64 protein-coding genes and 1 pseudogene (2 of these 65 only partly in view) are annotated in these 57,671 nt (G+C 40.5%); 61 read left to right on the top strand and 4 right to left on the bottom strand.

The window, feature by feature from the left end:
- The 10 genes from PWYN_RS27450 to PWYN_RS27410 form a co-directional block, all read left to right on the top strand.
- Positions 1 to 592, top strand: the 3' end of a protein-coding gene (locus tag PWYN_RS27450; RefSeq protein ID WP_036658606.1) for a Ger(x)C family spore germination protein. The gene continues 614 nt to the left of window position 1, outside the view; 592 of the gene's 1,206 nt are visible here — the last part of the coding sequence; its start codon lies beyond the left edge, outside the window; the stop codon is at positions 590 to 592.
- Positions 593 to 1,206: 614 nt separating this feature from the next.
- Positions 1,207 to 1,485 carry a hypothetical protein gene (locus PWYN_RS27445; protein WP_036658605.1) on the top strand — a complete coding sequence of 93 codons (279 nt, stop codon included), beginning with the start codon at positions 1,207 to 1,209 and terminating at the stop codon, positions 1,483 to 1,485.
- Positions 1,486 to 1,720: 235 nt separating this feature from the next.
- The gene (locus tag PWYN_RS27440; protein ID WP_240479847.1) at positions 1,721 to 2,101 is read left to right on the top strand and encodes a GNAT family N-acetyltransferase; all 381 of its coding nucleotides are present in this window, start codon (positions 1,721 to 1,723) and stop codon (positions 2,099 to 2,101) included.
- A 338-nt stretch (positions 2,102 to 2,439) separates the two neighbouring features.
- Entirely contained in the window at positions 2,440 to 2,715 is a 276-nt protein-coding gene (locus tag PWYN_RS28425; protein ID WP_157261273.1) for a hypothetical protein, read from the top strand.
- Complete coding sequence (locus PWYN_RS30775; protein WP_052088461.1) at positions 2,702 to 3,136, top strand: YdcF family protein; 435 nt, start codon at positions 2,702 to 2,704, stop codon at positions 3,134 to 3,136. Before PWYN_RS28425 ends, PWYN_RS30775 begins: the two co-directional genes overlap by 14 nt.
- Positions 3,137 to 3,366: 230 nt before the next feature.
- Entirely contained in the window at positions 3,367 to 4,218 is an 852-nt protein-coding gene (locus PWYN_RS27430; RefSeq protein ID WP_036658604.1) for a GNAT family N-acetyltransferase, read from the top strand.
- A 316-nt stretch (positions 4,219 to 4,534) separates the two neighbouring features.
- On the top strand, positions 4,535 to 4,927 hold the full coding sequence (locus PWYN_RS27425; protein WP_036658603.1) for a hypothetical protein: 393 nt from the start codon (positions 4,535 to 4,537) through the stop codon (positions 4,925 to 4,927).
- 210 nt (positions 4,928 to 5,137) lie between these two features.
- Positions 5,138 to 5,596: a GNAT family N-acetyltransferase gene (locus tag PWYN_RS27420; protein WP_157261272.1), complete on the top strand. Its 459-nt coding sequence runs from the start codon at positions 5,138 to 5,140 to the stop codon at positions 5,594 to 5,596.
- 224 nt (positions 5,597 to 5,820) lie between these two features.
- The gene (locus tag PWYN_RS27415) at positions 5,821 to 6,924 is read left to right on the top strand and encodes a GTP pyrophosphokinase (protein ID WP_036658602.1); all 1,104 of its coding nucleotides are present in this window, start codon (positions 5,821 to 5,823) and stop codon (positions 6,922 to 6,924) included.
- A 261-nt stretch (positions 6,925 to 7,185) separates the two neighbouring features.
- On the top strand, positions 7,186 to 7,605 hold the full coding sequence (locus tag PWYN_RS27410; RefSeq protein ID WP_036658600.1) for a GNAT family N-acetyltransferase: 420 nt from the start codon (positions 7,186 to 7,188) through the stop codon (positions 7,603 to 7,605).
- Positions 7,606 to 7,882: 277 nt separating this feature from the next.
- Here the strand turns inward: PWYN_RS27410 and PWYN_RS27405 are convergent, their stop codons facing one another.
- On the bottom strand, positions 7,883 to 8,722 hold the full coding sequence (locus PWYN_RS27405; RefSeq protein ID WP_036658598.1) for a toll/interleukin-1 receptor domain-containing protein: 840 nt from the start codon (positions 8,720 to 8,722) through the stop codon (positions 7,883 to 7,885).
- 322 nt (positions 8,723 to 9,044) lie between these two features.
- Between PWYN_RS27405 and PWYN_RS27400 the strand changes: the two genes are divergently transcribed.
- The 32 genes from PWYN_RS27400 to PWYN_RS27255 all read left to right on the top strand — a co-directional run bounded on the left by PWYN_RS27400 (position 9,045) and on the right by PWYN_RS27255 (position 31,308).
- Positions 9,045 to 9,431, top strand: a complete 387-nt coding sequence (locus PWYN_RS27400) for a MerR family transcriptional regulator (RefSeq protein WP_036658595.1) — start codon at positions 9,045 to 9,047, stop codon at positions 9,429 to 9,431.
- Positions 9,432 to 9,637: 206 nt separating this feature from the next.
- A complete protein-coding gene (locus tag PWYN_RS27395; RefSeq protein WP_036658593.1) occupies positions 9,638 to 10,072 on the top strand; it encodes a hypothetical protein in 435 nt (144 codons plus the stop codon).
- A gap of 220 nt (positions 10,073 to 10,292) precedes the next feature.
- A complete protein-coding gene (locus tag PWYN_RS30770; protein WP_052088459.1) occupies positions 10,293 to 10,799 on the top strand; it encodes a VanZ family protein in 507 nt (168 codons plus the stop codon).
- A gap of 259 nt (positions 10,800 to 11,058) precedes the next feature.
- Entirely contained in the window at positions 11,059 to 11,490 is a 432-nt protein-coding gene (locus PWYN_RS27385; RefSeq protein WP_036658591.1) for a GNAT family N-acetyltransferase, read from the top strand.
- 306 nt (positions 11,491 to 11,796) lie between these two features.
- Positions 11,797 to 12,051 carry a DUF3977 family protein gene (locus tag PWYN_RS27380; protein WP_240479846.1) on the top strand — a complete coding sequence of 85 codons (255 nt, stop codon included), beginning with the start codon at positions 11,797 to 11,799 and terminating at the stop codon, positions 12,049 to 12,051.
- A 321-nt stretch (positions 12,052 to 12,372) separates the two neighbouring features.
- Positions 12,373 to 12,780 (top strand): hypothetical protein, encoded by a 408-nt coding sequence (locus PWYN_RS27375; RefSeq protein WP_052088456.1) that lies wholly within the window; start codon positions 12,373 to 12,375, stop codon positions 12,778 to 12,780.
- 199 nt (positions 12,781 to 12,979) lie between these two features.
- Positions 12,980 to 13,636: a hypothetical protein gene (locus PWYN_RS27370; protein WP_157261271.1), complete on the top strand. Its 657-nt coding sequence runs from the start codon at positions 12,980 to 12,982 to the stop codon at positions 13,634 to 13,636.
- 216 nt (positions 13,637 to 13,852) lie between these two features.
- Entirely contained in the window at positions 13,853 to 14,395 is a 543-nt protein-coding gene (locus tag PWYN_RS27365) for a GrpB family protein (protein ID WP_036658586.1), read from the top strand.
- Positions 14,396 to 14,625: 230 nt separating this feature from the next.
- Entirely contained in the window at positions 14,626 to 15,168 is a 543-nt protein-coding gene (locus tag PWYN_RS27360; RefSeq protein ID WP_036658583.1) for a GrpB family protein, read from the top strand.
- Positions 15,169 to 15,423: 255 nt separating this feature from the next.
- Positions 15,424 to 15,936, top strand: a complete 513-nt coding sequence (locus tag PWYN_RS27355) for a GNAT family N-acetyltransferase (protein WP_084146967.1) — start codon at positions 15,424 to 15,426, stop codon at positions 15,934 to 15,936.
- Positions 15,937 to 16,129: 193 nt separating this feature from the next.
- The gene (locus PWYN_RS27350) at positions 16,130 to 16,726 is read left to right on the top strand and encodes a hypothetical protein (RefSeq protein WP_036658579.1); all 597 of its coding nucleotides are present in this window, start codon (positions 16,130 to 16,132) and stop codon (positions 16,724 to 16,726) included.
- Between the two features lie 247 nt (positions 16,727 to 16,973).
- Positions 16,974 to 17,555, top strand: a complete 582-nt coding sequence (locus PWYN_RS27345; RefSeq protein WP_036658576.1) for a 2'-5' RNA ligase family protein — start codon at positions 16,974 to 16,976, stop codon at positions 17,553 to 17,555.
- A 230-nt stretch (positions 17,556 to 17,785) separates the two neighbouring features.
- A complete protein-coding gene (locus PWYN_RS27340; RefSeq protein ID WP_036658574.1) occupies positions 17,786 to 18,076 on the top strand; it encodes a hypothetical protein in 291 nt (96 codons plus the stop codon).
- Between the two features lie 266 nt (positions 18,077 to 18,342).
- Positions 18,343 to 18,789, top strand: coding sequence for a hypothetical protein (locus PWYN_RS27335; protein ID WP_036658571.1), 447 nt, complete (start codon positions 18,343 to 18,345; stop codon positions 18,787 to 18,789).
- Between the two features lie 530 nt (positions 18,790 to 19,319).
- Positions 19,320 to 19,643, top strand: coding sequence for a hypothetical protein (locus PWYN_RS27330; protein WP_036658568.1), 324 nt, complete (start codon positions 19,320 to 19,322; stop codon positions 19,641 to 19,643).
- 231 nt (positions 19,644 to 19,874) lie between these two features.
- On the top strand, positions 19,875 to 20,312 hold the full coding sequence (locus PWYN_RS27325; protein ID WP_036658565.1) for a hypothetical protein: 438 nt from the start codon (positions 19,875 to 19,877) through the stop codon (positions 20,310 to 20,312).
- Between the two features lie 158 nt (positions 20,313 to 20,470).
- Complete coding sequence (locus tag PWYN_RS27320; RefSeq protein ID WP_036658563.1) at positions 20,471 to 20,998, top strand: GNAT family N-acetyltransferase; 528 nt, start codon at positions 20,471 to 20,473, stop codon at positions 20,996 to 20,998.
- 41 nt (positions 20,999 to 21,039) lie between these two features.
- Positions 21,040 to 21,552: a hypothetical protein gene (locus PWYN_RS27315; RefSeq protein WP_036658559.1), complete on the top strand. Its 513-nt coding sequence runs from the start codon at positions 21,040 to 21,042 to the stop codon at positions 21,550 to 21,552.
- A gap of 98 nt (positions 21,553 to 21,650) precedes the next feature.
- Positions 21,651 to 22,445 (top strand): aminoglycoside phosphotransferase family protein, encoded by a 795-nt coding sequence (locus PWYN_RS27310; RefSeq protein WP_036658556.1) that lies wholly within the window; start codon positions 21,651 to 21,653, stop codon positions 22,443 to 22,445.
- Positions 22,446 to 22,535: 90 nt separating this feature from the next.
- Positions 22,536 to 23,075 carry a GNAT family N-acetyltransferase gene (locus tag PWYN_RS27305; RefSeq protein WP_036658553.1) on the top strand — a complete coding sequence of 180 codons (540 nt, stop codon included), beginning with the start codon at positions 22,536 to 22,538 and terminating at the stop codon, positions 23,073 to 23,075.
- Between the two features lie 68 nt (positions 23,076 to 23,143).
- Positions 23,144 to 23,809, top strand: coding sequence for a DUF3885 domain-containing protein (locus PWYN_RS27300; RefSeq protein ID WP_036658549.1), 666 nt, complete (start codon positions 23,144 to 23,146; stop codon positions 23,807 to 23,809).
- A gap of 81 nt (positions 23,810 to 23,890) precedes the next feature.
- Complete coding sequence (locus tag PWYN_RS27295) at positions 23,891 to 24,343, top strand: hypothetical protein (protein WP_240479845.1); 453 nt, start codon at positions 23,891 to 23,893, stop codon at positions 24,341 to 24,343.
- A gap of 726 nt (positions 24,344 to 25,069) precedes the next feature.
- A complete protein-coding gene (locus tag PWYN_RS30225) occupies positions 25,070 to 25,258 on the top strand; it encodes a creatininase family protein (RefSeq protein ID WP_240479844.1) in 189 nt (62 codons plus the stop codon).
- On the top strand, positions 25,227 to 25,820 hold the full coding sequence (locus PWYN_RS27290; RefSeq protein WP_240479843.1) for a creatininase family protein: 594 nt from the start codon (positions 25,227 to 25,229) through the stop codon (positions 25,818 to 25,820). Before PWYN_RS30225 ends, PWYN_RS27290 begins: the two co-directional genes overlap by 32 nt.
- Positions 25,821 to 26,042: 222 nt before the next feature.
- Complete coding sequence (locus tag PWYN_RS27285; protein WP_084146965.1) at positions 26,043 to 26,477, top strand: GNAT family N-acetyltransferase; 435 nt, start codon at positions 26,043 to 26,045, stop codon at positions 26,475 to 26,477.
- Between the two features lie 261 nt (positions 26,478 to 26,738).
- Positions 26,739 to 27,260 (top strand): cysteine peptidase family C39 domain-containing protein, encoded by a 522-nt coding sequence (locus PWYN_RS27280; protein WP_052088454.1) that lies wholly within the window; start codon positions 26,739 to 26,741, stop codon positions 27,258 to 27,260.
- A gap of 96 nt (positions 27,261 to 27,356) precedes the next feature.
- On the top strand, positions 27,357 to 27,782 hold the full coding sequence (locus PWYN_RS27275; RefSeq protein ID WP_205622798.1) for an NUDIX hydrolase: 426 nt from the start codon (positions 27,357 to 27,359) through the stop codon (positions 27,780 to 27,782).
- A gap of 192 nt (positions 27,783 to 27,974) precedes the next feature.
- Positions 27,975 to 28,205 carry a hypothetical protein gene (locus tag PWYN_RS28410; RefSeq protein WP_052088452.1) on the top strand — a complete coding sequence of 77 codons (231 nt, stop codon included), beginning with the start codon at positions 27,975 to 27,977 and terminating at the stop codon, positions 28,203 to 28,205.
- Between the two features lie 69 nt (positions 28,206 to 28,274).
- Positions 28,275 to 28,736, top strand: a complete 462-nt coding sequence (locus tag PWYN_RS28405) for a hypothetical protein (RefSeq protein ID WP_052088450.1) — start codon at positions 28,275 to 28,277, stop codon at positions 28,734 to 28,736.
- A gap of 91 nt (positions 28,737 to 28,827) precedes the next feature.
- Positions 28,828 to 29,595: a methyltransferase domain-containing protein gene (locus PWYN_RS27265; protein ID WP_036658543.1), complete on the top strand. Its 768-nt coding sequence runs from the start codon at positions 28,828 to 28,830 to the stop codon at positions 29,593 to 29,595.
- Positions 29,596 to 29,783: 188 nt separating this feature from the next.
- Complete coding sequence (locus PWYN_RS27260) at positions 29,784 to 30,194, top strand: YxiJ family protein (RefSeq protein ID WP_036658538.1); 411 nt, start codon at positions 29,784 to 29,786, stop codon at positions 30,192 to 30,194.
- A gap of 736 nt (positions 30,195 to 30,930) precedes the next feature.
- Positions 30,931 to 31,308: a hypothetical protein gene (locus tag PWYN_RS27255; RefSeq protein ID WP_036658534.1), complete on the top strand. Its 378-nt coding sequence runs from the start codon at positions 30,931 to 30,933 to the stop codon at positions 31,306 to 31,308.
- Between the two features lie 407 nt (positions 31,309 to 31,715).
- Here the strand turns inward: PWYN_RS27255 and PWYN_RS27250 are convergent, their stop codons facing one another.
- Positions 31,716 to 31,901 carry a hypothetical protein gene (locus tag PWYN_RS27250; protein WP_036658530.1) on the bottom strand — a complete coding sequence of 62 codons (186 nt, stop codon included), beginning with the start codon at positions 31,899 to 31,901 and terminating at the stop codon, positions 31,716 to 31,718.
- 618 nt (positions 31,902 to 32,519) lie between these two features.
- Here PWYN_RS27250 and PWYN_RS30765 point away from each other — a divergent pair.
- From PWYN_RS30765 to PWYN_RS27230, 3 genes and pseudogenes are all read left to right on the top strand, one after another.
- Positions 32,520 to 32,872 (top strand): annotated as a pseudogene (locus PWYN_RS30765) (spore germination protein).
- Between the two features lie 35 nt (positions 32,873 to 32,907).
- Positions 32,908 to 33,252 (top strand): hypothetical protein, encoded by a 345-nt coding sequence (locus PWYN_RS30220; RefSeq protein ID WP_169744155.1) that lies wholly within the window; start codon positions 32,908 to 32,910, stop codon positions 33,250 to 33,252.
- Between the two features lie 178 nt (positions 33,253 to 33,430).
- The gene (locus PWYN_RS27230) at positions 33,431 to 33,910 is read left to right on the top strand and encodes an ABC transporter permease (protein ID WP_338049248.1); all 480 of its coding nucleotides are present in this window, start codon (positions 33,431 to 33,433) and stop codon (positions 33,908 to 33,910) included.
- Here PWYN_RS27230 and PWYN_RS27225 read toward each other — a convergent pair.
- Positions 33,891 to 34,844 carry a serine hydrolase domain-containing protein gene (locus PWYN_RS27225; protein WP_036658521.1) on the bottom strand — a complete coding sequence of 318 codons (954 nt, stop codon included), beginning with the start codon at positions 34,842 to 34,844 and terminating at the stop codon, positions 33,891 to 33,893. The genes PWYN_RS27230 and PWYN_RS27225 overlap by 20 nt on opposite strands.
- Before the next feature lie 152 nt (positions 34,845 to 34,996).
- Between PWYN_RS27225 and PWYN_RS27220 the strand changes: the two genes are divergently transcribed.
- The 4 genes from PWYN_RS27220 (at position 34,997) to PWYN_RS27205 (ending at position 39,881) form a co-directional block, all read left to right on the top strand.
- Positions 34,997 to 35,248 carry a hypothetical protein gene (locus tag PWYN_RS27220; protein ID WP_036658519.1) on the top strand — a complete coding sequence of 84 codons (252 nt, stop codon included), beginning with the start codon at positions 34,997 to 34,999 and terminating at the stop codon, positions 35,246 to 35,248.
- A 64-nt stretch (positions 35,249 to 35,312) separates the two neighbouring features.
- The gene (locus tag PWYN_RS27215; RefSeq protein ID WP_036658515.1) at positions 35,313 to 36,029 is read left to right on the top strand and encodes a response regulator transcription factor; all 717 of its coding nucleotides are present in this window, start codon (positions 35,313 to 35,315) and stop codon (positions 36,027 to 36,029) included.
- Positions 36,022 to 37,365: a sensor histidine kinase gene (locus PWYN_RS27210; RefSeq protein WP_036658513.1), complete on the top strand. Its 1,344-nt coding sequence runs from the start codon at positions 36,022 to 36,024 to the stop codon at positions 37,363 to 37,365. The genes PWYN_RS27215 and PWYN_RS27210 overlap by 8 nt, the downstream gene beginning before the upstream one ends.
- Before the next feature lie 149 nt (positions 37,366 to 37,514).
- Positions 37,515 to 39,881: an S-layer homology domain-containing protein gene (locus PWYN_RS27205; protein WP_036658510.1), complete on the top strand. Its 2,367-nt coding sequence runs from the start codon at positions 37,515 to 37,517 to the stop codon at positions 39,879 to 39,881.
- A gap of 75 nt (positions 39,882 to 39,956) precedes the next feature.
- On the opposite strand, the gene PWYN_RS27200 is transcribed toward PWYN_RS27205, so the two are convergent.
- A complete protein-coding gene (locus PWYN_RS27200) occupies positions 39,957 to 40,784 on the bottom strand; it encodes a TerC family protein (RefSeq protein WP_036658507.1) in 828 nt (275 codons plus the stop codon).
- Between the two features lie 595 nt (positions 40,785 to 41,379).
- On the opposite strand from PWYN_RS27200, the gene nifB reads away from it, so the two are divergent.
- The 12 genes from nifB to PWYN_RS27140 form a co-directional block, all read left to right on the top strand.
- A complete protein-coding gene (gene nifB, locus PWYN_RS27195; RefSeq protein WP_036658505.1) occupies positions 41,380 to 42,759 on the top strand; it encodes a nitrogenase cofactor biosynthesis protein NifB in 1,380 nt (459 codons plus the stop codon).
- Positions 42,760 to 42,764: 5 nt separating this feature from the next.
- Entirely contained in the window at positions 42,765 to 43,634 is an 870-nt protein-coding gene (gene nifH / locus PWYN_RS27190; protein ID WP_084146959.1) for a nitrogenase iron protein, read from the top strand.
- A gap of 75 nt (positions 43,635 to 43,709) precedes the next feature.
- Positions 43,710 to 45,173, top strand: a complete 1,464-nt coding sequence (gene nifD / locus PWYN_RS27185) for a nitrogenase molybdenum-iron protein alpha chain (RefSeq protein ID WP_036658497.1) — start codon at positions 43,710 to 43,712, stop codon at positions 45,171 to 45,173.
- Positions 45,170 to 46,711 (top strand): nitrogenase molybdenum-iron protein subunit beta, encoded by a 1,542-nt coding sequence (nifK, locus tag PWYN_RS27180; protein WP_036658494.1) that lies wholly within the window; start codon positions 45,170 to 45,172, stop codon positions 46,709 to 46,711. The genes nifD and nifK overlap by 4 nt, the downstream gene beginning before the upstream one ends.
- A 313-nt stretch (positions 46,712 to 47,024) precedes the next feature.
- Entirely contained in the window at positions 47,025 to 48,386 is a 1,362-nt protein-coding gene (gene nifE / locus PWYN_RS27175; RefSeq protein WP_036658491.1) for a nitrogenase iron-molybdenum cofactor biosynthesis protein NifE, read from the top strand.
- Entirely contained in the window at positions 48,376 to 49,704 is a 1,329-nt protein-coding gene (gene nifN / locus PWYN_RS27170; RefSeq protein WP_036658488.1) for a nitrogenase iron-molybdenum cofactor biosynthesis protein NifN, read from the top strand. The genes nifE and nifN overlap by 11 nt, the downstream gene beginning before the upstream one ends.
- Positions 49,679 to 50,095 (top strand): NifB/NifX family molybdenum-iron cluster-binding protein, encoded by a 417-nt coding sequence (locus PWYN_RS27165; RefSeq protein WP_036658485.1) that lies wholly within the window; start codon positions 49,679 to 49,681, stop codon positions 50,093 to 50,095. Before nifN ends, PWYN_RS27165 begins: the two co-directional genes overlap by 26 nt.
- Positions 50,079 to 50,651, top strand: a complete 573-nt coding sequence (locus PWYN_RS27160; protein WP_036658482.1) for a DUF269 domain-containing protein — start codon at positions 50,079 to 50,081, stop codon at positions 50,649 to 50,651. Before PWYN_RS27165 ends, PWYN_RS27160 begins: the two co-directional genes overlap by 17 nt.
- 35 nt (positions 50,652 to 50,686) lie before the next feature.
- A complete protein-coding gene (locus tag PWYN_RS27155; RefSeq protein WP_036658480.1) occupies positions 50,687 to 51,442 on the top strand; it encodes a HesA/MoeB/ThiF family protein in 756 nt (251 codons plus the stop codon).
- Complete coding sequence (locus PWYN_RS27150) at positions 51,439 to 52,581, top strand: homocitrate synthase/isopropylmalate synthase family protein (protein WP_036658476.1); 1,143 nt, start codon at positions 51,439 to 51,441, stop codon at positions 52,579 to 52,581. The genes PWYN_RS27155 and PWYN_RS27150 overlap by 4 nt, the downstream gene beginning before the upstream one ends.
- A gap of 436 nt (positions 52,582 to 53,017) precedes the next feature.
- Positions 53,018 to 56,287 carry a glycoside hydrolase family 43 protein gene (locus tag PWYN_RS28400; RefSeq protein WP_052088448.1) on the top strand — a complete coding sequence of 1,090 codons (3,270 nt, stop codon included), beginning with the start codon at positions 53,018 to 53,020 and terminating at the stop codon, positions 56,285 to 56,287.
- Positions 56,288 to 56,431: 144 nt separating this feature from the next.
- Positions 56,432 to 57,671: the 5' portion of a glycoside hydrolase family 13 protein gene (locus PWYN_RS27140; protein ID WP_036658473.1), read on the top strand. It continues 452 nt past the right edge of the window; the window shows 1,240 of its 1,692 coding nt (coding positions 1–1,240); it begins with the start codon at positions 56,432 to 56,434; its stop codon lies off the right edge, out of view.

Here is a 57,671-nt window from a genome sequence, read left to right as displayed (position 1 = left end):
CGAGAGCAGCGACAGTACAAAATCATCTTCACCCAAGGCTATCGTCAGATGTGTAGGTTCCGCCGTGTTCAGAGAGGACAAGCTCATCGGTTTTCTCTCCGTGTCCGATACACGATTGCTAAACCTGGTTAGAGACGAGATCAAAGGTACGAGTTTTGCAGTCCCAATTGATTCTGACGAAGATATCGCAACGATTCGGATGAACCAGATACATACTGACATGGATGTATCGCTAAAAGACGGACGCCCGAACATTAAGCTAAGCATTGTGGGGGAAGGCCATGTGAGCAGCATCGATACAGGTCTGCCGCTTGATACTGCTGCCGGATATCGAGAACTGGAGCATATGGAGTCTAATTTTCTGAACGATCAGGTAACCGCCACAATCGGTAGGGTACAAAGAGAGTTTGGTGTGGATATATTTGGATTTGGTGAGCATCTGAATCGTCATAACTACCGTCAGTTTGAGAGTGCGAAGAAAGATTGGAACGATCATTTCGTTGAGGCAAAAGTAGGGGTTTCCAGCAAAGTCACCATTTCCCGATCGGACTTGAAAACGAGGAAGATTAAAAGCACTGATGATGGACGGTAAGGATAAGACGGGTACTAAGACGGGTACTTAAGTACAACAGAAAAGCTGCGTGGGACCACCACTTCTCCAAAAGCATTGGAGCGTTTGTAGGTTGAACAACCTCGAGGGCTCCTTTTTAATTTCCAAATTTTAGAACGGCTGATATACTGGAGGAGGAAAATATGAGAATAAACGACTTCCTATATTAGGCCGGAAAGCATGAAAGTGGGAATGACCTCCGCTATATCCAAGAACTGCTCGGTCATCAAAGCCCCCACACTACTGAACGGTATACGCGTTTGAGCGTGAAAGATATCCGCAGGATCCAGAGCCCTTTGGATCAGAAGTGAAGGGGGTAAAAGCAAGGGAGAAGGGATATAAGGCAAATTCGTGGTCTGTTTTGTAGAAATCCTAATAAGAGGGGCGCCACGAAGTTCAGAAACCCCCGGAATTAGTTGGATATAAGAAGTTCGTGAAATAACATTCGTGAATAGGCGTTATCTGAAATCATTGTAAATTCATCATCCGCTGTATGATCTTATGTTTGAGTTCTTCACTATATCTTGGCATTGTCGCTCCACCTCAGTCTCTCTTTTAATCCACTTTACATTCTATTGAGAGGTACGACAACTAGCATGACACAGGGGGTACCTGAGTCAGGTTTAAGAAGAAATTCTATTTACTATAACCTAATAACTTCAATAAATCATACAATAGCTTTACTAGTAAGTAGCTCATATGATGATGTTGCGTTATTTATTAATAGAGCCAATAAAGAAATTGATGAGAGACATTTTATAGAAACTACATATATAGAACTTTGCAGAGAATATTTAAAGACTTTGACAAATTATTTAGAAGATAATAATTTATTAAGTTCAAATGGACAAGATTTATTAAAGATGAAGGAATAGTTGTGCTAGATTTTCAGAGAAGGCAATAACATCTGATAACACAGTATTCACGCTGCGGGCCATACGGCCCTTGGATCGCCAGAAGTTAAAAAGCCAGGAAGCACGTCAGGCGATCAACACCTGCGAGGCTAAGTCTTCGACCCGGGCGCAAGCGCCCTTAAGCCTCTCGGGTTCGTAGATACAACAACGTTATACGCAATTACTCAAAGAAATATAAAACCAAAGGAAGTGCAATATGAGAACAGGTTTCAAGTATCCCTGTTTAGAGACAGAAAGAATGTATCTAAAACCTCTAACACAAAATGATGTAGTTGATGTGTTCAATCATTTTTCGGATCCCTTTGTTACGGAATTTATGGATATCGAACCTTGTAAGAGTATGGATGAAGCTAAGGAAATCATAGAGTTCCACGTAGTAGATCAGGGTTGTAGATGGGGATTGTTTTATAAGTCTACAGACCAGTTTATTGGCACTTGCGGCTATCATTGTTTAGATTTGTACGATGTAAGAAAAGCAGAGATTGGATTTGATCTGATTATACAAGATTGGGGTAAGGGTTTAATGAAAGAAGCAGTTTTATCGCTGCTTGTTTTCGGATTTCAAGATATGAATTAGATTATATTGAAGCGACAGTTGAACAAGCAAATGTTAGATCACAAGTACTGATGGAAAGGCTCAAATTTAAGAAGTCTGATGAACTACGTGATAATCTGTATTATCACAGCTTAACTAGAGATGACTTTGAAAGGTTTTTCAGAGAAGTCAGTAACAGCGTATAACACCGTATTCACGCGGCGGGCCTTACGGCCCTTGGTCTGCAAGAGGGATTTCGAGGAAGGGGAATCAGTAGACAACCCTGCACTGGCTAAGTCCGTCGGACCCGGGGCTGGCGCCCCTTAAGCCAGTGAGGGTTCGTGAATACACGAACGTTATACGACAGAACGAAGATAAATTTGAAAGGAAATAAAAAGCATATGACGAAGACCCCTAAATTTCCTTCCGTTCCTGATTTAACGAACGAGCAAATTGAAGAGCTTACAAAAGAAGTATTTTGTAATGATCAGCAGATAAAGAATGCAGATCTAATCTTTGTTTTTGGGAGTACTGATCCAGGTGCGTTTCAAAAAACGTTAGATGCTTATCAGAAAGGAATAATTAAAGAAATATTAATTAGTGGTGGAGGGAGCCACCCATGGGGAAAAACACGAAAGCTGGATGGATGGAAGTAAATCTGAAGCACAATCAATAAAGGATAAACTACTATTGAACGGAGTGCCTGAAGAAATAATTAATATAGAGGATAGGTCCACTAATAGTAAAGAGAATGTGCTGTATTCTAAACAGATTTTTGATTTTTCGAATATATCCAGTCTGTTATTTGTTTCGAAAAGTCACGCTGCAGGTAGGCAATACCGGACTTTAAGGAAATACTTACCTAATAATATCGAGATGGGTCTTTATTCATATGAAACAATTATAAATGGTATATATATCAATCAATTTAATTGGATGCTCTATCCGGAAAGTAGATCACTTATTTTCGGCGAATATTTAAGAATACTCTACTATAGTCATAAAGGAGATATTGAATGTGTAAAGGGAATAGTTAATGGTTTAGAGAGCTATATAGAAAGAATTTTCGAGGGTTAATTCAAAGTTCCATCGTATAACACAGTATTCACGCTTCGGGCCATACGGCACTTGGTCTGCAGAGGAATTTCGGAGAAGTAGTATCAGCAGACAACCCTGCACTGGCTAAGTCCGTCGGACCCGGGGCTAACGCCCCTTAAGCCAGTGAGGGTTCGTGAATACAACGACGTTAGATGAAATTAATGCAGGTCATTGTAAATATCTTAAATTCTTAAAAAAGGGGTTGTAGTATGGATACAGAAATAAGAGAAGATATTCTTAACTTAATAGAAAAAATCTCCCCACAAGGTAGGAACTTTGTGAACGAAGAATTTAATAATAATATGGTGAAGGTGTTCTATTACAATAAATCGATTGATGAACATGGTGTGTTTTGTATAGCCGAGAATAATGATTGTAATATAGCCTATTTTTCATTTTTAAATGAACCAAATAAAGAGAAATATAAAGATCTATTAATAGCAAAAATGAAGCCATTCATTGATGAAGTGAATGAAAAAGAACTATGCTTCAATGTATATGGAAAAAATGTAGGGGTTATAGAATTCGTACAAAACCTTGGGTTTAAAGTGGATATGGAGGGATATCATCTATTTTATAATAGACAAGAAGCACCAGTAATATCACAATCAGAATTGATTGAAAAACAATTTGAAGACAACATGTTGGATCATTTAGTTGAATTATTTGATATAGGCTATTTTCAATTAAACAAAGAAAATGGTTGGCAAACAGATTGGTACTATACCAATTCAAAAGTATTCCAAGCAGGTCTTCAGGAAAAAGTACGAGATGATGAATTCCGTTCGTTTTGGATAGGGGACCAATTGATAGGTGCATACATAATAGATGAGAACTATATTCGGGATATAGTTGTCTCCCCAGAATATCAGAATCGTGGATATGGAAGTACAATCTTAGCACATTGTATTAAACATATGATTGAAAAAAAGAATGTACAAAAAGTTTGTTTACGTATTACGAAGTCTAATTTAAGTGCTAAAAGACTCTATGAAAGGAATCATTTTGAGGAATTGGCTTGTTTCGCTGAACATACCTTTATATCAAAGATTAATACTTAAAATGAAAGAGAAATATATTAATTGAGATTCAATAAGCCCCGGGGAATTTCGAAGAAGACATTAACATCCTCTAACATTGCATTATCACAGCGGTCGCTACGCTCCCTTGGTCACCAGGATGAATTTTCGTAGTAGTTAATTCAGGTGACACATCCAACCAGCTAAGTGGCAGAGCCACGCGGGCCTAGGGTCCTTAAGCAGCTTGGACGTCGGTAATGCGGAAACGTTATAAGAAATCCCTGCAAGCTAGATTGAAATTCATGAAAACATTAAATCCATATATAAAAACGAAAGTTACTTTTAAGGGGCTACACTTATGAGAGTACATGATAACGAAATAATTGCATACAAAGTTGATCTAAAGAATAGTAAGTTATACCTTTACACAGAATACGATGATGCCGTACATATAAAACAAGAAATTGATATAGTCTTTTCAGATGTCTTAGCACATTATTTTGAGTGCGAATTATCGGGAAGTATAATCCTAGATATATCGAATTATGAAATTGATGAATTTTTTGAAGATCAAGGTAATTTAATGTTACTCGAAAGACATAAAAATAATTGTTGGCCTATGTATTATGGAACTATAGAAGAATTAAAGAATCGATTAAGGTCAGATAAATACTTGTACTTTATTATATATTCTTCATATGGACTAAATGGATGGATTATAGCAAAGGACTATGAAGAAATAACACAATGATCCCTATAGGTAAATCAATGAAGGCAGGGACATCTTATAACATTGCACTCAACGCAGCGGGCCGAGACAAGCTCGCCCCTTGGTCCGGAAGAGGCATTTCGAAGAAGTAAGTTCACCGGACACATTCAACCGGCTAAGCCGCTTGAACGTCGTGAATGCGGAAACGTTAAGCGAAATTCCTGCTATTGCTAGTAAGGAGAGACTAAATTAATGGAGATCTTCATTAAATTATTAGACAAGAAACAAGAAATCCCGTTTGATCTTTTATTACTGGCCGATCCCTCCAGAGATTTAGTGGAAGAGTATGTTCGCAGAGGATACTGTTACTTGGCTTTTCAAGAGAATGAAATAGTCGGAGAATTTGTTTTAATACATACGCACCCTCAAACCATTGAAATAGCAAATATAGCAGTAAAGGAAGAGTATCAAGGGCAAGGAATAGGAAGTGTCTTAGTATATAGAGCTATAGAGGAAGCAAAGAAATTAAAAGCAAAAATAGTTGAAATCGGGACAGGGAATTCTAGTATGAATCAACTTAAACTATATCAGAGATGTGGGTTTAGAATTTTTGGGATTGATCCTGACTATTTTATTAGAAATGATGATGAAGAGATTTATGAAGACGGAATTCAATGTAAAGATATGATAAGGCTGAGAATGGATTTATGATTGATATTCAAAGAAGGCAGGAACATCACTTAACACAATATTCGCGCTGTGGCCATACGCCCTAGATCTGCCAGGAGGAGGATTTTCGAGGAAGCTGATTCAGGCAGGTACATCCATTCCCCTAAGATATGAGCTATCTAAGGGGAATGGACGTCGCGAATACGAGAACGTTATGTGAAATACCATGGAATATAAAAAACTAAATAAAAGAGGGTACGATCTTTATGGAGAAGTCTAGAAAAGTTCAAGAAGCAGTTGAATGGTATCAAAACAATCGCGATTTCTATAAACGTTTAGCCTTAAAGGTTGAGTTAATAATTAAAGAAATATTAGAATATCAAGGTATTAACTATCATAGCGTAAGTAGCCGGGCTAAGGACATTGATAGTTTTGCTGAGAAGGCATCAAAGGATAAATACTCAAATCCGAAAGAGCAAATAAAAGATCTCGCGGGTATTCGAGTTATTGCATATGTTGAAGCAGATTTAAGTAAAATATGCGAGGTAATTGAGAGGGAATTTATTATATATTCAGAGGATTCCGGAGATAAGTCGAGCAGTCTAGCTATAAATCAAGTTGGGTATAGGTCCGTACATTATATCTCCGAATTTTCTAAAAGTAGAGTTGAGTTGCCAGAATTCCAAAGATTTAACGAAGTTTGTTTTGAAATTCAAGTAAGAACAATTCTTCAGCATGCTTGGGCTGAAATTGAACATGATAGAAGCTATAAATTTAAAGGGGTCTTACCTAATGAAAGTAGTATAAAACGTAGATTTGCATTACTAGCTGGATTATTAGAATTAGCAGATAGAGAATTTGACTCAATTGTTAAAGACATAGACTTGTACAGCGAGGTAGTAGAAGGAAGTACATCTGCTGGTGATCTAGAAATAGAAATTAATAGCATATCACTTCACAGTTATCTTTCGCAAAGATACAAAACTGAATTAAAGAAAAACATCGTTCAAGACTATGGTTATCATGATAGTTCTGAAAAGATTATTGGTGAATTATCTCGTTACGGTTTAACTAAATTGTCGGAGATTGATGTATTAATTCCTAAGAATTTCTGTGAAAATATTGAATCAGTAGAATCATCTGAAATGAACTTTATTGGTCTACTGAGGTTGATAATGGTAATAAATGATTATAGAAAATATTTTGAGAAAGCTTGGAGAAATGGATGGCAACACATGAGTGATGATTTTGCAGAAATGCTTCAGAGGTACGACATACCGGTCGTTAGTTTATTGGAAAGTTATGAGATTTCGTGCGATTTGTTCGAATTGCACTTTGACAGCGAAATTAACGAAGGGAAAGAAGATTGAAAGTATTTCATAGAAGCCATGGTACTTCACATAACAATGCATTACCGCATCGGGCCAACAAGTTGTCCCTCGGTCGCCAGGAAGTGAAGTCGGGGTAGTGGAATCAGGCACACATCCGCACCACCTAACCGCATCGCGGCCGGGGCTTGCGCCCCTTAAGGTGGTGGGACGTCGGGAATGCGGGAACGTTATATGAAACCTACGCAAGTGCACTAAACCATTGTTGTCGGGATCTCAATCCCGAATGAAGGAGAATATAAAATGACATTACAGATCATTAACGAGAACAATAATGAATTGAAGAATTATGTAAGAGACAAAATGTTTGAGTATAATATGAAGCATTTCCCTGATGATCTCAAGGGGAGATATCAAGAGATACATATGTTTCTCCAAGATGAAGATGGTCTTGTTTGTGGTGGTGTTCTTGGAGAGGTTTGTTGGAACTGGCTTGAAATTCAATATTTATATGTGGGGCCTGAATACCGAGGACAAGGTTATGGCAAAAAACTAATGCGAGAGGCTGAAAGAATCGCAAGAGTAAAACAATGTGATTTTATGAAAGTTGATACCCTTAGTTTTCAAGCACTAGACTTTTACAGGAAAGAAGGATTTGAAGTATATGGCATGATTGAGAATGCTGGTAGACATACGCATTATTACATGAAAAAAGACTTATAGAAGCAATTATGAAAGTAATTCGAAGAAGGCGTAGGCATCTTATAACAATGTGTTCACGCATCGGCGGACAAGCCGCCTCGGTCCCGGAAGAATAAGTCGAGGAAGTAATTGCCGGGACACATCCGCACCACCTAACCGCATCGCGGCCGGCTGCTACGCATCCTTAAGGTGGTGGGACGTCGTGAACACGGAAACGTTAGCTGAAATACCCTAAATTTCCTAAATATAAATAAATAACTTACTGAAGATGATATAACTTCAGTAAGTTATAATTAAACTACCTAATATTATCTATGTATCGTTTCAAAGTAGGAACAATTTCTTTTGCGACTGTTTCTAGATGAGCTTCATTCTCGCGGACTAAGTACTTCAAATCAGTCAAGAAAAGTTCAAGTTTATCACGGCTGACGTCATTACTTACAACTGAAATGATAAGGACGTCTTTTTTAGATGAATATCTGTTTAGAAAATTTGTTAATTCGGTATCACACCAATTGGAATCAAGAAAATCGTTTGTTATCCAGAAAATAACCGCAGCTGATTTTTTGATTCCCCTTTGAATAGCTTTTGTTATGGATTCACCATAATCAATGTTTATTTTATCAAACCACACGGGTAAACCAGCAGCATTTAAATAAGGTATAAGATCTTCGATTTCTGATTTGTCTTTTGAAGCATGACTTAAGAATATTGGTAACTGATTTCCTAGTGCAGCACTAAACTTGTAACCATTGTTTTCAAGTTCGCCTTTTTCAGGAAATATAAATAAATGATTAATTTGATCCTCAATTGGTATGTCGTCCAATAGGTTAATGCTATTAAAACGTCTATTTCCCATTTCTGTAAATAATTCGTCCATAGTAATGTCAGGCCTATAACGAAGTCCAGCATTTAACATTAAATCTTTCATTGTGTTAATATGACCCTCAAGTGGATCATCGTAACCTATTACTATGAAGAATTCTAAGCAATAAGGATTAGAATTAGTAAAAACATTGATCATCTGAAGTGATGAAGCATCTTGTTCTTCCATAAGTTTTGTTAGCACTGGTATGATTGGTTTTCTTACACCATAATCACATTCCCAAACATAATCTTTGCTTAATCTACTTGTCATAATACGTCACCTTTTGTTGTTTTTATTTCATTATATTACCATTATTGTGGGATGTAAATGATCTTCATCCATGTATTTTCGAGGAAGAGGGTACATCAGCTAACACCATATTCACGCGTCGGGCCTGACGGCCCTTGGTCTGCTGAGGCATTTCTGGGAAGCGGAATCAGCAGACAACCCTGCGAGGCTAAGTGGCGGAGCCACCCGGCAGCTTACGCTGCCTTAAGCCTCTCGGGTTCGTGAATACAACAACGTTAGCTGAAATGCGACAGAACAATTTACAAAACATATAAAAGAAGAATTAAACGTAGGAGAGTGAATCATGAAGGCTACACATATAACAAGCATTATATGTAGTTTAATAATTGGCGCTTCATTAATCATAGGTTGTTTGATAATTTCAACGAAAGATGTAACGGAAACTAAACAGGAATTAAATATTGCAGAAGGACAAGAGAAATTAATTAACTCACCTTTACTTAACATTAAACAAGCAGCTGAGTATCTTAACCTTACAGAAGAACAAGTAACATATATAATACAATCGGAACAAAATACATTAAATACGATAGGATCATTTACAGGTGAGATGTTTCCATATTTCAAAATTAATAACGAAATATTTATTAGCAAAACTGATTTGACAAACTGGATAAAGGACGTAACTACACAGAGAAGAGAATATACGCAAGGACTCGCAGTACACTAAACAATTTTCTTGAAAGTTGATTCGAGAAGGTCGCACATCAGCTAACACCATATTCACGCATCGGGCCATTCGGCCCTCGGTCCGCCGGGAGTAAGATGTAGATTCGAAGATGCAATTGGCAGTTGCGAAGAAGCGGAATCAGCCGGACACCTCCCACCACCTAACCGCATCGCGGCCGCCCTCCGGGCTTAAGGTGGAAGGACGTCGTGAATACAGTAACGTTAGATGAAAGGGCTGAAAAAATGGAAGAAAATAAAACATTCTCAAAATCATCATTATTAAGATATAGATTTCTAAGTTCAATTCATATCATATTAGTATATGTAATAATGATGGGAAGCCTTTACTATAGTGGTGTTAAGTTTATTATTCCTGTCTTTATTGGTGCTTGTATCGGTTCATTAATAGGTACATTTATTAGAAAACCTGTTAGAAGAAATAGTCGCTCGAGGATGATTCCAACACTATCTTTAACAATACTCACTATTTTGATTTGTGCGATCGTTTTTATGAGAAGTACAGAAGATACAAGTATCAAAGTTATTGTTTCAATATTAATAGTTTTAAGCATTGTTGTATCTCACATCATCGAAAATAAGTTAGTAGACAAATTGTGGAATGATAATACAACTAGAATGTAAATCGAGGGAGTCAGCCCCATCATCTAACACCATATTCACGCATCGGGACGATTCCATCGCCCCTCGGTCCGGCAGGAGTCAGATGCATTTCGATGAGGCATTTCAGCATACGAGGAAGCAGAATCAGCCGGACACATCCGCACCACCTAACCGCGTCGCGGCCGCCACTTCGTGGCTTAAGGTGGTGGGACGTCGTGAATACAATAACGTTAGATGAAACATGCCTAGTGCTAAAAAATTGAAAGGACCCATAAAAATGAAATTTGTTATCAAAATGTGTTGCTGGATACTACTCATTTTATATCTTCTAGTTCTTTATAAATATTTGGTTTTAGATAGAGCATATTATCCTGCGCATAGATCGTTTAATCTAATTCCATTTGATTCGATTAAACAGTATATAAATAATAAGGACGATTATAATTTTAATACTTGGTTTATGAATCTCATGGGAAATTTTATGATGCTTATGCCCTTAGGAGTACTGTTACCAGTACTACATAAACGATTTAGAAAATTCAAGAATTTTATTGTATTTCTCATTGGTATTAATTTGACTATAGAGACCTTCCAATACTATTCTGGATATGGCAGTTTGGATATTGATGATGTAATAATGAATAGTTCAGGAGGAATCGTTGTTTATATGATAATAAAGGCTATCTTAAATATTCAATTACTAAATAGGATATTAATTAAAGAATATGAAATTAAACAAGATGTTTAGTATTTCAAAGAAGAGGCATACATCATCTAACAACGTATCTACGCTGCGGGACGTTCGTCCCTTGGTCTGCTAGAGGATAACTCGAGGGAGTGAAGACAGGCAGACAACCCTGCGAGGCTAAGTGGCAAAGCCACCCGGCAGCAAGCTGCCTTAAGCCTCTCAGGTTCGTAGATACAACAACGTTATCCGAAATTAACGAAAATAAATCCATTAAAAACTTAGTAGATCTGTAACTCTAGTATTATTGGAGGCCCGCGCTATGAAAGAAAAGAAGATTAATATTCGATGGGCGAACACAAATGATGCAGCCGACCTTGTTATGCTCAATGATGCTTTTAATGGAGTAGGAATGTCCATAGATGAAGTGAAAGGTAATCTTACTATAACTAATGAACTGATTGCTTTGGCTGTCATGGACGATCTGCCAGTTGGATTTGCTTGTGCTCAATATTGTAAATCGTTTTGTTATCGTGGTCTCCAAGGGGAAGTTACAGAATTGTATATTACAGAAGTAGCTCGGGGAAGAGGATTGGGAACTTTATTAATTGCTTTTTTAGAGGAAGAACTTAGAGTACGAGGTGTTACCAGTGTAAAGGTTCTAACAGGCAAAAAAAATGAAATTGCTATAAAGACATATGAAAGATCAAGATATTATAGACAGGAAGAAGTATTACTTCAAAAGAATTTATAATCCGAAAATACTAACAGAATATATTATACAACCTTAGAAAGGCGAAGAAACATTTTTTTGAGTGATTCAAAGGGGTCGTTAACATCGGATAACACAGCATTCCTACTGCGGGCATTCGCCCTTGATCGCTTAGAAGGATTTCCAAGGGGTTTATTCAGGCGATACATTCAACCAGCTAAGTCTAACGCCGCGTTCCCTATGATCACTTAAGCTGTTTGAACGTCAGGAATGCCAAACGTTATCCAAAATTCATGTAAGACGTGTATTAAAACGTAATATAAAGAGCCTAACAACAAAGTGTGATTCTTGGGGGAGATCTCGCTGAAGAAATATATAGAAATTGGTTTTGGAAACACGTGGTTCATTAGAACGGAAATTGAAGAAGAAGATGGTACTGAAAGAGAGATTAAGGGATTTATTAAACCATTTGTATTAAAATCGATATATTTAAGAATATGGATTGGCAGGAAAGTGTTAGTGATTGACTCAAGAGAAGGTATGAAAATCACAACAAAGAATAGAAGCAATATAAAGTTAATACTCGGATTCTATGGATTGTAGTTCGGATGGAATATATATTTAAAATTTATAGATCATTTGTATGGAAACTCTGAGAAGACATGAACTTCGGATAACAAAATATTCACGCTGCGGGCCTAACGACCCTTGGTCTGCAAGAGGATATTCGAAGAAGCGGACTCAGCAGACAACCCTGCACTAGCTAAGTCCGTCGGACCAGGGGCTGGCGCCCCTTAAGCCAGTGAGGGTTCGTGACGTTATGCGCAATACCTGTTTAACAAATTAAATATGAAAGAGTGATGGAACATAAATCAAATAACAGTGATAAAGAATAAAAGTCAATACATTCAAGAAGACCATTATGTGATTCTAATAGATAATAAACCACTTGAACTAATACTTCACGAGCTATATCCTGAGGAACTTTTCTTAGGTTTAGTCCCTACAATAATAGATTGGATCAGCTTGGACGAGGAAGCTAAGTTTTTCCAACGGAGATTCAATATAAATCATGATCGTAAGATAGTACCAGTACTTATGTGTCCGGATGATTGTGATCTATCATGTACCATAATTGTTGCTGAAGTCATTACGAGTGATGATCAAGTCATATGGCAACGTATTGGAGTAGACTGTAGTAAATGGATAAATAGTAATTATGAATTGATTGGTACAGAAGTGAGATGGCTATATAAAGTACCTGAAATGAAATTTGATAAAGAAAGTTATAAAACTCTTGAAGTAATATATAAACCTACTAATTTACAATGATTGTGTTGGTATTTCAAAGAGGTCAGGTACAGCGCATAACACAGTATTCACGCTGCGGGCCATTGGCCCTGGGTCTGCCAGAAGATAATTCAGGGAAGTGAGCTCAGGCAGACAACCCAACCCATGCGGGTTCGTGAATACAAGAACGTTAGGCGAAATAATTGCAATTGTGGTTGTAAGATTTATTCAAGGAGGATGAATGATGGCGACGTGGGTAACTCATTTTAGAATTGCGGAAGAACTTATAAATAGGGGACTCAATATATCTAAAGTGGGTTTTTTAATTGGAAATATTGGTCCGGATTGTGGGCTAATGAATGAAGATGGAAAATTTAGCCCTCCAAAACGAGTTACTCATTTTATGAATGATCGTGAAATTAATGCTGAAATGTTCTATCAACAATTCAGTTTAAATAAAATTGATTTTACTTCAGAGAAGGGCTCCTATTATCTTGGGTATTATGTTCATCTCATTACAGATAAGGAATGGATAAAATTAATAAATATAAAGAAAGAGGAGCAAGTGCATCAAGCCATAATTGGCACTTCCGAATACAATCACTTAGTTAAGAGAGACTGGTACTGGTTAGATTTTAAATATTTAAAGGAAAAGCAAGATCATATTTTTTGGACTGATTTTCAATATATAAAAGGGTTTACAGAACACTTACCTTTTTTTGCAGCAGGGCAAACCAATCAACAAATAAAAAACATCACCCAATTTTACTGCAATACTTTGGTACCCGAAGATCATGTACCGGTATACCTGAAGGAAGTTGAAGTGAATTATTTTGTTAAAGAGACAGTAAACAAGATACAAATAATTTTAACTCAGAGAATGGGACTACATTTTTGAGGGTGAATTCGAGAAGGCAACTACTTCGCCTAACAATGTGTTCACGCATCGGGGGACAAGTCCCCTCCGTCCCGGGAGATAAGTCGGGGAAGTGATTGACGGGAGCACATCCGAACCGACTAACCGCATCGCGGCCGCTTAAGTCGGTGGGACGTTGTGAACACGGAAACGTTAGCTGAAATCTTCGTAAGTACATATTATTCTGGGGGTTTTTCAATGAAGAATTTAAAATCAGTAATCATAGAAGATTCAAATAATGATTGGCCTGTCTTGTTTCGTAAACTTGAAGAAATATTACTTAATCAATTAGAGAGTCTAGCCCTCACGAATGAACATGTTGGAAGCACTTCTGTTCCTAAATTAGCAGCAAAACCAATTTTAGATATTGATATTATTATTGACTCCATGATGGATCTTCCAGAAGTGATTAATAAATTAAGCCAATTAGGATACATACATGAAGGGGATTTAGGAATTAAGAATCGAGAGGCTTTTAGAAGGCAAGACAGTAAGGTGCCATATAATACTGAAATGAATGAAAAGCCAGAGCATCATTTATATGTATGCAATAAAGAGAGTGATGAATTAAGAAGGCATATTTTATTTAGAGACATTTTAAGGAAGTACCCTCATTTAGTTGTTGAATATTCAATTCTAAAGAAAGAACTTGCAGAGAAATATAAACATAATCGTGAAGCATATACAGAGTTAAAAACAGAATTTGTAAATAATGTATTGAACAACTTTAAAGGATTTTAGAATGTAACTCAGGAAGACGAAGACATCAGTTAACAACGTATTCACGCTGCGGGGCTAACGCCCCTTGGTCTGCCCGAGGGATTTCGAGGAAGCGGATTCAGCAGACAACCCTGCGAGGCTAAGTGGCGGAGCCACCCGGCAGCTGGCGCTGCCTTAAGCCTCTCGGGTTCGTGAATACAACAACGTTAGCTGAAATCTTCGTAAGTACATATTATTCTGGGGGTTTATCAATGAAGAATTTAAAATCAGTAATCATAGAAGATTCAAATAATGATTGGCCTGTCTTGTTTCGTAAACTTGAAGAAATATTACTTAATCAATTAGAGAGTCTAGCCCTCACGATTGAACATGTTGGAAGCACTTCTGTTCCTAAATTAGCAGCAAAACCAATTTTAGATATTGATATTATTATTGACTCCATGATGGATCTTCCAGAAGTGATTAATAAATTAAGCCAATTAGGATACATACATGAAGGGGATTTAGGAATTAAGAATCGAGAGGCTTTTAGAAGGCAAGACAGTAAGGTGCCATATAATACTGAAATGAATGAAAAGCCAGAGCATCATTTATATGTATGCAATAAAGAGAGTGATGAATTAAGAAGGCATATTTTATTTAGAGACATTTTAAGGAAGTACCCTCATTTAGTTGTTGAATATTCAATTCTAAAGAAAGAACTTGCAGAGAAATATAAACATAATCGTGAAGCATATACAGAGTTAAAAACAGAATTTGTAAATAATGTATTGAACAACTTTAAAGAATTTTAGAATGTAACTCAGGAAGACGAAGACATCAGCTAACACCGTATTCACGCTGCGGGGCTAACGCCCCTTGGTCTGCCCGAGGGATTTCGAGGAAGCGGATTCAGCAGACAACCCTGCGAGGGTAAGTGGCTGAGCCACCAGGTAGCTGGCGCTGCCTTAAGCCTCTCGGGTTCGTGAATACAACAACGTTATGCGTAATTACCGTAAGGATCATAAAGATCTAAACCAATAAATCAAAAACAAAGGCGGTAGTTTATAGTGAATTACCCGAATATTGAAACCGAAAGACTATTCATGAGAGAACTTACTTTAGATGATGTTGAAGCAGTTTATAAACATTTTTCATATCCTGAGGTAACGAGATTTATGGATATTGAGGTATGTAAAGATTTACGAGAGGCAGAAGAGATTATTGCTTTCCATATACATGACTCAGGCTGTAGATATGGGTTATTTAATAAAGAGAATGATGAACTTATCGGGACTTGCGGTTTTCATTGCTGGTCAACAGAGATTTTAGAAACAAAAGCTGAAATAGGTTTTGATTTGTCCCCGAATTACTGGGGTAGGGGACTTATGCAGGAAGCTTTGATGAAGATTACCCGAATCGGATTTGACTTAATGAAGCTAGATTATATTGAAGCGACAACGGAAGTAGAAAATCTCCAGTCGCAGAGGCTTTTAGAGAAGATGGGATTTAATCAAGAGAGTGAATTGAAGGACAACCTAATGTATTTTACATTGAGAGATAAAGAAACAGTTTGTAAGTAATTCAAGAAGACGGTAACTACGCATAACACCATATTCGCGCATCGGGACATTCGTCCCTCGGTCCGGCAGTGGGATTTCGGAGAAGTGGAATTAGCCGGACACATCCATACCCCTAAGATAAGAGCTATCTAAGGGGTATGACGTCGCGAATACAAGAACGTTATGTGAAACACCCGAAAGAGAGGAAGTAATTATGCAGTGGTTACAAGGTGGTCCATTGTTTGAAGTTAGTCTTATAACCAAGGAAGTCGACATCAATAGTTTAATATCTGAGATTTCCAAGCATAAAGACATTGATATTATTGAAGAGAACATCGAATTGAAGATAAACGAATATAAATCCGGATATTTATTCGATGAAAATAACCTCGATTCTCAACACATACACTCTATCAATATAAATATATATTTTGAAGTACTCAGCAAGAGAAAAGCACTATTATTTATTAATCAAGTTGCTGAAGAGACACTATTATTGGATTTTTGTTTTTACGGAAGTGAATTTGATGCTCCTGAATGGGGGCAGAAGGGAATACAAGCTGAGGAATATCATCATTTTGTAACCTTACTTTCTGATTTGATGAATTACTTTAATGGAATTGCAGGTTCAGTAGCCATTGAAGAAGATGTTTTAGGACTTATTTCTGAGATACAAACTTGGCCAGATAAAGTTTATAGTTACAAAAAAATTAATCCAACTGAGCTTATGAAACAAATTGATCAAGAAAAGAACTATATAGCACTTGGAATAAAGAACGAAGAGAGAATACAAATAATTTACTTTGAGTAATTCAGAGAAGTCGGGTGCATCACATAACACCATATTCACGCTTCGGGCCATTCGGCCCTCGGTCCGGCAGAAGTTAGAAGTAGATTCGACGAGGCATTTCAGTAACAGGGAAGTAAATTCAGCCGGACACATCCCTCCACCTAACCGCATCGCGGCCGCCCTTCGGGCTTAAGGTGGAGGGACGTCGTGAATACAAGAACGTTATGAGAAATCCCCGCTAAGACTTAAAAGTAAAGGAGAGAATACAATGTATGTTTGTTTTGCACTTTTATTAGATTATGAAGTTCACAATAGAGTAAGAAAGATAATTTATAAGTTAATTAAAGAACAGCACGTAAACATTGAGTCATCACTGTTACCTCAACATATCTCTTTAAAACAATCTTTCCATGTATCGCAAATTGAGGAGATCGAGAATTATTTTGAAAAACTTGCTTTGAGTCTAAGCTCTTTTGAGATCACTTTTAAAGCAATAGACTTAATAAATATGAAGAACGGAGAGAATGAAACTCAAGTTTTGTGGATGGATATTCAAGAGAATCAAAAACTTCGAGAAATTCATAACAGATTAAATAGTGATTTAATGAAAAGGTTTTCGATTCCGAATTCTGGTCCTGATGGGGAATGTTTTCATTTCCATTCGACACTAACTTTTGGACATGATCAATATAAAGAACTTTCAGAAACTAAGAACGAGTTAAATGATGATTTTAATGAAATAAGTTTTCAGGCCAAGGAAATTGCTATGTTTTATTCTGTTGACGAACTTCGTCCAGGACGATTCATAACCCATAAAATACTACCCTTAATGAAGGCAGTGATAGTTTGAAGGTACTCGAAGAAGGCGGGGACTACTCATAACAATATATTCACGCATCGGTTCGCCTTCGTCGACCCTCGGTCCGCCAGTTGGATTTCGAAGAAGTTGATTCAGGCGGACACACCTGCGAGGCTAAGTCCTGTCGGACCCGGCAGCTTACGCTGCCTTAAACCTCTCTGCGTCGTGAATACGGGAACGTTATCTGAAAGGCGCGGAATAAATATATCTGGAGGGATTTCATGAAGGAATTTTATCTAGCGCAATTTGAAGAAGAAGCATGGAATAAATTCGTAAATGCATACCAAATAATTGATTATATGAAAATTGACGAAAACCTGAAAGAAGAAATCAGTAAATTAGGTTTGCCTAATGACATCCAGATTGTGTTGCTCTGTAAATTAGGAGGCTACACGGTGGAATGGATAAATAAAAATGTACCTGTATTAGAAAATGAAAAACCAATTGATTACTTAAGAACAACTGATGGAACAAGTGCTTTAAAAGCTGCAATTATGAGAATGCCTGACTAGAAATTAAGTGAAATTAAATAAATAACAAAGCTACTATAAGACTTGTAAGTGCTTCGAAGAAGTCGTGCCCATCAGATAACAACGTATTCACGCTGCGGGCCATTCGGCCCTTGGATCGCCAGAAGTTAAGAAGCCAGGAAGCAAGTCAGGCGATCAACTCCTGCGAGGCTAAGTCTTCGACCCGGCGCTTTCGCGCCTTAAGCCTCTCGGGTTCGTGAATACAACAACGTTATCTGAAACCAGTGAGAAAGGGAATAAACCAGAACATGAATAAGAAATATGAAATCAAAATACCTAAATCAGGGTATATCCAAGTGATCAGTTCTATATTAACTACTTACTTACTATTATTAGTACTTCGAAAAGATGATTTTTTATCTGTTTTTTTTGTCATTATCTTATTTTTAGGTAGCGTAATACAAGTAGTAATGCTATTGAAGAGGATCTTAAGAAAAAATAGTGAGCTAGAAATCACAGAAAATGCAATTAAGATAAATCATATTGAAGTACCAATACAAAAAATCGAAAAGATTATAATACAAGGTTATTTTGTACAGAGTATCGGTATCAAGCTATATGGAAGGAAATTAGTTTCAAGGAATTTACATTTTAGATTCAAGAATAATGAAGAAGGGAACATAGAGGAATTAAAACATTGGGCAAGAATGAACAGAATAAAAGTAACTAGTGGAAAAATCTATAGATGGATATAGAGATCATGAAAGTAACTCATGGGTGACACTGGCATCAGATAACAATATATTCACGCTGCGGGCCATTCGGCCCTGGGTCTACAAGGTGATAATTCTAGGAGTGGTGTCAAGCAGACAACCCTACGGGTTCGTGAATACGGGAACGTTATCCGAAACACCTGAAACACCTATAGAAATGATTAAATATGATACTCGGATGGGCGGAGATTCTGATCATAACTGATCTTTATATCTATAAAGATCAAAAAGCTGTAAAGATCGAAGTGCTATACAGATCGAAGAGCTATAAAGATTGAGGAATATAAAGATTGAATTGTAAGTATCTCTATGTGCCAGGTGCATCGGATAACGCCATATTCCTACTGCGTCGCATTCGCTCCTTGATCTGCAGAAGCTAAAGCAAGGAAGTTTGGACTTCAGATAAACCTGACGGATTCAGGAATACGTTATCCGAAAGATACGCTATAGAAGAATGCAGATTCAACAGATGATTAAAATAAAAGAATAAAACTTGTTGGGAGGATTATTCAATGAAGAAAACTTACTTCAATAAAGATGATCTGTTGAATTTCTTGAGATTTATAGCTGAAGAAGATGCGCAGATCAGCACGATTATCAATTTTTTTTCGAATAATTTAAACTATAATGTTGATGATATAAAAAATATAGTTAACTATGGGATAAGAAAGAATATTTTTAAGGTAGTTAAAAATGACCATAACTTTAAAGAAGTAATAGAGCTAGATACTGAAGATTTAATCGAAGTTGAATGGTCTACCTCAAACAGTATTCATGAAATATATTATAATGACTTTGATTATTATAGAGGGATTTTGTTAATTTCTAACACATAACAAAACATTCCTACTGCGGGCATTCGCCCTTGATCGCTAAGAAGGATTTTCAGGGAGACTATTCAAGCGATACATTCAACCAGCTAAGTCTGACTACCCGTTCTTTTTGGTCACTTAAGCTGCTTGAACGTCAGGAATGCGGAACGTTAGCTGAAATCTTCGTAAATACATATTATTCTGGGGGTTTTTCAATGAAGAATTTAAAATCAGTAATCATAGAAGATTCAAATAATGATTGGCCTGTCTTGTTTCGTAAACTATTTTCATGATTCAGAACTTAAAGAAATAAATTACGATTGGAATACGTTTACCCTGGTTCTTACTTTGAATATTTCTTTAGACGGTCCATGTAACACGTATCAACAAAGTATCTTGAAATTTATTGAATGTTCTTTTTTTGAAGTACCTCATAATTCACCTTGGGGCGATTCGTCATACATAAACGGAGCAAACCAATTTCAAAGTAATGATAAGGAAATCAGTGCATATTCTATAGACCAAAGTGAATCTAATAACAAAGGGGAGAATCTAATGGAAGACTTATCTATTTTATATGGATTGGTTGCATTAGTAATTAGTCTTTTAGTTCTTGTATTTATAATTCGAAGTGCAATTGATGGATCAAAGTCATCAAGGAAGCTAGATATTTTAATAGATGAAATAAGATAAGAGAGCTTAACAGAATTTTCACAGAGGTCAATAACTTCCGTTAACATCGTATTCAGGCATCGCAGCCGCTAAGAATTATGATGGTAAGCCTCTCGGGTTCGTGAATGCGGGTTATGCGCAATACCTTCTTAAACCAAATCTTTTAAAGGACGGTAGACATGAATCACTTAAAACTTGTTAAGCCTCATCTTGATTTAAAGAATGAATACCTATCTTTTTATCAGGAATGGATAGAATCTGGCGAAGATCTGGTGCCCTGGGTTATTGGTCGGGACCCAAATGATTTTGAGGATATGCTCAAGTTACTGGATGATCATAAGATGGGTGTCGGGTTAACGGAAGGCTGGGTTTCAGATTCAACGTTTTGGTTAGTTGATGACAGTGATAGAGTGTTAGGTGCTGTGAATATAAGACATCAGTTATCAGAATTTTTGCTTAATGCTGGTGGCCATATAGGGTATGGGATCCGTCCATCGGAAAGAGGAAAAGGTTATGCAACAACTCTACTGAAGCTTTCGCTGGGTGAGACGAAAAAATTAGGAATAGAAGAAGTTTTAGTTGTCTGTGATGCTTGGAATACCGCATCGGAGAAGGTCATTCTTAAGAATGGCGGAAGGGCAGATAAAGTATACATAGAAGCGGATGGCAATGTAATCAAAAGATACTGGATAATAAAAAATGTTTAAGCATAAAAGCATAAAACCAAAATCTTATTAGGAGTTGAATCATGAGTGAGTTCAGTGCAAGTTATCATTTAAAAACAAACGACCAACAAAAAGTAATTGATTTAATAAGAGCTTCAAATAACAAGGGATACGTTTTTCCTGAGTCTAATGGTTGGGTTACTTTTTTAATTCAAGGACCTGCCTTTGATATCCGTAAATCGATAGTTTCACTAAATCCTGGCTTATTAGTTCATTATTCATATATGGAGGACCACGGTTGGGAACTAATAATTTTTGAAAAAGATGATATCGTATCTGCTTATAAGTGCGACTGGACGGATGATCTGATTATTGAGAAGGATGATCTGGATTTATTTTTACTGAGGGAATTGATTATGCAGCAAGGCAATAGTGCAGAAGATATAAAAGAGATCTTTGATTTAGTTCAATTTACGGGCGAAGAGCCACCGGCTTATTTGATTGCAAAGAAACTAGGATTAAGATATTTTGAATGGCTTTCCTCAGATAATATAGGGGATGGCGAACATTATGAAAACATAGTATTTGTAGATTAATCGAAAAAGTAATTGTCGGGACACTCCGCACCTCCCAACCGCATCGCGGCCGGACCTAAAGGTCCTCAGTGTAGGTAAAATCAAAAGGAGGAATAGATTTGTCAGAAACGGAGGAAGTTCTTACTGGTGGGAATATAAATAAGGTCGTGAAAGTAGGGAACACAGTTCGTCGGGAGGCTAATTCCAATCCTTATGTGTATGAATCGCTAATACACCTTGAAATGGTCGGCTATCCCTATTCTCCTAGATATCTGGGATTAGATGAGAAGAATAGAGAGATTCTATCTTACATTGAAGGAGTAGTTCCGGGGAATAACTACCCTGAAATTGAGAAATACATGTGGTCGGATGAGGTTTTATACGAACTTGCCAAGCTCTTAAGAAGATATCATGACGCAACTGTTGGGTTTATTCCAACTACGAAGTCTAAAAATGAATATCCAGTGAGATCTTTACATGAAGTTGTTTGCCATAATGATGCTGCTTTGTATAACGTTGTGTTTAAAGATAAACTTCCTGTGGGGATCATCGATTTTGACATGTCAGGGCCAGGTCCACGTATATGGGACATTGTTTACACTTTATATACATCTGTTCCACTTGCAGAGTTTGAACCAAGTCAAAATGACCACGAAGTTGAAAGTTATAATAGAAAGAAGCATGCATTAGCGAGGAAAAGGCGTATAGAAATATTCTTTGATTCCTACGGAACGGATGTTCCAACTGACCTTAAGGAGTGGGTAATTTCCCGTATTAAATTCATGTGCACTACATTATCTGAACGTGCCGCATCCGGAGATCCTGCATTTATAAAATTAGTTGAGGAAGGTCATCTTGCTCATTATGAGAAAGAAATTGAGTTTCTTGGAGAACATTTCGATGACTGGATGTAATTAATGACCTCATTTTGAAGATCGTTAACCTTCTTTGAAATCCCAACTATGCCAACATCATATATTAGTTATATAAAGGAAGTTGTTCAAATGATAAAAAAAATGACTCAATCAAATATAAATGATTATAACAAGCCTTATGACGGTTTTACTGTTATCGGAAGAATTGTTCCCAGGTATGAAGATGGAATATGGTCATATTTAGAAGAGATATTTGAGGAACACTATATTAAACAATATGAAATGGAAAGCATTGATAACAGTTATATTGATGATAAGAATAAAGCTGTTTACTTATATTACGAAGAAGATCAATGCACCGGCCAGATAAGACTTCGTGAAAATTGGAACGGGTTTGCTTTAGTAGAAGAAATTTCAGTTGCTAAAGGGAGTAGAAATAAAGGGATAGGGACTGCTTTAATAAATAAGGCTGTGGAGTGGGCAAAACAAAATAGTTTAATGGGTCTAATGCTTGAGACGCAGGATGTTAATCTATTTGCCTGCCGTTTTTATGCAAAGAACAACTTCATTATTGGTGCGGTTGACAGCATATTGTATTCGAAATTCCCAACGGCACATGAAAAGGCAATATTTTGGTATAACAGATTTAAAATAATTGATAATTTTTAAATGGATTTCGAAGAAGATACAAGAACGTTTAATGAGATGGCTGCAAGGACGATGAAAAGAGGTGTAAGATGACCCTTGATGATTATATGAATAAGCATTTTCCAGACTTAATGCTATGTCCGCCTCTCTTTCATAGTTGGGAAATTGGGATTCGTTTCGAGCTTGGGAACCCACCTATGTTCAGTATAGATAAGCAACAATATATGAAGCAAGTTTATGACAGGGCAATTAGTATCTATAAATATCTGCATAAAGGTAGCGATGAAATATTTGTTGTAACGAATGCTCATTTTGCTGATAAGCCTAATCCAATAAGACGAAAACCTAAAGTTTATCGCAGATATATTACAAATAAACAGGCATTAAAAGGCTTAAAGCATAAAGTAATTCCATATGTATTTGCGGATGTATATGAAATAGACGATTTTGAGACACATCGGTTTATCTTAAAATGTTTTGGAAGGGACATTAAGTATGTGAGCATGATTAAAGCAATTTGTAATAATGATGTGGCGATCAAACCAAAAATTTATCATGATGTTTTTTTTGTTAATGTTACTACAGGAACAATATTTCATGTATACGATGATAGGGGATGCGATGTCGTCTCTAACTCAAAAACTGCATTAATAAATATATATAGAGATTATAAAGAATGGATATTAAATTATGATAGAGCAAGGATTGATCAAATATTAGGTAGTAATTTCACTGAAGGCAGCCACAGCATATAACAATGTGTTTACGCATCGGCGGACAATCACCACCAACCGTTTCATGGCCGGACCCAAAGGTTCTTAGGAAGGTGTAACGTTGTGAACACGGGAACGTTATCAGAAATCATCGCACAAGAATACTTAAAGAATAACAAAGGCGTGACCTGTATGAAGTCGCCGGGAGGCTCACTTTTCCCATACTTCTATAAAGGTGGAGAAATTCATTGTTTGAAGTATGGGAGTAAATTTAAGGATTACGAGAGGCTTTTTGAAGTAATGAGATTGGAAGAAGAGTTCATCTATCAAAACAATAAAAAGCTAAAAATATGGATTGATTTGTATGAAACGTCTATTACAGGAGAAGTGCTTGAAAATCTCGTAAACAACCTAGTTAACATAAATGATTACATTAAAAAAGTATCCTTTGTTGGACTTTCTGGTGTAAGTAAGTGGAGACTCAAGCGGGAAATAAAGAAGCTTGATATTAGCTACCCGGTTTCATTTTTCTCCGACCCGGAAGAAGCGAAGACTTGGCTAGTAAGCGAAAGATAGTGATAGTAACTATAGAAGGCAATGAAATTCGGCTAGACCAGCGTCGTGAACATGAGAACGATAGCTGAAATACTTACAAGGGATGTGTAGAGAATAAATAAGTCAATACCATCTAGTATATTTCTTGCAATCGCATCCATAATCCACGTATCAGTCTTTGTTATGTTTTATTTCATAATGTACTTCTTTTTCTATGAATCGTATTCGGGGTTCTCTGTTTCCAATATTATTGTTCTTTTTGTTCCCTTAGCGTTCATTACGCTTGTACACGTTCTTGTTTGGAGAAGAATAAAGCAAAAGTTCTATAGAGGAATTCTGATCTCAATGCAACTTGTGGGAATCACAATATTTGCATTCTTTCTAACAACAACAATTGAAATTAAGTCGAAATCCTCTTTTTCTAAAGAACGATGGATAAATTTCGACGGTATTAGTGATGAAAGGTTTTATATGCTTGATTCAATAACCAAAAAAAATAAAAGGTACGTCTAAGAACGAAGTTGTTGAACTCTTAGGCGATCCAACTGATACAGATTATATTAGAAAAAGTGAAAACTACTTAGTATACTTTTTAGGTCCAGAAAGAGGCTTTATTAGAATAGATTCCGAGTGGTTGATTATACACTTCAATGAGAAAGGAATAATGAAAGACTATTCAATAAGTAAAGATTAATTCAATTCAACATCAATTTGCTGGTACTAACATAAAAGTGAGGGTAAGAAAAGATGAATTACACAAACACAACAACTGATCTCTCTGATAACCCAATAGACACTGCTATTATCTCAGTAGGTGCGACAGAACAATTTGGGCCATTTCTACCTATGCATTTAGATACTTTAATAGCAGAACAATATGCAGAAGCTTATGGGAAAGTTTTAAATGCAATATGTGTTACCTACATTTCCTTTTAATACCTCCGAAGAACATGCGAATTTTAAAGGAACAGTTACTGTAAGTCCAAATATATTAACCACAATGCTAGAAGAAATAATCGTGAATTTAACAAGGCAAGGATTCGTTAAATTTGTAATCTGTAATGGTCACGGTGGAGCCTACTGGGAGAGCGCTTTTATTAAACACATGAACTTTAAGTATCCTGATATTATATTGATTCATCCACATCATAATCGAACTGCTTGGGATATTGCGGTTAAATCAGCAGGACTAGAAGGAATAAATGAATTACATGGAGGACTACTGTCCGTATGTACAGCAATGTGGTTATGCCCTGATAAAGTGAAATTACAATCAATGGGATCTGAAATTCCGGAAAAGAATATTTTATATTCAGATTTCTTAGGGTGGGATAAATTGACCTCTGATGGGTGCTGGGGTCAATTTACTATTGGTAAGTTTACAGAAGAAGAATTATCCCGCAAGGGAAAGATTTTTTGGGAGACCTTTATAAAAACCAAATGTGAAGGACTGAAAGAAATATTAATTGAAGCATATTTAAAGAAGATTGAGAGATAAGCAAGAATTCGAAGAAATCAATAACTTCAGATAAAATCGTATGGAGCAAGCAATCCTTACTGTCCTGACATCATCTCTTTTTATCGGGAAGGCTGCGCGGACAAACCTACGAGACTAAGTCTGTACCGCCCAGACAAACGGGGTTTAAGTCTCATGGCTCCACAGATACAACAACGTTACAGGAAATCTGCCTAAATAACGTAAATAACGTAAAGGAGTCAAATGATGTTGATTCGAGAAGCAGAAGGAAAAGACATAGAACAGTTATTTAAGCTCTATAGAATGTTGGTTCCAAATAGCAAAAAGATGAATGTTCTAGAAGAGCAAATAGAAAAAATTAGAGTAGACCCTATGAATTTTTCGCTAGTATACGATGAAGAAGGGGAAATCTTAGGATCAGTAACACTAAACATATGTCTTCAGGCGTTGCATGGTCTGAGACCCTATGGAGTTATTGAGAATATTATTGTTCATGAGAATCACCGGAGTAAGAATATTGGACAAAAACTAATGCAACATGTCGAGGCATACTGCAAATCTATTGATTGTCACAGAATAATGCTTTTAAGTAACTCGCAACGTCTAAAAGCTCACCAATTCTTCGAAAGGGAAGGATATAGTGGGTCAGTAAGTAATGGATTTAAAAAATATCTATAAATAGGGTATATATTCAAAATAATAAAGACATGAAATGGAATGTTGAAGGAGTTCTTATGTTCATCTCTCTTTATATTTATTAAAGGAAAACAAGAATGGACCTGTGATTACAATTATAACTGAATTAATTAGACGATAATATTCACGCTAATATAGTAGCTGATCCTATAGGGTTCCGGAGTAAATTTATTGAAGATATAAAAAGATTGCAAAACACTTTTTTATATTTACTTTTTCTAGTGCTTGATTAGTGGGGGGACAATGGGGATAATTCTTATTTCGATATTAGTCACAGGTGTATTTATAGCTGTCTTAGTTTCATATTATTTTATCTTTCCAAGAAAAAACTTGATTGATACAAACGTATTTCCAAATTCATATTCTATTCAATCTTTAAATAAGATAGATATTCAACGAAATTATGAATGCGCTGCATTTTCAAGTGCATACGTTTTGAGACATCTTGGGTTAGAGTCAGATGGTAACGAACTCTATAAAAATTACCCCAGAAAGTTATCTGATGGAACGGTTAGTCCTAAGGGCATTATCATATATTTTAAGAAGCTTAGGTATGATGTTTCTTTTTACTATGGGAACGTTAATACGTTAAAGAAACAAGTAAATCAGGGTATACCGGTTATTGTGTTTATAAGGGTTTTTCCTGACAAAAGATATTTACACTTTGTACCAGTGGTTCGTTATGATAAAGAATACTTTAATTGGCAGACTCTTTGGAACACACAATTAACTGCAAAGAAACATACTATAACCGAAAAATATTAATTAGTGATTTTAAGGCATTATGGAAAACATGGGTACCCTTTTGTAAAAACACTTATATAGTAATACGAAAAAAACAATAGAAGGATGGTATCTAGGATGAGCATAAAGATCAGATGTGTTGCTGGTGTAATTATGCTTGATGGTTTGAACAGAGTGTTGCTGCAAAGAAGAGGGGATGATAACAACTGGTGTATACCTGGTGGTGGAATGGATCTAGGAGAGACAGTGGAAGATACTGCAAAGCGAGAGGTTTACGAAGAGACAGGACTCATTATTAAAGAAATGAAGCTATTTAATGTGTATTCTGGAGAGAGTCAGCATCATACATATCCTGATGGAAATGAATTTTATTTTGTGAATGTTGTTTATGTAAGTAGAGCATTTAAAGGAGATATATTAATAGATGGAGATGAAACAAAGGAATTAAAGTACTTTGGTATATACGAACTTCCTAAAAATCTCTCAAAGACGAATGTACCTGTTTTTGAAGATTTAATAAGAAGATTAAGTGAAATTAAGTAAATACACACATACTGATTATTCATTGACGACGACATCGCTTAACAACGAATTCCTACTTCGTTATTCGCCCTTGATCGCTAAGAAAGATTTTCAAGGAGATTAATCAGGCGATACATTCTGCTTGAACGTCTCGGGAACACCAAACGTTATCTGGAATGGTCGAAACCCAAATTACCTGAAAGAAGTGAAAGAATGCAGAAGGGTATTTTCACAAAGGAAGAGTTATTATTTAAAATCAGGCTACTCAGGAAGATGTATGTAAGCGGACTACTTGGTGGAGAAGTAATGCCTGAGGATGCTAATCCCGGTTTGCCGAAGGATTCGGCTTTGAACTACTTGTATTTTACTTTGCCAATGGCACTGAATTACCAACGGAATTCATACTCTCTTTGGTCATCTGCTTTAAGTGCTTATGTAGACTAAGAGACAAGGATCATATTTGAGCCAAAGACTGTTATCACCTTGGAAGAAAGTAAATTAAGAGAATTATTAATGAAACATAAAGTTGCTCTACAACCCAATAAGCATATCGCTACTTGGTTCAGATTATGCGAAACGATAACTAGGCGACTTGATGGGGATATTCGTAATTTATTTATTGATTGCAACTGGAATATACCTCAAATTTTAGAGTATATACAAAAGATCTACAAAAAGGAGTTTCCATACCTTTGTGGACCTAAAATATGCAATTACTGGCTGTATGTTATAAACAACTATACGGATGCAAAACTTGCTGGAACAGATTGCTTATCGATAGCTCCGGACACACATGTAATACAAGCAACTCTCCGACTGGGATTAATTGAGCAGAATCAAATACAGAATAATAATATTCAGAATATAGTAAATCAAAGTTGGAAGGATATTTTATTTGGTACTGAATTTACACTAATTGATCTTCATACTCCATTGTGGTTATGGAGTCGTAATGGATTTCAAGAGATTAGTTAGGAGAACCGATGCTGCCACGGCGACCCCTGGTAGAGACTTGATCTGTAGAGGCTTTTCAAGATAATGAATTTTCGGAAGGAAGAGGATCATTTTGGATAAACGATCAACATTTAATGAGGATGTGAAGAACTACGAAAAATGGAGACCGACATATTGTGATGAACTATTCAAAGATATTATAGCGTATTCTCAGATTGAGACAGGCAAGAAGGTTATTGAAATTGGTATTGGAACAGGCCAGGCAACAAGACCTTTTTTGGAAACAGGCTGTGAATTAACGGCAATTGAATTAGGAAGAGACCTTGCAGATTATTCAAAATTGAAGTTTTTAGACTATGATAATTTCACAGTATGCAACACTGCATTTGAAAAATTCGAATGTCCAGATGACAGGATTGATTTAATATATTCAGCTACCGCATTTCATTGGATTTCAGAAGAAATTGGTTATCCTAAAGTCTCGAAATTATTAAAAAGCAATGGAACACTTGCATTATTCTGGAACCGTCCATTTGTATCCCGAGAAAATGATGAGTTACATCTGAATATTCAAAGTATATATCAAAAATACAGACCTTCCAGTACCCAAATTATCGAGCATGATATTGAAACATATAATTATAGAAAGAAAATAATTCAGGCCTATGGATTTAGAGAGATTGTGTTCAAAATATATCATTTAACAAGAACCTTTTCTTCGTCCGACTATATTGCCTTATTAAATACATATTCAGACCATAGAACAATGCCATCAACTACGAGAATATTATTAGAAAATGAGATTAAAGAAGCGATTCTGCGTTTTGGGGATACATTATATGTTTATGATACTATCGATTTGTATTTAGCAAAAAAATGATTTGATCAGATAACATAATCACTATTTCTTTTTTTATTTAATCTTTTTAATAGTTCAGGAGTAACAAGTTAATACAACAACAGAATCAAATTTTGCACCTAACCAATTTGTTAAAAGCGATTTTCAAATACAAAGTAAAAGCAAAGATATAATTCCTTCTAAAATTAAATCCAAATTGAGGTGAGATTTTGAAAGATTTAATAGAAGAGATTAAACAGATCTATTCTTTAGAAACGAGTAGCCCATTTCCTTACGAAGATTTCAGGCAACTTCAGTCGGATTTTGCAATGGACTTTAAGGAGAATGTACCCAATGAGATAATAAATGCTGATTTTAGTACTTATATGATGTTTATTTATGGGCTTTCATCTGGTGGAATTATAAAGAAAATTGAAGATCCATTAGAGCGTTATAAGACGGAGGAATGGCTGAATAAATCGTTTTTCGAATGGTTTCCAAAGTATAGATTTTTAGAAGCATATGATTTCTCAAGTTATAAGGAATTGAATAAGGAATGGAACGTTATAGAAAAACTTAGACTAAAGCTTATTGAATTAATTAGACATAGGAAAAGTCATAAGGAGCCCTACAGTTCATGAAAAGACATATTTATTTATTCGCAATAATGTATCTTATTTTTAATGGGATGCAGTAAACTCGATTCTCTTACAACTAAACAAGAGGATAAACTAGTTATTGAACAATATTTCTATTCTCAAAATGAAGTTAGAGGGATATCAAATAAATGACTACAAATCTTATGAACTGGAAAGAAAATAGGAATGGCACTTCTACTCAAGTAAAGAAATTAATAAAATGCTGAAGAATATAATGTCAATATGATATGGTCATGGATTTCCACTTGAATAGAGAAGGAGTAAATCATGAACCTATCTGAAAGGTCAATTGCAATGGGAATCCTCCATGATGGAACAATATCATTAATAGATAAAACAGCAGACAAGCTAATAATAAAAGTTCATATACTATATTTAGCTCAGATGGTAGACAAAATATTTTACATATCAATTTTCAAATTGCTATAGTTGTTATTTTGTACCTTGGAATACCGTGGTAAGAGTAGATGATACATCAGAGATAACAGACCTAGAGTTAGAGATAAGCGAATCAGAGCCAGAAGGGGAATATATAAAAATAACATGTTTATGTGATAAACCAGGGATAGTAGGAGGATACTTATTTATTAATTCTGATCATCTAACGATATATGACCATTTAAATCAGGAATTAACATTTGAAGATATGATAATACTTGCAAACCGATATTGGAATAGCCCTAAATAGTTTTTCAAAATGATAAAGGCAGGGAGAATAATGACGGAGAGACAAGCCATTGATAAATTTGGTCAAGTAATTATGACTGACTTAAGAGATAACACAATTGATTTTTTTGAAGCATTAGTGAGGGGGAATTGGAAAGCACCAGGACTTCAGAGATTGCAGTCTGAACTAGGAGAATTGAATGAGAACCAAATCGGGTTAGTAAGAAGAATATTAATTAGAAGTATGGATACAGGGATTCATGATTTCTTATTTAAACTGCAAGAACAAGCTGATTTTGATAATGATATTGAAATTAAAGTACAAGGAATCGATATTATACAAGCGAGTGATGGTCTTCATAGAGAATTATTTACTGAGGATGGTTGGTTTGCTAACTACAGTAAATATGGAGAGATGAAAGAGCAGTGAGGGCGGTTGGCTATCGCTCCTACAGTTTCCAAGTTACCTTTCGTTCCTTTTCGCTTTTTATCATTTTTTTTCTGCTCTTAGAAGGAATTTTTCCTACTAATTCAAGGTTTCAACAAAGTATTATGTTAATCAGTGGGAATATCTCCCTCTAAATTCAGCTTTTAGCCTCAAAAATCCCCAATATGATATAACATTGTTACATTTAGAGGGAGTTTTTCCCTTTAAATTTTGATAATAAGGCTTTATTTATGATTTACAGGGAAATTTTCCCTCTAAACGTTATTTATCACAGGTTCAGGAGTCCTATCAGCATTTTAGACACAATTAGCGTTTAAAAACAAAAATAAAAGCCGCATTCACCGGAAAATAATCCAGGTGTTGCGGCCTTATGTAAATGGAATCAGAGGTTAATGATATTTAACAATCTTGATACGGGCCTCTTCCTCGTAGGTAAGTTGATTTCGGGATTGCGGAGTGTGTAGATGACGCTCTACGGAATATTCAATGTTATGGTAGTCTTCATCTCCGGAAGCCATCCAAGGCTGCCAAATTCCCGTTACCCAATTTTTAAGATCCTTAAGTCCTGCCAGCATATTCTCCATCCTCCTCGGGTGGTGCAATCATTAGGGTTTCGACTATTTTGGTTACGCTTACATTATAACATGAATATGGTTTTTTAAAAGGGGTGTCCACGAGAAAAACACAAATTAATTAGAATAAAATGCGTTACAAAAGGGTTCTGTGTTTACAGAGAAGAAAATTGTCTCCTTGTAGGAGACATCAGAATCTAAGTCGGAAGGGGTATTTGTTTGGGTTAAGGATCATAAATATCCAAGTAATTCTTGGGTAACATGTACTAAATGCGAAAGAGGGGTCACCTTTTAGGAAAGAGACACCGGATGAAACCCTAACCCTCCAGCATATCCATCAACAATTTGATAACTGTTCAGACATGTTGCTTCGGACCTTTCCAGAACTACATATAGATATTTTATATTTCACCAACTTGGTGGACAACAAGGCTTTTAGCAGCCTGATCCTTGAACCCTTCGCTAATATTCGGCAACAAGAGGTTGAACAATTATTGAAACAATCTCAATTTGTTGATGTCTTCCACTCCAAAGAAGCGGTTATCGGAATTTTAGACGGCAAGGCTGCAGCGTTTTATAGGAGTCAGGTCTTTCTAATTGACGGTCTCTGAAACCGAATCGGTGATAATAGGTCCCCATGATGCCTTTGTGGAATCTGCTGAGACCAATATTTCTCTAATTCGTCGAAGAATCAAAAGCTCGCATTTAAAAGTAGTTAAGTGTCTTGTCGGAGAAATTTCAAAAAGCAATGTCTTTATCCTTTATATCGAAGGTACAGCTAACATGGAGTTGTGGATGATATTACGCAGCGGATCAAAGGAATTGAAAATGATTGGGTAAGTGATGGAGGAATGGTGGCTCAATTAATTGAGGATAATCCCATTAACATTTTTCCGCAATTCCTGACCACAGAGCGGCCGGATTTTTTGAATTTTTCTCATCCCCGGATGATTATTATCAGCGATAGACCTTAGGGACTGCCCTACGGATCTTAAGATTCTCAGCACTGTTGGTAGCTATCGCCTTTACGGCATTGTATGTTTCCGTGACTACCTTTCATTATGAATACAAGCCCTTTTCAGCATTGGATGCAATGACACGAGAGGTTTTACAGAAGATCTTTTTGGATAACTGGCTGGCTCACCCGGCTACAACATTGTTTGTGACCCACGATGTAGATGAAGCGATTTCTTTAGGGCAGAAAATTATAGTTATGCCGTCAAACCAGAAAGACGCTCTGGAAATGATTGATAATCACACCGTATTTAAGATGAACCATCAGGACAAGCGGGACAGCAATGAATTTTTTGAGCAGACTAAGCGAATCAGAAGGGTAATGCAGGAGAAATGGTAAAGAAACGGCAGCTTCCTCACTTGGCCCTGTATACAACGCTATGGTACATCTGGGAGCACAGGAGATTGCGCTTAATGTTGGTTATAGTCTGGTTAGGATTTTTGCAGGTGTGGTACTGGCCTTACTTCTAGGGATGTTTATCGGTTTGCTCATGGGCCGCTCCCAGGCTTGGAATTAGCTGCTGGATCCTGTTGTTTATTTAACCTATCCCGTTCCCAAAATTGCGTTATTGCCCGTTGTAATGCTGTTCTTCGGTCTTGGTGAATTCTCCAAAATACTGATGATTATGCTGATTCTTCTCTTTCAAGTGATCATTTCTGTAAGAGACGGAGTGAAAGCAATTCCCGAGAATACTTACGATGTCTTAACCAGTATCGGAGCCAGCGCTGCTCAGAAATTTTGGCATGTGACGATGCCGGGTGCATTGTCCGTGATTCTTAGTACGATCCGAATATCACTCGGGACCGCGATATCCGTACTCTTTTTCACGGAGATTTATGGAACGGAGCACGGCATGGGCTTTTTTATTATGGATGCTTGGTTAAGGTTGGATTACGCAGAAATGTATGCTGGGATTATGCTGTTCAGTCTAGTAGGGTTTATGCTGTTTATGCTTGTGGACTATTTGGATTATAAGTTCATGCAATGGCGGTATTAACCAGCAGAGGGACGATATATTGACGGAATACATCTTTGGATGTGTTCCTTTTTTTGTTATCGGAAGTAATGACCACCACCAAATCATAGGACGGTACCACTACGATATATTGCCCGCCAAAACCAAGTGCCATGTGAAAAGGAACCTCAACGGACGGTTTAGCATCATTAGAAAAGGAAGATACCCACCAATGCCAGCCGTAGAACCCTTTATAAGGTTTATCCGCCTCTAGGTGAGGAGTTGTAGAGTGCTGTACGGTAGCAGGAAGAATGAGTTGACGGCCCTCCCAATTCCCTTGCTGTAGATATAAAAGGCCTAGTTTCGCCATATCCTTTGGTTTCAAATGCAATCCAAAGCCCCCGGTATGAGTCCCTTGCGGGTCCATCTCCCACCGATAGGCAGTAATCCCAAGGTACTGGAACAGCTGCTGCTCGGCAAATTTAGCTACAGTTTGACCCGAGGCTTGTCTCAAAATCGCAGCCAGCAACTGGGAGCATCCGGAATTGTACACCATTTTCGTTCCCGGAGGATCAGAAAGTGGCTGCGAAAGTACAAACTGAACCCAGTCTACACTTTTTGTCATTGTAGGGAAAGAATTAAGTCCGCCGAACTCACTCCATTGGAAGCCGGCTGTCAAAGTTAACAGGTGAGCAAGAGTGATATCACGTTTTCTGAACTCGTTATCCTCGCTGAGCTGAGGGAAAAATTCAATAATAGGTGTATCCGGGTGTGGAACAATCTGCTGATCCATGGCTATGCTGACTAAAGCAGATAGCATACTTTTCGTGCAGGAGTTTATTTTGTAGAGTTGATGCGCCAACTGGGGTTTACGATAATACTCAAAAACAGTGTTACCCTTATGGACGATCAGGCAGCTGCGTACATTTAGCTCTATAAGACTCTGGCTGAGCGGTTGCAAGTTCAAAGTGTGTATGCCGACCCCTCCTTAGGTTTTAATTACATTATAAACGTATTGGGAATAGGTTATTCGATTCCGTATCTTTATAACTTCTTCACAGCATCCAAATAAGTTCTTCACAACTTTGAGTTATGCTATATCCATAAGAACCAAGGAGGAGAACAATAATGAAAAAACTATGGTTGGGTATAGCGGCATTGGTGCTGGTTATGGGGATTGGTACAAGTGTCTATGCGGCAGGTGCCGATAAAGATGAAAGCTTCTTCGAAAAAATGCTGCCCTTTGCGAAGCAAATGCATCCTGATCTTACCGATACTCAAATCAAGGATATGGTAAATGACTGCCACTCTGGCAAGAATAAGGGTATGAGTGAAATGATGAACAATTCCAAGAATCGCAGTAATATGATGAATTTCTAATACAAGCTTGATAAGATAGACCTCGAAGGTAATAACGAGGTCTATCTTTTTGATTGGAGGGATAATGATCGTGAATGCAGGGACTATTCTAATTGTGGATGACGAATACGATATTCTTCAAGTAATCAAGGCCTATTTACAGAAGAATGAATATATTGTGTATGAAGCAGGTACCGGTACGCAAGCATTGGAGCTGTTTGACAATCTCCAACCTGATCTGATGGTACTTGATTTAATGCTGCCGGATATGTCTGGAGAAGAGGTATGCAGAACCATTCGCAAGAAATCCAACCTCCCCATTCTTATGCTTACCGCCAAAAGCAGTGAAGATGATATGGTTAATGGTCTACTAATTGGAGCGGATGATTATATCACGAAGCCCTTTAGCCCGCGAGAACTGCTCGCCCGTGTAACCAGTCTGTTAAGGCGATCACAGCTTCAGTTGAATCCGAAAGAGGAAGAGCATGCACTGAAATATGGAGGCGGGCGTCTATCTATAAATTCGGAGCTGCATGAGGTTCAAGTAGATGGGGAGACGGTGGCTCTGACACCAATTGAATTCAAGCTGCTAGAAGTATTGGCACGGCATCCCAAGAGAGCCTTCAGCCGCTACGAGCTGGTGAGTTTGATTCAAGGGGACGACTTTGAAGGCTTTGAACGGACCATTGATGTGCACATAAAAAATGTAAGACAAAAAATAGGGGATGATCCCAAGCGCCCCACATTTATTGCTACAGTTTTTGGAATTGGCTATAAGTTTCAGGTGCCAGCTGATGAATAAGGGCGGACTGAGAAGAAGACTGCTACTGTCTCATATGAGCGTGGCCTTATGCTCCTTGCTGTTTATCATGCTTTTGGTAAACTTGGTGATGACCATTTCATTCGGCAAATATGTTGAGAACCAGCAGAAAGCGGAAGCTGGTTTCTTGCTGGAAGATCTGAAAGAGTCATACAACACTACGGGTTCTTGGCCAATGGAGACGCTGATGTCGATCTCTCACCAGGCCATGCAGCGCAATTATTCCGTGAGTATTTACGATGCCGAAGGAAATGTAGTATGGGATACAGGGCGCATGGGGATGGAAATGGAGAGAGCCATGCGTATAACCGGGAAAAAAATGACCCGTTATCCGATTATCAAAGATGGGCTAACCCTGGGTACATTAGAAATGCAAGGGAACAGCGATGCGATGACTTTGCAAAATCGTAATTTTTTGCAGATGTTCAACAGGTTATCTTGGGGAGCCTTGATTTTAGTGCTTGCAGGAGCTTATTTATATAGCAGGTTTATAGCCGTTGGTTTAAGCCGACCACTTGTTCAAATTAAGAAGATTGCAGTGCGAATGAGGGAGGGGGATTTAGGTGAGAGAGTAATTCTGCCCATAAAACAAACCGAAATAGAAGAAGTAGGTCTGGCTCTTAACTATCTGGCAGATACCCTGGAACAGCAGGAGAAGCTTCGTAAGAATCTTACGGCGGATGTTGCTCATGAATTACGCACACCCCTTGCCACCATCCAAAGTCACATTGAAGCTTTTCAGGATGGAGTCTGGGAAGCAACGCCTGATAAATTGCAGGTCTGTCATAATCAAGTGATGCGTCTGGTGCAGCTCGTGAATGATCTGGAGAAGCTTAGTTCCGCAGAGAATCCTATGATTCAATTAAAGCAGGAAGAGTTGTGCCTAAATGAGGTCATACAGGATGCTATTCATACAGTAGTTGGGAGTCTGGATAACAGAAACAACTCCATCGTCTTCCATAAGCCGATGACCCTATATTTAACTGGAGATTATGAGCGTTTGCTTCAAGTTTTTGTGAATTTGTTGAATAACGCCTATAAATTTACTCAGGAAGGTCGAATAGAGGTGCAGATCTCTGAGGATCTATCCGGGGTCAATGTTACAATTACTGATACAGGTACGGGGATTTCTCCAGAGGAAATACCGTTTATATTTGAACGCTTTTACCGCGGAGATAAATCACGGAACCGGAAAACAGGTGGAGCGGGGATCGGTCTCGCCATCGTTAAGGCCATTGTGGAGGCTCATGGCGGAGAAATTAAGGTTCGAAGTGTGCTCAATGAAGGTTCTGAATTTAACATTCATTTTCCTAAATGATCTGTTATTGGGAATTGAAGTCTTCTTTGTCCTATTAAGGAGAAAGAAGGCTTTTTTTTGCTGTAATTTCCTGTCGCAAAGTAATTATGGAAAATTAATGAAATTATTATTATAATTAGAAGGATCCACAAAAAGGAGGATGAAATCTTTTGAAAAGTAATCGCACTCATTTTGTTCAACAGACAGCTAAAGCCGCATTAATTTCTTCCGTAGCTTTCGGACTGCTATTGCCAGCAGGAATTGCTGGAGCAGCTACAAGCAAAGAAGCTGTCACTGTAACCGCTCTTGCTGCAGCTTCCGGTGAGAAAACAGAGAAAACAGCTTCGGCCTCTGCTGATCCCGCAAAAGTTAAATTCACAAAAGAAGCAGCCATCGCCAAGCTAAAGGAACTGTTTCCTATCCTAAAGGATGCAACAGTATCCAACGTTCAATTAGGCGTTAGCAATGTGTATCCTGCACCTTCGAATCAAATGGTCTGGACTATCCAGTGGGAATACCGACTCGGAAATGGGGGATATGGCTTCTCAAGTTCAGTTGATGCCATTAATGGGGATTTATTAAATACATATATCTCCTATCCGCTCTTAGAAAATGAATCGTACTATCCACCTAAGCTTACAAAAGAACAAGCCTTGGAGAAAGCACAGGCCTTTATCTCCAAAGCTGCAGCATCCATAAAGAGCAGTGACCTGCAGTTGGATGAGAATATTAATAATCCGAATAATGGAGCCTTATTTGGCCCCATTCAATACTCCTTTAGCTTCCGGCTTCTAAAGAATGGTATCTATTCCACCGCGGACAGTATAATGATTTCAGTCAATGGAAATGGGGATGTAACTCAATTCTATAGACAGGGTGAGAATCTTGAGTATCCTAGTGCTAAGCCTGTCATCACTAAAGAACAGGCGGAGAAAAGTTTTGCCGACAGCTTTGATGTAGGGCTCTATTATGTTCCCGTCCGTAAGAACGGATTGGTGAATAACTGGGTTCTGGGCTGGCGCCCGGTAGAACAAACTCTACTTCCAATCGATGCACTCACCGGGAAGAGACTGGATAATGAAGGCAGCAATATGGCTGCTGTGCCGGTGACTTATACGGATGTACCGCAGGGCAAAAATTTGTTCAAGCCTAATAGCACGGGTAATGAGCTTACAGCGGAACAAGCAGCTATCTTAGTGAAAAGAATAGCTAATATTCCGGCAGATTACAAACTTATCAATCAATCTCTAGGGAATGACTATCAGAATAAGGATATGAAGGTTTGGAGATTGAATTGGAGCAATGATAGTCGATTTAATGGAGGTCCGCCTGCACAATCGTACGCTGAGGTAGATGCACAGACTGGTGAAATATTGCAGTTTATGGTAGATCAATATGCTTATGATGCCACTAAGAAACCGGCTGCTCCTCCCGCTGGAAGCAAGAAACTGACGCAAAAGGAAGCCAAGCAAAAGGCTTTGGAGCTTGTTAACCAAATGTATAACAAAGCAAGCACTAACCTGAAGTATGTGGAGCATGGCGGAACTTGGGAAGTGAATCCAGACAAAACCGGATACCGTTATCAATTTATTCAATTCTATAAAGGAATTCCTGTAGCCGACAGTTTTGTTACTCTTAATCTGGATTTATACGGAAACGTTAAATTCTTCAGCACCGCACGGAATATTGGGATTGAGAAAGTCACCCAGGAACCCGTTCCAGTAATTACGAAGAAAGAGGCCCTCGCAACCTACCAAAGCGAGTATAAATTGATGCTTCAGTATCACACGATTGGCGGATACATGATGTATAACAGCTACACCCAACCTAAGATAAAGCTCGTGTACTCCGCTACACCGCTGGATATCCAAAAATCTATGGAGATCATAGATGCAACAACGGGTAAAAGGGTGTCTGTCTATGAATTCTACGGAGTGAAGGGATCAACGGCTACAACCGATCTTAAAGGACACTCCGCAGAAAAGGAACTCTCAGAACTTGTGCGTTACAATGTGATTACCCCAGACGCGGATGGGAAAGTAAACCCAGATCAGGAGATAACCGTAGGAGATTGGATTACACTAATCGCAAAAGCCTCTACTCCTTATTTTGAAGGATATTATAACGGTGTCGAACAGAAAGCTGTGGCAGGTGTGAATCCTGAAAGCCCATATTATAGTGCAGTTGGTTTTGCTGTAGACCGCGGGTGGCTTAGCCGGGATGCTGTAATACAAACCGACAGCAAGCTTACCAGGGAACAACTGGCTGTCCTGCTGACCAGTTTTGTGAAATACAACAAAATCTCAGCTTTTCTGGATAAAGACAGCTCGATAAACCAATTCTCTGATATTTCTTCCATTAGTAATAAGGGAGCAATTGCACTTGTCGTGAAACTTGGACTAATGAAGGACGATAACGGCAAGTTTAACCCGCAACTGCTCGTAACCAAGGCTCAAGCCGCTTCCGTGATTATGAAGCTGGTGGAGCTTCAAGGAAAGACCGACCAGAAGATCGGTCAAAATAATTATGGTTACTAGTCTTCAAAGCTGCTGTAAAAGCTAAAAAACAAGCCAGTCTCCGGGTTATCGGAGACTGGCTTGTTTTCGTTTTATTTACTTTCCAAGCTGATCATCCACTTCTTTGATTGGATTCTCTTCAGAATGCTCTTCGGTCTGTTTGCTGCTCAAGAGCCATCCTAATGTAGCGATAAGAACGAGTACAACATAGAAGGTTACTTTCCACCAAGTACTGTGTGCGAAGTCTTCGGATAGAACGCCCAGTGATGGATGGGCCAAGGTAATAACGGCCAGCTTAATACCTACCCAGCCGACAATGAAGAATGCAGCTAACTCAAGACCTGGACGGGAATGCAACAGTTTTACGAAGAAGGACGCTGCAAAACGCATGATGACCAATCCGATGAATCCGCCGGCAAAGATCACGAGGAATTGTCCTCCATCTAGTCCCCCGATATTTGGGAGTCCACTTTCCGGAAGAGCAACTGCTAAGGCAACTGCTGCTAGAATGGAATCGACAGCAAAAGCTATATCTGCTATCTCTACCTTCAATACAGTAAACCAAAAGCTGGCTTTCTTTTTATTCACAGCACCATTCGTACCACTTTCAGCAGCTTCGTCTGTAGTCGACTTATTGAATAATACTTTTCGGAAAATATGATTTAAGGCGATAAATAACAGATAAATAGCACCAATGGCTTGTACTTGCCAGATGTCTACCAAGTAGGAAATGACGAACAATGAACCGAAACGGAATACAAAAGCTCCGGCTAAACCATAGAAGAGCGCCTTTTTTCTTTCCTCGTCAGGAAGGTGTTTCACCATAATCGCCAGCACAAGTGCATTATCTGCTGCGAGCAGTCCCTCGAGTGCTACGAGAACTAACAACACCCATCCATACTCCAATAATAAGCTAATTTCCATTGTTCTTTCGCCCCTTTTCGATTGAATATCCTTGCAGGATTTAAACCATACAGATATCATGACCAATTTTATATAAAAAAGACCTTTACCAAACAAATCAGCCTTTGGAATAAAGGACTAACTTGATTGGTAAAGGTCTCGCTAACAATAGTTGATTGCCGATAAAGCCGGAGAATATCCTCATATTCTCGTATTGACGACTTTATCTAACAGCTACTCCCCTTTACGGGATTATATTCAATTTAGTATATGAGTATTTAGTATTTAGTATTTGCAAGGATTTCTTAGGAAGATCATAACCTAGTTGAGAATCGTTGTCAACTTTCACTAGAAATAAACCTGAGGTGTCGTTCCATTAGATACATGTTGGAAACGGAAACATGATATGTATGAGTTAGATAACATAACACATAGTATGTCAAAACTGCAAACTTCATGAAAATACATGATTTTTTGCAGTAATGTTAATTGACGATAACAGGCGATGAAAATATGATGTAGCTATTAAAGGTAAATCAAGCAACTTTATGTCACTAAAGGTAACATTAACTATCGATTGTTTTCTAACAAAACATTTATTTAGGAGGTGGGAAAAATGGAGCCGCAGCTATCGTCGTGTCTATCAAATGAAGCGGAGGATGAGATTAGCCGACATCCTTGCTACAACGAGGAAGCCCACCGCTTTTTTGCCAGGATGCATATCCCGGTCGCTCCCGCCTGTAACATCCAATGCCATTACTGTAACCGCAAATTCGACTGTGTGAATGAAAGTCGGCCGGGTGTGGTAAGTGAGGTGCTTACCCCAACCCAGGCAGAGCAGAAGGTTAAGGGTGTCGCTGCCCAATTAATGCAGCTGTCGGTGGTAGGTATAGCTGGTCCTGGTGATCCGCTAGCTAATCCTGAGGTAACTTTCGATACCTTTGAAAGGGTTAAAGAGCATGTTCCCGATGTATCTCTTTGCTTGAGTACTAACGGATTGACGCTTTACAGGCATATTGAAGAGATTGTTAGGTTGGGTATCCGTCATGTGACGATTACCATTAACGCTATCGATCCTGATATCGGCCGCGAAATTTACCCTTGGGTATTCGATGAGGGAGTACGGTATGAAGGGAGAGAGGCGGCGGAGCTGCTGATCAGTCGCCAGCTTCAAGGGCTTGAATTGCTTGCGGCTCGTGGGATTCTAGTGAAGGTCAACTCGGTAATGATCCCGGGCATCAATGACCAACATCTTCCTGCAGTTTCCAAAAGAGTAAAGGAGCTCGGTGCAGAATTGCACAATGTAACACCGCTAATTATCGCACCGGGCAGCCAGTATGAACGTGACGGTCGTAAAGCACCCCGGCCTAAGGAATTGAACAATTTGCAAGAGATTCTCGGACGTGACGGCATGAAGGTTATGCGTCATTGCCGCCAATGCCGAGCGGATGCCATCGGGTTGCTTGGACAGGATCGGAATCAGGATTTTGTTCTGGAAAAGATGGAGGCGGATCCGGTAGTTAATGAAGAGGCCCGGGCCCAATTTCAAATGGAGTTAGACAACAAGATCCGCCAGCGAATGAAAGCCAAACAGCTGAAGCAAAGCAGCCTTCAAGAAGGCGGGCATACGACGAGAGTCGCTGTATCCACTAGGGGTGGAGACAAGGTCAATCAGCATTTTGGCCATGCCACAGAATTTATGGTCTATGACACGGATGGAGTGAATGTAAAACTCTTGGGTGTCCGAAAGATACAGGCTTATTGTCACGGTAAAGCCGACTGCAACGGTGACAAGGACGCCACTTTAAAGGAAATATGCTCGATATTAAGTGACTGCCGTATTCTTCTTTGCTCCGGTATAGGTGATGCGCCGCGTGCAATCCTGAACAAAACTGGTATTTTGCCGCTCGTCCGTAAAGGTGGAATTGAAGACATGATTTTGGAAAGTGTGAAGTACAGCTCTTATTTCGAAAATATGAACATATCGAAGGGATGATGAAAATGAGACAAATAGCTTTCTACGGTAAAGGCGGTATCGGTAAATCGACAACTTCACAGAACACTCTGGCTCAACTGGCTACCAAATACGGTCAAAAAACAATGATCGTAGGTTGTGACCCTAAAGCAGACTCCACTCGGTTAATTTTGAACACCAAGGCTCAAAACTCGGTACTTCAATTGGCTGCGGAAAGAGGAACAGTTGAGGATTTGGAACTTGAAGATGTAGTTCAATTAGGTTACGGCGACATTCTTAATGTAGAATGTGGCGGTCCGGAACCGGGTGTAGGTTGCGCCGGCCGCGGAATTATTACAGCTATTAACTTCCTGGAAGAGCAAGGTGCTTATGAAGGACTTGATTTTGTATCCTATGACGTGCTTGGCGACGTGGTATGCGGCGGGTTCGCCATGCCGATTCGTGAGAATAAGGCACAGGAAATCTATATCGTATGTTCCGGTGAAATGATGGCTATGTACGCTGCCAACAATATTGCCCGCGGTATTCTCAAATATGCCAACAGCGGCGGTGTGAGATTGGGTGGATTGATCTGCAACAGCCGTAATACGGACCGTGAGGATGAGCTCATCATGGAGCTGGCTCGACGCCTGAATACACAAATGATTCACTTTGTACCTCGCGATAATGTGGTTCAGCATGCTGAACTCCGCAGGATGACAGTAGCTCAATACAGCCCTGAGCATCAACAAGCCAAAGAATACGAAATGCTGGCCGAGAAAATTCTGAACAACAAAATGCTCACCATCCCAACCCCGATCACCATGGAAGAATTGGAAGATTTGCTGATGGAATTCGGTGTTATTGAGGACGAGGAAACAGCTATCAAAAAAATGCAAGCCGCTTCAGGCCAATAATTTAGGATCATCCGGTGAATAGGAGTGGAGAGACGGCTATTCACCGGATTGGATCAGTAAAAAGGAGGGTCCATTATGGGATTAGATATCGAAGCAAATAAAAAAATTATTGAAGAGATGCTTGAGGCCTACCCGGATAAAGCGCGGAAGGATCGGGAAAAGCACTTTGAAATCAATAATGAAGAACTTATAAACTGTGGTAAATGCTCTATCAAATCAAATATGAAATCGCGTCCTGGCGTTATGACCCAAAGAGGTTGTGCCTATGCAGGTTCCAAGGGCGTTGTATGGGGCCCGATTAAGGATATGGTTCATATCAGTCATGGTCCGGTAGGCTGCGGACAATACAGCTGGGGAACACGCCGGAACTATGCTAATGGAACATTGGGCATTGATAATTTCACCGCAATGCAGGTTACAAGTGATTTTCAGGAAACGGATATTGTATTCGGCGGGGATAAGAAGCTGGAAGTCATCTGCCGTGAGATCAAGGAAATGTTCCCATTGGCCAAAGGAATCTCCATTCAATCCGAGTGTCCGGTCGGCCTGATTGGAGACGATATTGAAGCTGTATCCAAAAAAATGTCTGCTGAGCTTGGCATACCCATCATTCCGGTTCGCTGTGAAGGCTTCCGCGGTGTAAGCCAATCGCTCGGTCATCATATTGCCAATGATGCAATCCGTGACTTCCTGATGGGTAAGAGAGAACTTGCCGAATGTGGTCCTTACGATATCAATATTATCGGAGATTATAATATCGGCGGCGATGCATGGGCCTCACGTATTTTATTAGAGGAAATGGGTCTGCGTGTTATTGCGCAATGGTCCGGTGACGGTACAATCAATGAATTGGCCATCGCCCATAAGGCGAAGCTGAACCTGATCCACTGCCACCGTTCAATGAACTATATGGTTACTACCATGGAGAGGGAATACGGTATTCCGTGGATGGAATATAATTTCTTTGGTCCTACCAAAACAGCTGAAAGTCTGCGGGCTATTGCTGCACTGTTTGATGAGCATATTCAGGAAAATTGCGAGAATGTGATCGCTAAATATACACCGCAAATGGATGCCATTATCTCTAAATTCAAACCACGTCTCGAAGGTAAAAAAGTGATGCTGCTAGTTGGAGGCCTGCGCGCCCGTCATACACTAGGCGCTTACGAAGATCTGGGTATGGAAGTTGTAGCTACAGGTTATGAGTTCGCTCATAAAGATGATTATGAGAAGACCTTCCCTGAGCTTCCGGAAGGAACGATTATTTATGACGATCCAACGGCTTATGAGCTGGAAGAGCTTGCGCAGAAACTGGATATTGATCTGATGGGCTCAGGCGTGAAAGAGAAATACGTGTACCACAAAATGGGTATTCCTTTCCGTCAGATGCATTCCTGGGATTATAGCGGTCCGTATCATGGTTATGACGGGTTTAAGATCTTCGCCAAGGATATGGATATGACGATTAACAGTCCTGTATGGAATTTGATCAAACCAAGCAAGACAGAACTGCTCCATAAAGAGGAGGCGGGCGTATGAAGGACAAAATAGAAATTTCAGACCATAATTCATTATTTAAGTCCGAACCCTATATTAAACAACGTGAAGGTAAAAAGGCGTTCGAGGCTCCTTGCAGTGAGCAAGAAACCATGGAAGCTCTAGCCTACTCGAAATCGTCAGAATACAAGGACAAGAACTTTGCCAGGCAATCCTTGGTGGTTAATCCTCATAAAGCCTGTCAGCCGCTCGGAGCTCTAATGGCAGCACTGGGATTTGAGAAAACATTACCGTTTATTCACGGATCTCAAGGGTGTACCGCCTATTTCCGCAGTCACTTGAGCCGCCACTTCAAGGAGCCGGCTCCGGCTGTATCCTCTTCTATGACTGAGGATGGAGCTGTATTCGGTGGAATGAGCAACCTCATTGATGGTCTTGAGAATAGTGTGGCTCTTTATAAACCGGAGATGGTTGCTGTATCAACAACCTGTATGGCTGAGGTTATCGGGGATGACCTTCAGGCTTTTATTTCTAACGCGCGCCAGAAAGGTGCTATCTCGGAAGATCTGCCGGTACCTTATGCCAATACACCAAGTTTCTCGGGCTCTCATATTACAGGCTACGATTCAATGCTGAAGTCAATTATCAGCACATTATACAATCGTTCCGGCATTCAAGCTGTTCCCGGCAGCGGCGAAACGACTGGGGAGAAGTTGAACCTAATTTTAGGATTCGAGCCGTATACCGGAAATTTTGCGGAGGTTCGCAAAATCCTGGCCGCTTTTGATACAAAGTACACCTTCTTGGGTGACCATAGCGGTAACTTTGATTCACCGGCTACAGGAGAGTACTCCTATTATTACGGGGGCACAAAGCTCACGGATGTACCGAAAGCGGCGAATGCCCTGGGTACACTTTCATTGCAGAAATATTCCGTCAAAAAGACGATGGATTATATCAAAGGCACATGGAAGCAGCAGACCCTTTCAATGTCAACACCGATAGGAATTACAGCAACCGACCGGTTAATCGAAGCCATAAGTGAACTTACAGGGCTTCCGATCCCCGACGAACTCGTGGATGAACGTGGACGTGTTGTTGATGCTCTGACCGACAGTCATCCTTACCTGCACGGTAAACGTGTGGCATTGGTTGGTGATCCCGATTTGTTAATCGGTCTAATTCAGTTCTGCCTGGAAACCGGTATGGAGCCTGTTCATATCGTTTGCTCTAACGGAGATAACGGCTTCAAAGAAGAAGCTGAGGCATTGCTTGCAGCTAGTCCATACGGTGCTGAGGCAACTGTATATATCGGCAACGATCTGTGGCATATGCGCTCCTTGCTGATTGACAATCCTGTGGATCTTGCAGTGGGAAGCTCCCATCTGAAATACGCCGCCAAAGACGCCGGCGTACCCCTGATTCGTGTAGGCTTCCCTGTGTTCGACCGTCATCATTTGCACCGTTATCCGATCATTGGTTATCAAGGTGCTTTGAATCTTCTTACAACCATTGTGAACACCATCCTGCAAAATTTGGACGAGGATTCCTCCGGCTTCAATCACGATCTAGTCCGTTAGCCAACGATAGTATGGGCCGCGAGCCTTGATGTCCCAGCGGCCAGTGACCCGCTGGAACAGTGTCTTATTGTTGAGTGAGCCGTTGGGGTTGGTCGTTATGTTTAAAATTTTGGTTATGGAGTCACGGAGAGGAATTTTTGGAGCTGGAGGAGCGTAGTGTCCGCCTTTGTTCCCAGATTTCTACCGTGTAACGGTTAGAATCAGGAAATCTGGGAACAACAGCGGCCGGAAGTCCAAACATTACTCGTAGTGACGGCTGATAACCTGGCTTTAAAGGATAAGGAGCATTCAGTTACAGCGAAGGAGGTTAACGATGGAGCCCATTCGAAAAGATGAGTTAGAAGCGAAAGATTGCGGAAGCCAAGCTCCCAAATCCAAGCCCTGTCCAAGGCCCAAGCCTGGCGAGGCGGCTGGAGGCTGCTCCTTCGACGGAGCTCAAATCACCTTGCTTCCGATTATGGATGCTGCACATCTTGTACACGGCCCCATTGCTTGTGCCGGTAACAGCTGGGAGAGCCGGGGCACCCTTTCAAGCGGTCCCTCCCTCTCACAATACGGCTTTGCTACGGACCTGAATGATAATGATATTATTTTTGGCGGAGAGAAGAAACTGAAGGATAGCATTGACTATATTGCCGGGCGCTTTGCGCCTCCGGCAATATTTGTATATTCCACATGTGTAACGGCGCTGATTGGTGAGGATATGGATGCTGTATGTAAAGAAGCGACAGGGCGTCTTGGAATTCCGGTTATACCTGTCAACAGTCCAGGGTTTGTAGGCAGTAAGAATCTGGGGAACCGGCTGGCAGGTGAAGCGCTCCTTCAATATGTAATCGGTACAGGGGAGCCTGAGGATAATATTCCGCTCGGTGTGAATCTGATCGGTGAGTATAATATTGCGGGTGAGATGTGGGATATTGAGAAGCTGATGAACAGTGCAGGGATTACACTAATGTCTCGAATAACAGGGGATGCCCGGTACAAGGAAATTACATGGGCGCACCGTGCCAAGGTGAACATGGTTGTTTGCAGCCGGGCATTGTTGGGTTTAGCCAAAGCGATGGAGTCTAAATATCATATTCCTTACTTCGAAGGCTCGTTCTACGGAGCCAAGGAAACGACCTATTCCTTGCGTCAGATGGCATTTCTGATGAACGACCGCGAGATGGAGCGTAGGGTAGATCGGTTGACGGAGCGTGAAGAAAGCCGCTTGATTCAAGATTTGCGACCTTACCGTAAGATACTAAAGGGGAAAAGAGCGGTGCTTTATACCGGCGGAGTCAAAAGCTGGTCGATTATATCCGCACTCAAGGAACTGGGTATCCAAGTGGTAGGTGTCGGTACGAATAAAAGTACAGACGATGATATAGCCAGAATTGCTGAGCGCGTAGGCGACGATACTGAATTTATTCCTGAAGGCGGGGCCAGCCGCATTCTCAAAACCGTAAGAGATCGCAAAGCAGATATTATGATTGCTGGCGGTCGGAACATGTACGTTGCGATGAAAGAACAGATTCCCTTTGTAGATATTAATCAAGAACGGCATAGAGCTTATGCGGGTTATGAAGGCTTGCTGAGGCTTGCGAAGGAAATGACGTATTCCCTTGCCAATCCGATCTGGAAGCTTGCATCGAGTCCTGCGCCTTGGGATAAGGAGGTGCCTTATGACCGTTAGTAAGAGGAGCAAACCCGCCTCAGTGAATCCACTCAAAATCGGGCAGTCTCTCGGAGGGGTTCTAGCGCTTCAAGGTTGTTACCGAGCTTTGCCGATTATTCACGGACCGCAGGGTTGTTCTGCTTTTCCGAAAGCATTATTAACCCGCCATTTCCGAGAACCTATTGCTGTCCAGACCTCCGCTTTGCAGGAGATGGACGTTATCTTTGACGCTAACCGCAATTTGGAAGAGGCATTGAATACGATACTGACTAAGCATCGCCCTGATATCATCGGCATTATTGGAACGGAACTGATGGACGTTGCCGGGGTGGATTACCAATCCATGCTGAAGTCTTACAAAAGGGAAAGAAATCTGCGCGGAGGGCTTGCTTTTTCAGTGACCCTGCCGGATTTCATCGGCTCCCTCGAATCCGGATTTAGCGGGACGGTGGAAGCGATGGTCGATGAATTGATTCAGCAGGCAGGACACCGGAACCAAAGAAGTGTGAACTCCCGTCAAATCACCTTACTGCCAGGTTCGTTTCTCACACCGGGTGATGTTATGGAGATAAAGGAAATGATTTCGGCTTTTGGATTTGAGGTGATCACGGTTCCGGATATATCAACTTCCTTATCAGGTCATCTTTTGACAGGGTTCTCTCCTTTGACCAGAGGAGGTGTACCGTTGGATTCTATGCTGCAGAGTCTGCAATCCGGACTTACCATTGCCATTGGAGGCAGCATGGAACGTCCGGCAAGAAGGCTCCACAATGCTATTGGCACACCCTATAAAGTATTTCAAGGTGCAATGGGTCTTAAGGCAACGGATGATTTACTTCATTTTCTACACCAGATCAGCGGGGAACCAGTGCCGTTACGCTACTGTTGGCACCGTGAGAATCTGTTGGATAGTATGCTGGATGCCCATTTTCAATTTGCTGGAATGTCAGTAATAGCTGCGCTGGAACCGGACCATTTGTACTCTGTTTCCCAGTGGCTGGAGGAGTTGGGTGTGGAGCAGAAGGCGCTTATTACTTCCTGTGAGACTCCGGTGGTATCAGGAATGGAGCGGGAGGTATGGGTAGGTGATCTTGATGATGCGGAGGTTCTGGGGAGTGGCGCTGATTTATGGATCAGCAGCTCCCATGGTCTAGCAGGAGCTGAACGGATCGGTGCTGCATTTATGCCGGCAGGTTTTCCAGTGTGGAACGAGCTGGGTGCTTATATGTCAACTTCTGCGGGCTATAGGGGTGCGATGGATTGGACGAATAAAGCAGGTAATTTGCTAATACGAAGGGAGGCGGGGCGCCGTGAAAGTAGCGTTCGCCACAGATGATGGAATCCGAGTAAATGCACATTTTGGGCAGAGCCCGATGTTCGCTGTCTATAATGTTACGAAAAGTGGTGGGGAGCTAATGGAGCTTCGCAAGCTGCCGGATGTTCTGTTCCAGGATGAAGCGGGTAGGATCGATAGCCGCCTGGAAGCGGTGGGTGATTGTACTCTCATTTTCTTAATGCAGATTGGTGCTTCTGCTGCTGCCCGGGTAACGCGCCGCAAAATCATGCCAGTGAAGGTGCCGTTTGGCAGCCCGGTAGATGAACAGGTGAAACGACTTGTTGAGATGCTGCAAGGAAAGCCGCCGATGTGGCTGGCTAAGGTGCTGCGCTTAGAAGAGGAAGGGCAGGAAGGAACGGAAGGGGAGGATTTGAATGGAACCGATGGCTAGCCAAGATATTGCGCTTGCGGGTAGATTTTTTCAGGAAAGCGGAGCTAATAAACGCCGCAGTCGTACAACCGCAAGGGGACAGGATTTGGATCAAGCCACCGTGGAGGCCTTTACCCGCCGTTTATGTAATCTGTTGGACACCGAGGACTTCTTTGGCCGCCATGCCGCACTGTCTAATCCGGAGAAGATCGAACGTTTATTTCTGGCCTCGCCTGAAGACAAGACTCAATCTGATTTTAATTGCGCGGTTTCTCCAAAGGTACGCCTACAAGTACCTCTATTATTTCAGGCAGTAGCTGGTGTGATGGAGGAAAAGAGCGGTTCGATTATCCAGAGTGCAGCCGAGATCAATGGAGAGGGCTTCGGCCGGGCGTTGCTATACAGCGGGCGTATTATTTTAGTGATAAAAAGCCTTCGTGCAGGGTTCCCCTTCCCGTTCACTTCACAGGAAAAAGCGATCCGGTATGGAGTATCCTGTGTGGAGGAAGGGCTGACTTTTTTAGAAAAATATAATCACATGACAGCTCTCCACGGTTCGTTTAGCCTAGAGGGTTAACTGCGGATCATACATCAGTCACAGGGGGGAGCAGGATGGAGCAGCAGCTTGCCGGAGGGTTGGAGTTGGAACGGTATGCCCGACAGTTGAAGCTCCTTGGGGAGAACGGTCAAAGAGCACTCAAGGAAGCTACGGTAATGATTGCCGGCATTGGCGGTCTGGGCGGGACCGCTGCTTTGTATTTAGCGGCAGCAGGCATCGGGAAACTTATCTTGGCCCACGAGGGCATCATTCTTCCGCCGGATCTGAATCGGCAAATTTTAATGGACAGTGAACATTTAGGCATGGAACGGATGAGTACGGCAATTAAGCAGTTGAAGCGGCTTAATCCTGACGTTGAAATAGAAGGTTATAATTCCAAGATTGAGTCTGGAATAGCAAGACCTTGGGTAGAGAGTGCTGATATTGTAATCGATGCTCGATATGATTTTCCAGAAAGGTATGAATTGAACCGTCTTTGTGTACAGACCGGTACTCCTATGGTAGAGGCGGCAATGTATGGCTTTGAAATCTCTCTAACGACGATACTTCCGGGTGTAACTCCGTGTCTTGAATGCCTTTATCCGGATCAACAGCCTCAGTGGGAACCCTTCGGATTTCCGGTTTTGGGAGCTACCTCCGGGATTGCGGGTTGTCTGGCAGCCCTCGAGGCCGTAAAATGGGTTACAAGGGTAGGGACAACTTATGCGGGCGTAATGCATCGCTTCAACTCACTCGACTTCGCCTGCTATAGCGTCCGAATTACCCGTAATCCGAATTGCGCTTGCTGCGGAGAAGGAGGTAAACCGTGAAAAGTCTCAAGCTATGTGACACGACACTTAGGGACGGTGAACAGGCGGCTGGAGTTTCATTCACGCGGGCAGAAAAACTGGAAATCGCAAAGTTGCTGTCGGAGAGTGGTGTAGAGCAAGCAGAGGTTGGCATACCTGCAATGGGCAAGAGAGAGCAAGAGGATATAGCGGCGATTGCGGAGCTAGGTCTTCCTATGAAGATGATGACCTGGAATCGGGCAATGACCAGCGATATTGACAAGGCTTGGCATACGGGCGTGAACTGGAGTCATGTATCCATTCCAGTTTCAGAAATCCAACTGCATGGGAAGCTGGGAATTAGCGAGTCGGAAGGACTAACTAGACTGTTACGGGCAGCTGAATATGGTCTGCGGCTAGGGATGATAGTATCCGTGGGGATGGAAGATTCCTCACGGGCGAGGATGAGCTTTCTTGTAGAACTGGTGAACTCGTTGTACAAAGAAGGTATCCGTTGGTTTCGATATGCGGATACGGTATCTGCCCATCATCCGGGCGAAATGGCTGAACGGGTCCGTACTCTGCTTGGAGAAGTACCTGCGGATGTAGAACTTGAGGTACACTGCCATAATGATTTTGGGCTTGCTACTGCGAATACGCTGAGTGGAATTGCCGCCGGTGCAACCTGGGCAAGCACCACCATTGCAGGCATAGGTGAGCGTACCGGCAATGCCGCGATGGAAGAAGTGGCACTGGGTTGGCGATATCTATACAAGGGGCAGTGTGCTGTTCGTCCGGACATGTTGAAGAGGTTGGCGGACACGGTGATAGCTGCCTCCGGGCGTAGCGTTGGAGATGCCAAACCAATCGTAGGGGAACTGGCTTTTACTCATGAATCCGGCATTCATGTCGACGGACTCATGAAGGATACGGCGACGTATCAGACCTTTGATCCCTCAGAAGTTGGCAGGTCACACCACTTTGTGCTCGGCAAACACTCGGGCAGCGGGGGGATATCCCATGCACTGAGTAATCAAGGTCTGGAAGTAAATGCTGAACTGTCGGGCCGTCTGCTGGAACGGGTTCGCGAATATGCGGAGATCTACAAGCGTAACGTCCCGGAAGCTCTACTAATAGAATGGTTCATGGAGGAGCAGGAACAGTCCCGGGATGTTGTCTGATAGAATTAATTGTCTAATAGAAGTAACAGGGTTGTTTTACAGGACGTTTGAGTCTTGTGAACCAACCCTTTTTTATTGGGCAGAGAATGAAGATCGCCCTCGGATGATGCTGGATTCCACCAAATGAGATGTAAAAGTGCAATTGATTGGTGGCCCACGGTACCCATAGTTTTGAGTTGGATCCAAATTCCCCTTATTGCCGTAATAACAAATTTGTTCACTCTCGGCAGAATGTTCACTGTGCTTTATGTTGGTTTAGTTCACTAAAATTTGAATTATACAATTGAATTAGCAGCCTGTTTCCTTCATGTTGAGATAGGAGGAGGAACTCAAGGGTTAAGTCCAACCATAATATTGATAGCGCTTGCAGAATTGTTCTGATTCATCATTTTATTGTTCTGATTCATCATTTTATTGAAGGAGGTCGATGTATTCAATGCTTCGAAAAATAAGCTTTAGATGGTTTATGGTGCTTCTTATTGTCTCTACTGCGTTCAGCTTTCAGGTACCCATGCAGACAGCTGCTGCAGAGAGTGGTGAAGTTCCGGAGCTTAGCAATCAGCAATTAATAGATAACGACTACATCCTATACTTTGTGAATGCAGGCGATAAAACCCCGGCAACCCTCGAAGGCAACGACAAAATGGGGCTGTATGCAAGTGTAACCGAGCAGGTCTACGGAGCAGACCCGATAACGGGGAAAAGCTGGGGCTTGACTACTTCCACGACGGGCACGAATGTTCCAGACGCTACCACCAAAACAGGAAGCCTAAGGTACTACAACGGTACACAAGTTAGATCCAAAGCGATCAGCTATATGTTTGAGCTTCCTACGGACAAATATGATATTACTTACGGTTTTTATAATCCTTGGAGCAGTCGTAATATGATTCTCTTAGCGGAGGGCAGAAATGTTGCTGGCGGGGACTACGATTCAGGAACCCAGCAATTAAAAGAGTTCACTACCCGAGGCCTCGCAGTAATGGACGGTATGCTAAACGTGTCTATAGCGGGTCCATCCACTGGTACTCTGACCAATTATAATGATCCTCTGATTAATTATATTATTGTGAGAAAAAGCGTGATTCTGGAGTTTTCCGACCTGCAAGGCCTTATAGATAGGGCTAAGGGGCTTTCGGAACAGCCGGAATATACAGTATATAGCGTGAATAAGCTTAAAGCGGTTATTGAAACCGTCCAAAACTTCATAAACATTGCAAAGGCGCAAGGTACAGATGTATCTACCCTTCAGAACGAGCTTCACAGCTACAAGCTAACCTTAAATGATGCGATTGCAGCTCTTGCAACGTATGTAGCTAATAGTGCTTTTACACCGGGAGCTGTATGGATGGATACGAATGGGGCTCCGATACAAGCGCATGGCGGTGGAATTCTGTATGATCAAGCAAGCGCTACCTATTACTGGTACGGAGAAGATAAGACGCTGGGGTATATGCCTACGAGAGGGGTACGTGTCTACAGCTCCAAGGATCTTTATAATTGGGAGGATGAGGGTCTGGCTCTGACTGCGATTGAATCCATGGGCCAATTCGATACGGACCCGCTGATTTCAGGCTTGTATGCGGGAAGAACAGATAAGGCGGATATTTTTAATGATATTGGTACCATGCGCGTCTTGGAACGGCCCAAAGTTATTTATAACGATGTGACTGGTAAATATGTGATGTGGCTGCATACGGACGGCCCAAGCACGACATCAACGGCGAATTATGCCAAGGCAGAAGCAGGTTATGCTTTGAGTGATTCACCGACAGGACCCTTTGTATATGGCAAAAGCGAGCGAATGGACCGCGTTCCTGCAGGCGCTACCTATAACGGACAGCCGAACCAACCCGGTATGGCTCGAGATATGAATCTCTTCAAAGATGACGATGGCACGGCTTATCTGATCTATTCCAGTGAAGAGAATATGACCATGTACATTTCCAAGCTGAATGAGTCTTATACTGATGTGACCGGATGGCATAAAGATGGGAATGAGCAGCGGGATACGACATACAAATCACAGTACGGCGTGGATTACATTCGTGTATTTCCAGGGGCACAGCGCGAAGCTCCTGCCATGTTCAAGTATCAGGGGAAATATTACATGATTACCTCCGGTGCTACAGGATGGGCACCAAATGCTGCACGTTATACGGTGGCCGATCAAATATTTGGCGAATGGAGAGCGATGCGTGATCCTTCTGTGGGTACGAAAGCTTCCACAACCTTTGATTCACAAAGTACCAATATAATTACACTTGATGCTGCCAATGGTAAATATATTTTTATGGGGGATCGCTGGAAATCAAGCGACCTGGCAGACTCCCGCTATATCTGGCTTCCGGTGGAGTTTGGACAAGACGATCAAATTATCCTGAAGTGGTATGATCAGTGGAACTTGTCCCTGCTGAACCGTATGGGCAGAATTACAATCAATACAACGTTACCGAAATATGTACCTATGGGACGTACTCCGATTCTGCCTGATGAATTATCGGTTACTAGGTCCAACAATGTCACCGAGCAGATGCCTGTCAGCTGGACATTGAATGCCAACCAATTCTCCAAACCGGGCAGAGTCACCGTGAATGGAAATTTGCCCTTGTTGGAGAATAAAGAGATTGCTATTACCTTGGACGTTCTACCTGAACATGCGGTCTACTTCGTAAATGCGGGTGGTGCGGTGACCGCAGACTATTCGGCTTGGACCGGGTACATGGGGGAATCACTTCTTAATAAGGGAGTTCCGGATCAACAGTACAATCCTCTTTTGGGGCAAAATTGGGGTTATGTAGGGGATTCCACCAACACTTCCGGCTCAGCATCTGATGATTTGTTCACCAATTTACGATATCTCAAAGCCAATTCAGGTAATGATATCACTTATAAATTTGATGTGAGCGGCGGAGTATATTCGATTTATACCGGACTCTACGATCCTTGGGCTCAATATTCCAATGGGGGCCGTAAAGCTGATATTATTGTGAACGGACAGACGATCACTTCAGCTTATGTCTTTTCGAGTGCGAAGGATGTATTAGCATATCCTAATGTAGTTGTGAATGAAGACGGAATTTATCTTACGGTTCATCGGTCTGCTTCAGCCGCTGCCTCAAGCTCTGACCCGCAGATTAGCTGGCTGATTATCGTCAAAGAGCCGTCTGCCCAAGAGGTTGCCGATTCGCTTACAACTATTGCTGCACCTGTGATGGATGCAGTCTCACTGAATCTCCCGGCAGTGCCTGTTGGTTACAGCCTAGCCATTAAGCAATCAAGCAATCCTGGGGTCATTGGCTTGGATGGAGTAATTATACCGCCGGACGCTTCAACCACTGTGGAACTGATTTTGGAAGTGACGAGAGATTTTGACGGGTCTAAGGGAATTCTTACGATTAACGTTACGGTACCTGCAAGATCTGCCAGCGCTCAGGAAGTAGCGAACACACTTACGGAGATGGCTACTCCGGCTAAGGATGACGTTAAGATCACGCTTCCAGAGGTTCCAACTGGATACACTGTGACCATCAAGGAAACGGGTAATTCTTCTGTTGTTCAAATGGATGGAACCATTCTGGCCCCAAGCAAGCTGACGCGAGTCGAGCTTACGCTTGAGGTGACACGAATCTCGGATCATACCAAAGGAACCGTAAAGTTAACCGTAAAGGTACAAAAAAGGCATGAGGATAAAAGCAAATCATAATCTCTAAATGAAACGGCGCTCAAAGGGTGAATTCCCTGAAGGTGCCGTTTTATAATTTCTAGGATTGCCAAGCCCTTCTAAATTATTGTTATCCAATTGGCTCTGTGTGGTTAAGATATATTAAGCACATAAGGAGGCAGTGACATGAACCCCAAATGGTGGAAGGAAAGTATTGTGTATCAAATTTATCCCATCAGCTTCATGGACAGCAACGGAGATGGAGTGGGAGATCTACGGGGGATTATTTCCAAGCTGGATTATCTGCAGGATCTGGGAGTAGATGTAATCTGGGTATGCCCTATTTACAAATCGCCGAACCATGACAACGGCTATGATATTAGCGACTACTGTGACATTATGAAGGAATTCGGGACGATGGATGATTTTGACCGGCTGCTGCAGGATATGCACTCACGCGGTATGAAGCTGATGATGGATCTGGTCCTCAACCATACCTCCCACCAGCATGCCTGGTTTGTTGAATCGAGAAGCTCCAAGGACAATCCGAAACGGGATTTTTACATCTGGAGAAAAGGTAAAAACGGGGGACCGCCTAACAACTGGGAGTCTTATTTCAGCGGATCGGTGTGGGAGCATGATCCGCATACGGATGAGTACTATTTACATCTCTATTCCAAGTACCAGCCGGACCTCAACTGGGAAAATCCCGTAGTCATAGATAAGCTGCATGAGATGGTACAGTGGTGGCTTAAAAAAGGTGTAGACGGTTTTCGCTTTGACGCGATTGCCCATATCGTTAAGACCGAAGGTTACCCGGATGCCCATAATCCCCACGGTACGCCAACCGTAAGAGCCTATGACATGTTCTCCAATCTGGAAGATGTTCATACTTTGCTGCAAAATTTGCATGATAAGGTGCTTTATTTTTACGACATTATGACGGTTGGTGAGACCTCTGGGCTTGGTCCGGAGCAGGCACTGGATTATGTGGGGGACGGTCGTCGCGAGTTGAACATGACTTTTCAGTTTGAGCATATGTTTCTGGATGCAGCCTCCGCCGGTAGCGGGAAGTGGGACGTTGTACCGTGGAACCTGATCGATCTGAAAAAAATCATCACCAACTGGCAGGTTGTTCTGCATAACCGCGGCTGGAATGCCAACTACCTGTGCAATCATGATCAGCCCCGCTCTGTGTCCCGATTTGGGAACGATCTTTTTTACCGGATTCCTTCGGCTAAGATGCTCGCAACCTTTACTCATATGCTTGAAGGCACGCCCTATATTTACCAAGGGGAAGAGATAGGGATGACGAACGTTGCTTTTGAGTCCATAGATAACTATCGGGATGTTGAGACCCTTAATTATTATGAAGAGAAGCGGCGGAACGGGGTCCCGGAAGAGCAAATCATGGCGGCCATTCATA

It is taken from the genome of Paenibacillus wynnii (genome assembly GCF_000757885.1).
Taxonomy (GTDB): domain Bacteria; phylum Bacillota; class Bacilli; order Paenibacillales; family Paenibacillaceae; genus Paenibacillus_AQ; species Paenibacillus_AQ wynnii.
Note: the sequence above shows the minus strand (reverse complement) of the source record. Positions and strands in the feature narration are given on the sequence as shown.

Bases quoted from the DNA above. Each gene is read 5' to 3' on its own strand.
- PWYN_RS27445 (WP_036658605.1), top strand. From the start codon at position 1,207: ATGACACAGGGGGTACCTGAGTCAGGTTTAAGAAGAAATTCTATTTAC.
- PWYN_RS27440 (WP_240479847.1), top strand. From the start codon at position 1,721: ATGAGAACAGGTTTCAAGTATCCCTGTTTAGAGACAGAAAGAATGTAT.
- PWYN_RS30775 (WP_052088461.1), top strand. From the start codon at position 2,702: ATGGATGGAAGTAAATCTGAAGCACAATCAATAAAGGATAAACTACTA.
- PWYN_RS27430 (WP_036658604.1), top strand. From the start codon at position 3,367: ATGGATACAGAAATAAGAGAAGATATTCTTAACTTAATAGAAAAAATC.
- PWYN_RS27425 (WP_036658603.1), top strand. From the start codon at position 4,535: ATGAGAGTACATGATAACGAAATAATTGCATACAAAGTTGATCTAAAG.
- PWYN_RS27420 (WP_157261272.1), top strand. From the start codon at position 5,138: ATGGAGATCTTCATTAAATTATTAGACAAGAAACAAGAAATCCCGTTT.
- PWYN_RS27415 (WP_036658602.1), top strand. From the start codon at position 5,821: ATGGAGAAGTCTAGAAAAGTTCAAGAAGCAGTTGAATGGTATCAAAAC.
- PWYN_RS27410 (WP_036658600.1), top strand. From the start codon at position 7,186: ATGACATTACAGATCATTAACGAGAACAATAATGAATTGAAGAATTAT.
- PWYN_RS27405 (WP_036658598.1), bottom strand. From the start codon at position 8,722: ATGACAAGTAGATTAAGCAAAGATTATGTTTGGGAATGTGATTATGGT.
- PWYN_RS27400 (WP_036658595.1), top strand. From the start codon at position 9,045: ATGAAGGCTACACATATAACAAGCATTATATGTAGTTTAATAATTGGC.
- PWYN_RS30770 (WP_052088459.1), top strand. From the start codon at position 10,293: ATGCCTAGTGCTAAAAAATTGAAAGGACCCATAAAAATGAAATTTGTT.
- PWYN_RS27385 (WP_036658591.1), top strand. From the start codon at position 11,059: ATGAAAGAAAAGAAGATTAATATTCGATGGGCGAACACAAATGATGCA.
- PWYN_RS27370 (WP_157261271.1), top strand. From the start codon at position 12,980: ATGATGGCGACGTGGGTAACTCATTTTAGAATTGCGGAAGAACTTATA.
- PWYN_RS27365 (WP_036658586.1), top strand. From the start codon at position 13,853: ATGAAGAATTTAAAATCAGTAATCATAGAAGATTCAAATAATGATTGG.
- PWYN_RS27360 (WP_036658583.1), top strand. From the start codon at position 14,626: ATGAAGAATTTAAAATCAGTAATCATAGAAGATTCAAATAATGATTGG.
- PWYN_RS27350 (WP_036658579.1), top strand. From the start codon at position 16,130: ATGCAGTGGTTACAAGGTGGTCCATTGTTTGAAGTTAGTCTTATAACC.
- PWYN_RS27345 (WP_036658576.1), top strand. From the start codon at position 16,974: ATGTATGTTTGTTTTGCACTTTTATTAGATTATGAAGTTCACAATAGA.
- PWYN_RS27340 (WP_036658574.1), top strand. From the start codon at position 17,786: ATGAAGGAATTTTATCTAGCGCAATTTGAAGAAGAAGCATGGAATAAA.
- PWYN_RS27335 (WP_036658571.1), top strand. From the start codon at position 18,343: ATGAATAAGAAATATGAAATCAAAATACCTAAATCAGGGTATATCCAA.
- PWYN_RS27330 (WP_036658568.1), top strand. From the start codon at position 19,320: ATGAAGAAAACTTACTTCAATAAAGATGATCTGTTGAATTTCTTGAGA.
- PWYN_RS27325 (WP_036658565.1), top strand. From the start codon at position 19,875: ATGATTGGCCTGTCTTGTTTCGTAAACTATTTTCATGATTCAGAACTT.
- PWYN_RS27320 (WP_036658563.1), top strand. From the start codon at position 20,471: ATGAATCACTTAAAACTTGTTAAGCCTCATCTTGATTTAAAGAATGAA.
- PWYN_RS27315 (WP_036658559.1), top strand. From the start codon at position 21,040: ATGAGTGAGTTCAGTGCAAGTTATCATTTAAAAACAAACGACCAACAA.
- PWYN_RS27305 (WP_036658553.1), top strand. From the start codon at position 22,536: ATGATAAAAAAAATGACTCAATCAAATATAAATGATTATAACAAGCCT.
- PWYN_RS27300 (WP_036658549.1), top strand. From the start codon at position 23,144: ATGACCCTTGATGATTATATGAATAAGCATTTTCCAGACTTAATGCTA.
- PWYN_RS30225 (WP_240479844.1), top strand. From the start codon at position 25,070: ATGAATTACACAAACACAACAACTGATCTCTCTGATAACCCAATAGAC.
- PWYN_RS27290 (WP_240479843.1), top strand. From the start codon at position 25,227: ATGCAATATGTGTTACCTACATTTCCTTTTAATACCTCCGAAGAACAT.
- PWYN_RS27285 (WP_084146965.1), top strand. From the start codon at position 26,043: ATGATGTTGATTCGAGAAGCAGAAGGAAAAGACATAGAACAGTTATTT.
- PWYN_RS27280 (WP_052088454.1), top strand. From the start codon at position 26,739: ATGGGGATAATTCTTATTTCGATATTAGTCACAGGTGTATTTATAGCT.
- PWYN_RS27275 (WP_205622798.1), top strand. From the start codon at position 27,357: ATGAGCATAAAGATCAGATGTGTTGCTGGTGTAATTATGCTTGATGGT.
- PWYN_RS28410 (WP_052088452.1), top strand. From the start codon at position 27,975: ATGCAGAAGGGTATTTTCACAAAGGAAGAGTTATTATTTAAAATCAGG.
- PWYN_RS28405 (WP_052088450.1), top strand. From the start codon at position 28,275: ATGAAACATAAAGTTGCTCTACAACCCAATAAGCATATCGCTACTTGG.
- PWYN_RS27255 (WP_036658534.1), top strand. From the start codon at position 30,931: ATGACGGAGAGACAAGCCATTGATAAATTTGGTCAAGTAATTATGACT.
- PWYN_RS27250 (WP_036658530.1), bottom strand. From the start codon at position 31,901: ATGCTGGCAGGACTTAAGGATCTTAAAAATTGGGTAACGGGAATTTGG.
- PWYN_RS27220 (WP_036658519.1), top strand. From the start codon at position 34,997: ATGAAAAAACTATGGTTGGGTATAGCGGCATTGGTGCTGGTTATGGGG.
- PWYN_RS27215 (WP_036658515.1), top strand. From the start codon at position 35,313: ATGATCGTGAATGCAGGGACTATTCTAATTGTGGATGACGAATACGAT.
- PWYN_RS27210 (WP_036658513.1), top strand. From the start codon at position 36,022: ATGAATAAGGGCGGACTGAGAAGAAGACTGCTACTGTCTCATATGAGC.
- PWYN_RS27200 (WP_036658507.1), bottom strand. From the start codon at position 40,784: ATGGAAATTAGCTTATTATTGGAGTATGGATGGGTGTTGTTAGTTCTC.
- nifB (WP_036658505.1), top strand. From the start codon at position 41,380: ATGGAGCCGCAGCTATCGTCGTGTCTATCAAATGAAGCGGAGGATGAG.
- nifH (WP_084146959.1), top strand. From the start codon at position 42,765: ATGAGACAAATAGCTTTCTACGGTAAAGGCGGTATCGGTAAATCGACA.
- nifD (WP_036658497.1), top strand. From the start codon at position 43,710: ATGGGATTAGATATCGAAGCAAATAAAAAAATTATTGAAGAGATGCTT.
- nifK (WP_036658494.1), top strand. From the start codon at position 45,170: ATGAAGGACAAAATAGAAATTTCAGACCATAATTCATTATTTAAGTCC.
- nifE (WP_036658491.1), top strand. From the start codon at position 47,025: ATGGAGCCCATTCGAAAAGATGAGTTAGAAGCGAAAGATTGCGGAAGC.
- nifN (WP_036658488.1), top strand. From the start codon at position 48,376: ATGACCGTTAGTAAGAGGAGCAAACCCGCCTCAGTGAATCCACTCAAA.
- PWYN_RS27160 (WP_036658482.1), top strand. From the start codon at position 50,079: ATGGAACCGATGGCTAGCCAAGATATTGCGCTTGCGGGTAGATTTTTT.
- PWYN_RS27155 (WP_036658480.1), top strand. From the start codon at position 50,687: ATGGAGCAGCAGCTTGCCGGAGGGTTGGAGTTGGAACGGTATGCCCGA.
- PWYN_RS28400 (WP_052088448.1), top strand. From the start codon at position 53,018: ATGCTTCGAAAAATAAGCTTTAGATGGTTTATGGTGCTTCTTATTGTC.